General features: G+C 73.0%; 42 protein-coding genes, 1 pseudogene and 1 riboswitch (2 of these 44 running past the window's edge). Of the genes and pseudogenes, 20 read left to right on the top strand and 23 right to left on the bottom strand.

The window, feature by feature from the left end:
- The 5 genes from V2J85_RS18175 to V2J85_RS18155 form a co-directional block, all read right to left on the bottom strand.
- On the bottom strand, nucleotides 1–728 hold the 5' portion of the coding sequence (locus V2J85_RS18175; protein ID WP_330822185.1) for a hypothetical protein. 556 nt of this gene lie to the left of the window's left edge; 728 of the gene's 1,284 nt are visible here — the first part of the coding sequence; its start codon is at nucleotides 726–728; the stop codon falls past the left edge of the window.
- A gap of 325 nt (nucleotides 729–1,053) precedes the next feature.
- Nucleotides 1,054–3,372, bottom strand: coding sequence for a hypothetical protein (locus V2J85_RS18170; protein WP_330822184.1), 2,319 nt, complete (start codon nucleotides 3,370–3,372; stop codon nucleotides 1,054–1,056).
- Between the two features lie 559 nt (nucleotides 3,373–3,931).
- Entirely contained in the window at nucleotides 3,932–5,569 is a 1,638-nt protein-coding gene (locus V2J85_RS18165; protein ID WP_261956149.1) for a transporter, read from the bottom strand.
- A complete protein-coding gene (locus V2J85_RS18160) occupies nucleotides 5,566–6,447 on the bottom strand; it encodes an ABC transporter ATP-binding protein (RefSeq protein WP_410011284.1) in 882 nt (293 codons plus the stop codon). The genes V2J85_RS18165 and V2J85_RS18160 overlap by 4 nt, the downstream gene beginning before the upstream one ends.
- Nucleotides 6,448–6,758: 311 nt before the next feature.
- Nucleotides 6,759–7,430 carry a bifunctional DNA primase/polymerase gene (locus V2J85_RS18155; RefSeq protein WP_330822183.1) on the bottom strand — a complete coding sequence of 224 codons (672 nt, stop codon included), beginning with the start codon at nucleotides 7,428–7,430 and terminating at the stop codon, nucleotides 6,759–6,761.
- A gap of 635 nt (nucleotides 7,431–8,065) precedes the next feature.
- On the opposite strand from V2J85_RS18155, the gene V2J85_RS18150 reads away from it, so the two are divergent.
- Both V2J85_RS18150 and V2J85_RS18145 read left to right on the top strand, forming a co-directional pair.
- The gene (locus tag V2J85_RS18150; RefSeq protein WP_261956147.1) at nucleotides 8,066–9,460 is read left to right on the top strand and encodes an NsdA family TPR-like regulatory protein; all 1,395 of its coding nucleotides are present in this window, start codon (nucleotides 8,066–8,068) and stop codon (nucleotides 9,458–9,460) included.
- A gap of 272 nt (nucleotides 9,461–9,732) precedes the next feature.
- Nucleotides 9,733–11,592, top strand: coding sequence for a hypothetical protein (locus tag V2J85_RS18145; RefSeq protein ID WP_419836799.1), 1,860 nt, complete (start codon nucleotides 9,733–9,735; stop codon nucleotides 11,590–11,592).
- A 42-nt stretch (nucleotides 11,593–11,634) separates the two neighbouring features.
- On the opposite strand, the gene V2J85_RS18140 is transcribed toward V2J85_RS18145, so the two are convergent.
- Entirely contained in the window at nucleotides 11,635–12,990 is a 1,356-nt protein-coding gene (locus tag V2J85_RS18140; protein ID WP_419836798.1) for an ABC transporter substrate-binding protein, read from the bottom strand.
- Nucleotides 12,991–13,161: 171 nt separating this feature from the next.
- Here V2J85_RS18140 and V2J85_RS18135 point away from each other — a divergent pair, with 171 nt between their 5' ends.
- Together V2J85_RS18135 and purU are read left to right on the top strand one after the other, a co-directional pair.
- Complete coding sequence (locus V2J85_RS18135; RefSeq protein WP_261956145.1) at nucleotides 13,162–13,620, top strand: SCO4402 family protein; 459 nt, start codon at nucleotides 13,162–13,164, stop codon at nucleotides 13,618–13,620.
- Nucleotides 13,621–13,652: 32 nt separating this feature from the next.
- Complete coding sequence (gene purU, locus V2J85_RS18130) at nucleotides 13,653–14,561, top strand: formyltetrahydrofolate deformylase (protein ID WP_261956144.1); 909 nt, start codon at nucleotides 13,653–13,655, stop codon at nucleotides 14,559–14,561.
- Between the two features lie 449 nt (nucleotides 14,562–15,010).
- On the opposite strand, the gene V2J85_RS18125 is transcribed toward purU, so the two are convergent.
- Nucleotides 15,011–16,624, bottom strand: coding sequence for a zf-HC2 domain-containing protein (locus V2J85_RS18125; RefSeq protein WP_330822181.1), 1,614 nt, complete (start codon nucleotides 16,622–16,624; stop codon nucleotides 15,011–15,013).
- The gene (locus tag V2J85_RS18120; RefSeq protein WP_261956142.1) at nucleotides 16,621–17,256 is read right to left on the bottom strand and encodes a sigma-70 family RNA polymerase sigma factor; all 636 of its coding nucleotides are present in this window, start codon (nucleotides 17,254–17,256) and stop codon (nucleotides 16,621–16,623) included. The genes V2J85_RS18125 and V2J85_RS18120 overlap by 4 nt, the downstream gene beginning before the upstream one ends.
- A gap of 513 nt (nucleotides 17,257–17,769) precedes the next feature.
- Between V2J85_RS18120 and V2J85_RS18115 the strand changes: the two genes are divergently transcribed.
- Nucleotides 17,770–18,144, top strand: coding sequence for an STAS domain-containing protein (locus tag V2J85_RS18115; protein WP_030415409.1), 375 nt, complete (start codon nucleotides 17,770–17,772; stop codon nucleotides 18,142–18,144).
- A 245-nt stretch (nucleotides 18,145–18,389) separates the two neighbouring features.
- Here the strand turns inward: V2J85_RS18115 and V2J85_RS18110 are convergent, their stop codons facing one another.
- From V2J85_RS18110 to V2J85_RS18100, 3 genes are all read right to left on the bottom strand, one after another.
- Complete coding sequence (locus V2J85_RS18110; protein ID WP_261957479.1) at nucleotides 18,390–19,520, bottom strand: sensor histidine kinase; 1,131 nt, start codon at nucleotides 19,518–19,520, stop codon at nucleotides 18,390–18,392.
- A 77-nt stretch (nucleotides 19,521–19,597) separates the two neighbouring features.
- The gene (locus V2J85_RS18105) at nucleotides 19,598–20,260 is read right to left on the bottom strand and encodes a response regulator (RefSeq protein WP_261956141.1); all 663 of its coding nucleotides are present in this window, start codon (nucleotides 20,258–20,260) and stop codon (nucleotides 19,598–19,600) included.
- Nucleotides 20,261–20,710: 450 nt separating this feature from the next.
- Nucleotides 20,711–21,718, bottom strand: a complete 1,008-nt coding sequence (locus tag V2J85_RS18100; RefSeq protein ID WP_261956140.1) for a hypothetical protein — start codon at nucleotides 21,716–21,718, stop codon at nucleotides 20,711–20,713.
- A 371-nt stretch (nucleotides 21,719–22,089) separates the two neighbouring features.
- On the opposite strand from V2J85_RS18100, the gene V2J85_RS18095 reads away from it, so the two are divergent.
- From V2J85_RS18095 to V2J85_RS18085, 3 genes are all read left to right on the top strand, one after another.
- Nucleotides 22,090–23,946 carry a serine/threonine-protein kinase gene (locus V2J85_RS18095; protein WP_330822180.1) on the top strand — a complete coding sequence of 619 codons (1,857 nt, stop codon included), beginning with the start codon at nucleotides 22,090–22,092 and terminating at the stop codon, nucleotides 23,944–23,946.
- Nucleotides 23,947–24,098: 152 nt separating this feature from the next.
- Nucleotides 24,099–25,808, top strand: coding sequence for a succinic semialdehyde dehydrogenase (locus V2J85_RS18090; protein WP_261956138.1), 1,710 nt, complete (start codon nucleotides 24,099–24,101; stop codon nucleotides 25,806–25,808).
- 58 nt (nucleotides 25,809–25,866) lie between these two features.
- Complete coding sequence (locus V2J85_RS18085) at nucleotides 25,867–27,693, top strand: GMC oxidoreductase (RefSeq protein ID WP_261956137.1); 1,827 nt, start codon at nucleotides 25,867–25,869, stop codon at nucleotides 27,691–27,693.
- A 56-nt stretch (nucleotides 27,694–27,749) separates the two neighbouring features.
- On the opposite strand, the gene V2J85_RS18080 is transcribed toward V2J85_RS18085, so the two are convergent.
- The gene (locus tag V2J85_RS18080) at nucleotides 27,750–28,883 is read right to left on the bottom strand and encodes an LAETG motif-containing sortase-dependent surface protein (protein WP_261956136.1); all 1,134 of its coding nucleotides are present in this window, start codon (nucleotides 28,881–28,883) and stop codon (nucleotides 27,750–27,752) included.
- Between the two features lie 1,086 nt (nucleotides 28,884–29,969).
- On the bottom strand, nucleotides 29,970–30,311 hold the full coding sequence (locus V2J85_RS18075; protein ID WP_330822177.1) for a chorismate mutase: 342 nt from the start codon (nucleotides 30,309–30,311) through the stop codon (nucleotides 29,970–29,972).
- Nucleotides 30,312–30,562: 251 nt separating this feature from the next.
- Between V2J85_RS18075 and guaA the strand changes: the two genes are divergently transcribed.
- Nucleotides 30,563–32,149, top strand: coding sequence for a glutamine-hydrolyzing GMP synthase (gene guaA / locus V2J85_RS18070; protein ID WP_261956134.1), 1,587 nt, complete (start codon nucleotides 30,563–30,565; stop codon nucleotides 32,147–32,149).
- Between the two features lie 303 nt (nucleotides 32,150–32,452).
- Nucleotides 32,453–33,346: a 2-hydroxy-3-oxopropionate reductase gene (locus V2J85_RS18065; RefSeq protein ID WP_330822176.1), complete on the top strand. Its 894-nt coding sequence runs from the start codon at nucleotides 32,453–32,455 to the stop codon at nucleotides 33,344–33,346.
- Nucleotides 33,347–33,527: 181 nt separating this feature from the next.
- Here V2J85_RS18065 and V2J85_RS18060 read toward each other — a convergent pair whose 3' ends face one another.
- On the bottom strand, nucleotides 33,528–34,025 hold the full coding sequence (locus V2J85_RS18060; RefSeq protein WP_261956132.1) for an SRPBCC family protein: 498 nt from the start codon (nucleotides 34,023–34,025) through the stop codon (nucleotides 33,528–33,530).
- Nucleotides 34,026–34,205: 180 nt separating this feature from the next.
- On the opposite strand from V2J85_RS18060, the pseudogene V2J85_RS18055 reads away from it, so the two are divergent.
- A pseudogene (locus V2J85_RS18055) lies at nucleotides 34,206–34,997 on the top strand (class II aldolase/adducin family protein); the annotation flags it as partial.
- Between the two features lie 125 nt (nucleotides 34,998–35,122).
- Here the strand turns inward: V2J85_RS18055 and V2J85_RS18050 are convergent.
- The gene (locus V2J85_RS18050) at nucleotides 35,123–35,881 is read right to left on the bottom strand and encodes a bestrophin-like domain (RefSeq protein WP_261956131.1); all 759 of its coding nucleotides are present in this window, start codon (nucleotides 35,879–35,881) and stop codon (nucleotides 35,123–35,125) included.
- A 9-nt stretch (nucleotides 35,882–35,890) separates the two neighbouring features.
- Nucleotides 35,891–36,478 carry a hypothetical protein gene (locus V2J85_RS18045; protein ID WP_330822175.1) on the bottom strand — a complete coding sequence of 196 codons (588 nt, stop codon included), beginning with the start codon at nucleotides 36,476–36,478 and terminating at the stop codon, nucleotides 35,891–35,893.
- Nucleotides 36,479–37,102: 624 nt separating this feature from the next.
- On the opposite strand from V2J85_RS18045, the gene V2J85_RS18040 reads away from it, so the two are divergent.
- A complete protein-coding gene (locus tag V2J85_RS18040; protein WP_261957478.1) occupies nucleotides 37,103–38,380 on the top strand; it encodes a hypothetical protein in 1,278 nt (425 codons plus the stop codon).
- A gap of 355 nt (nucleotides 38,381–38,735) precedes the next feature.
- Nucleotides 38,736–39,281, top strand: coding sequence for a TQO small subunit DoxD (locus V2J85_RS18035; RefSeq protein WP_261956129.1), 546 nt, complete (start codon nucleotides 38,736–38,738; stop codon nucleotides 39,279–39,281).
- A gap of 24 nt (nucleotides 39,282–39,305) precedes the next feature.
- Here V2J85_RS18035 and V2J85_RS18030 read toward each other — a convergent pair whose 3' ends face one another.
- A complete protein-coding gene (locus V2J85_RS18030; protein ID WP_261956128.1) occupies nucleotides 39,306–39,575 on the bottom strand; it encodes a hypothetical protein in 270 nt (89 codons plus the stop codon).
- On the bottom strand, nucleotides 39,572–41,134 hold the full coding sequence (locus V2J85_RS18025) for a PspC domain-containing protein (RefSeq protein ID WP_330822173.1): 1,563 nt from the start codon (nucleotides 41,132–41,134) through the stop codon (nucleotides 39,572–39,574). Before V2J85_RS18025 ends, V2J85_RS18030 begins: the two co-directional genes overlap by 4 nt.
- A gap of 249 nt (nucleotides 41,135–41,383) precedes the next feature.
- Here V2J85_RS18025 and V2J85_RS18020 point away from each other — a divergent pair, with 249 nt between their 5' ends.
- From V2J85_RS18020 to V2J85_RS18005, 4 genes are all read left to right on the top strand, one after another.
- A complete protein-coding gene (locus V2J85_RS18020) occupies nucleotides 41,384–43,144 on the top strand; it encodes a serine/threonine-protein kinase (protein WP_419836797.1) in 1,761 nt (586 codons plus the stop codon).
- 87 nt (nucleotides 43,145–43,231) lie between these two features.
- Entirely contained in the window at nucleotides 43,232–44,530 is a 1,299-nt protein-coding gene (locus V2J85_RS18015; protein ID WP_261956126.1) for an ATP-binding protein, read from the top strand.
- A 59-nt stretch (nucleotides 44,531–44,589) separates the two neighbouring features.
- A complete protein-coding gene (locus tag V2J85_RS18010; protein ID WP_261956125.1) occupies nucleotides 44,590–45,303 on the top strand; it encodes a LuxR C-terminal-related transcriptional regulator in 714 nt (237 codons plus the stop codon).
- Between the two features lie 192 nt (nucleotides 45,304–45,495).
- The gene (locus tag V2J85_RS18005; RefSeq protein WP_261956124.1) at nucleotides 45,496–46,620 is read left to right on the top strand and encodes an alpha/beta hydrolase; all 1,125 of its coding nucleotides are present in this window, start codon (nucleotides 45,496–45,498) and stop codon (nucleotides 46,618–46,620) included.
- A gap of 72 nt (nucleotides 46,621–46,692) precedes the next feature.
- Here V2J85_RS18005 and V2J85_RS18000 read toward each other — a convergent pair whose 3' ends face one another.
- The gene (locus V2J85_RS18000; RefSeq protein ID WP_330822171.1) at nucleotides 46,693–47,841 is read right to left on the bottom strand and encodes a C40 family peptidase; all 1,149 of its coding nucleotides are present in this window, start codon (nucleotides 47,839–47,841) and stop codon (nucleotides 46,693–46,695) included.
- Nucleotides 47,842–48,162: 321 nt separating this feature from the next.
- Here V2J85_RS18000 and V2J85_RS17995 point away from each other — a divergent pair, with 321 nt between their 5' ends.
- Entirely contained in the window at nucleotides 48,163–48,516 is a 354-nt protein-coding gene (locus V2J85_RS17995) for a hypothetical protein (RefSeq protein ID WP_261956122.1), read from the top strand.
- Between the two features lie 168 nt (nucleotides 48,517–48,684).
- Here the strand turns inward: V2J85_RS17995 and V2J85_RS17990 are convergent, their stop codons facing one another.
- Complete coding sequence (locus V2J85_RS17990; protein WP_261956121.1) at nucleotides 48,685–49,827, bottom strand: C40 family peptidase; 1,143 nt, start codon at nucleotides 49,825–49,827, stop codon at nucleotides 48,685–48,687.
- A 7-nt stretch (nucleotides 49,828–49,834) separates the two neighbouring features.
- Nucleotides 49,835–50,004, bottom strand: a riboswitch (cyclic di-AMP (ydaO/yuaA leader).
- Nucleotides 50,005–50,247: 243 nt separating this feature from the next.
- Here V2J85_RS17990 and pcrA point away from each other — a divergent pair.
- Nucleotides 50,248–52,725 carry a DNA helicase PcrA gene (pcrA, locus tag V2J85_RS17985; protein WP_261956120.1) on the top strand — a complete coding sequence of 826 codons (2,478 nt, stop codon included), beginning with the start codon at nucleotides 50,248–50,250 and terminating at the stop codon, nucleotides 52,723–52,725.
- A gap of 54 nt (nucleotides 52,726–52,779) precedes the next feature.
- On the opposite strand, the gene V2J85_RS17980 is transcribed toward pcrA, so the two are convergent.
- Together V2J85_RS17980 and V2J85_RS17975 are read right to left on the bottom strand one after the other, a co-directional pair.
- On the bottom strand, nucleotides 52,780–54,513 hold the full coding sequence (locus V2J85_RS17980; RefSeq protein WP_261956119.1) for a M23 family metallopeptidase: 1,734 nt from the start codon (nucleotides 54,511–54,513) through the stop codon (nucleotides 52,780–52,782).
- A gap of 191 nt (nucleotides 54,514–54,704) precedes the next feature.
- Nucleotides 54,705–55,505 (bottom strand): esterase/lipase family protein, encoded by an 801-nt coding sequence (locus tag V2J85_RS17975; protein ID WP_261956118.1) that lies wholly within the window; start codon nucleotides 55,503–55,505, stop codon nucleotides 54,705–54,707.
- A gap of 369 nt (nucleotides 55,506–55,874) precedes the next feature.
- Here V2J85_RS17975 and V2J85_RS17970 point away from each other — a divergent pair, with 369 nt between their 5' ends.
- Nucleotides 55,875–56,333, top strand: a complete 459-nt coding sequence (locus V2J85_RS17970; protein ID WP_261956117.1) for a cobalamin B12-binding domain-containing protein — start codon at nucleotides 55,875–55,877, stop codon at nucleotides 56,331–56,333.
- A 23-nt stretch (nucleotides 56,334–56,356) separates the two neighbouring features.
- Here V2J85_RS17970 and V2J85_RS17965 read toward each other — a convergent pair whose 3' ends face one another.
- Nucleotides 56,357–57,671, bottom strand: the 3' portion of a protein-coding gene (locus V2J85_RS17965) for a DUF5691 domain-containing protein (protein ID WP_330822168.1). It continues 473 nt past the right edge of the window; 1,315 of the gene's 1,788 nt are visible here — the last part of the coding sequence; its start codon lies beyond the right edge, outside the window; the stop codon is at nucleotides 56,357–56,359.

The following is a 57,671-nucleotide window of genomic DNA, read 5'->3' as shown; positions in this document are numbered from 1 at the left end:
AGCGCGAACGGCGTCGTGAGATCACGCAGCCGCGAACGCCGGCGCAACAACAACCCCGCCGCGGCCAACAGCAACACCGGCCCGACGACCAGGCTCAGCAGCCGGACGAGCGGAGACCTGCCGCTCCCCACGCTGGAGGAGCCATCCTTGCCCGCCCCGTCGGCCCCACCCGACTGCGTGGGCTTCGGCTTGCCGAGGCCGGCCGTGACCTCCTTGTACACCTTGTCGCCGTTGCCCGCCTTGATGATGCCGATCGCCCGGGAGACGCGCTTGGCCAGCCCCGCGCCCTTCATGTCGTCCTGGAAGAAGACCGCCGCGGCGGCATGCATCGCCTGATGGGCGCCCTCGGGCCATTCGCGGGCGGAGATGTCGTCGGGCAGGTCCCCGAGCGTGATGAGGATGGACGGGCCGCCGCCCATCCGGTCGTGCACCACCTCGGCAAGCTGCTCGGGCTTACCGCCCCAGCTGTCCCCCTCGACCAGCGGCACCAGCACGACGCGGATCGGCAGCTTGGTCTCCTTGATCTGCGCGACCAGCTCCCGCTTCTGCGACGCGTCAACGGCCGTCGCCAGCGAGGGATCCACATACACCGGCGAACCCCGCAGCGCCTCCGCGATCTTCCTACCCGGGCTGGTCGGACCGTGGACGGCCTGCCCCACCCGCCCGGTGGCGGCAGCGGCCGCGGCCACAGAGGTCGGCCTGGTCGTGGCCATGGTGGGTGTGGCCATGGCGGGCGCGGCCGCACCGTACAGCAGGGTGGCGGCTGATATCCCGAGCGCGAGCGAGAGCGAGCGCGCGGACCACAGCCGGCGGGCCGCCCAGGGGCTTGGCAGTGCGGCCCGGGTGGCGCCGGTCCGGGGAGCCGCGGTGCCTGGCCGTGCGCCCGGGGTGGCGCCGGGCCGGCTGATCGCATCCCGCCGTTGGGCGGCCTGGCCCCGCTGATGAGCGGCCCGGTCACGTTGTTCAGTTGTGCGGTCGCGTTGTCGGGCGATCCAGTTGCTTCGTTGCGCGGGACGGTCTCGTCGCTGGGTCGCGGCTGCCGGGGCGCCAGGGTCAGTGCACACCGAAGTACTCCCGTACATCGCGGGTGAGTTGATCTATTTCGGCGCCGTCGGCGAGCGCCGCCAGCGGCCCGGGCAGGGTGGCATACGGGACGTACGCTCCGCGCCCCTTGCCCTCCTGGGAACGCAGTTTCAGCACGGCACCATGTGTCACCCGGCACCCCTCGCACACCGGCAGCGTCCACATCGCGCTGGCAGCGCGGCGACGGCCGGCAGGACCGCCGGTGCCGCGAGTGCCGGCCGCGGCGGTGGTGCGGTGGGTAGCGCCGCCGGGGGTGCCGCCGCCCGGGCGTTTCTCTGAGCGCTTACGGGCGGGGCCGTGCAGCGGGTTGCGGTGGCAGACGTGGCGTGCCGCGGCCGGCTCGTCAATCGCGGTGCGGCCCGCGCGGGCGAGCACGATGGCGCAGGCGAGCACGGCCGGGGTGGCATCCGCGTCGATCCGGCCGTCGCTGTCACCATCGATCAGCAACGCGGCCGCATCCAGGCACTCCCAGGCCCGGCGCTGTGCCTCCGCGGGCAGCGCAGCAGCCATCGGTTCCGGCGCTCCCGGTTCCGGTGCGGTCGCCGGTTCGAGCGCTGCGGTGAGGGCATCCAGGTCATGGCGGGCGGCCCGCCGCAGCCATGCCAACGAGGGCCGCTCCGGAGCATGCGGGCCATGGGCGGCCCCGGAGCCACCACCCGCCCCGTAGCGCCGACGCCGGGCCATCACGATCACGCGTATCGTTCCGCAACCGGCCGCCACCAGCCCCGTGACCAGGAGCGCGGCGAAGACGCCGAGCACCAGGCCGGGGTGGAAGTCCCCGGTGAACAGACCGGGCAGCGCCTGCTCCTCGACCGGATCGACGGCCGGCGGCGGGTCGTAGCCCAGGGGATCCGACTCGGCGGCGCCCGGCTTGGCGGTCGGGGCCTTGCCGAGGTACGTCAGCAGCTGATCGAGACGGCGGCCGAGGGCCGGGTCGGCGGACCCGGAGTACTCCAGGTAGCGCGGCCGGTTCATCAGATACGTCGGGTCCACGGGCGTGCCGTAGTTGGCGAGCTCGATCCCGCCGTCGGAGGGCTCGGCCAGCACGATCAGGACCTTGCGGTGCAACCGGTCGTGTAGCGCCTTGACCAGCAAGTCCTTCTCGCCGTCGGACTCGTCGTCCGGATTGCTGGAGACGGCGGCGATCACCGTCGGGATGCGCAGCGCCCGTAGTTGCGTGCGCAGATGGGTGCGCTCGGCGGCGTCCAGCGCGGGTGGGCTTTCGGGATCGACGTACAACGGGTCACGGCGCAGCCCTTCGGCCACCCGGTCGACCCTCGCCCGCATATCGGCGGCGGTCGGGCGCGAGCCGTCCCCACTGGTGGTGTCGTCAAAGACCTGCGAGGCGGTGAACGCGACCAGGCCGCCCAGGACTACGGCCGCCATGACCAGCGGCAGCATCCTCACACGCTGCCCGCTCGACGCCCCGATGCTCCTCGTCCGCGCGCCTTGCCCGGCTGTGCTCCCTCCGGTGCCGCCCTTTTCGCTTCCTCTCTTGCTTCCCTTTGTGCCCTTCGTCTTGCTTCCGGCCGGGCTTCGCTTCGTACCTGCCGTCGTCTTGGGGGCGGCAGGCCCCTTCCCCGCGCTCAGGCCGCCGCCTGCCGCCGCAGCGCGCCGTACCCGGCGGCGCCGCACGGCGTACAGGGTGAGCAGCACGGCCGTCAGCGGGATGCCGGTGACGGCGACGCCGGTCGCGAAGCTCTGGTCCTCGCGGGCGGTCCGGTCGGTGTGGAGGAGCGGCAACTCGTCCACCGAGTCGCCGTATTTGGCGTGCGCCGCCTCGGCGCGCTGATGCGCATGGCCGGAGGTCAGCACGTCGACGAAATGCCGGAACACCTCGCGCGGGGTGGCGTCGTACGGCAGCTCGTACAGCGTCGCGCGGCTCGCGTCCTCGGCACCGGGGAGGCTCACCCCGTACGTCTGCACCGCGTCCAGACCCGTGGGGCTCAGCGTCACATAGAGGCCCTTGCGGGCCAGCCGGTCATGGACCCCGGCGAGCAGACCGGTGGCCTCGGAGCCGTAGTGGGTGTTCGGCAGGATCATGACGTACGTCGGGACGCCCAGCCGCCGGGCTTCCTTGGCGAAGTCCGGGGCCGTCGACCGGGGGACGGCGCGCGGGATCTGGTCGCTGATGAAGACCGGGTTCTTGCGCAACTGCCCGGCGAGATAGGCGGTCTGCGTCGGGGCGTCGGCACCGCCCGGCGCGGCCTGCACCGCTCCGGCGCAGAACAGCACCGCCAACCAGCCCATGACCAGCACAACTCCGGTGCGCAGCACCGCCCCCACCACCCCTCGTTTTCTGTCGATGCCACGACGCTACCGCCCCTGCCCGTCGCCCGCCGGGCCCTGTGGATAACCTCACGACCAGCCCCGGCCGGCGTGCCCCGTCCCGTCCTGAATGCGGTGCCCCGCCTCACCGATGAGGCCCCGCCGGGGAGCCCGCCAACGCGCCCAACGCGTAGGGCTCCCCGCCCCCGTCGGAGCAGTTGCTTTCCGTCGCGGAGCCAGCTCTGCGGGGAGCGGGGGACGAGCCGCTGCCGCCTCCCTTCGGCCGGCCAGCGGCGCGCGCCTAGCGGCAACACGTCCGTTGCCCGAGGCGGTTGGGGACAGCGCCGGGCCGGCCTCGTCCGCGGCGACGCCGGGGGCTTCCCCCGCCCCCTCCCCCTCTCCCCCTTCGGGGGAGGGGGCGGGGGGTGGGTTCGGGGGTGGGGGATACGCGCGAGGCAACGCCCCCCCCAGCCGAGCAGCGCCCGCCCCCAGCCAAGCAGCGCCCGCCGGACCGAAGCAGTCAGCCGGGCATACCCGTCAGGAGCCCGGACCGCCCACCCGCCCCTCCCTCAGCCCGCCCTTACCCCTTGCTCACCGCCGCGAGGATCTCCGGCAGGCGCCTGACGGTGCGGGGGGCCGCCAGGCGGAGGCCCAGTACCGCTGCGCCGGTGCCGTAGAGGACGCCCAGGGGCAGCAGGATCCACAACAGGTGGTGGAGGCCGGCGACGTGGAGCCAGATGGTGAGGCCCAGGAGAGGGGCACACAGAAGGGCGCCCACCAGGACACCGCCGAAGAGGCTGAACCAGGCGATCGAGCCCTGGCCCGGAGCCACGTTCTTGTTGCCCTCCGAGGGGATCGAGTACGGGAAGATCACCGACGTCACTGCGCCGGTCCCGATCAGCGCGCCCAGCAGGGCCAGCGAGAGGCCGTACACCTGCAGGAAGTCGGACCACGGGCCGATGAACGCGGCCGCGCCGACCGAGACCAGGGTGACGTACGGGACGGCCACCAGCGCGAGGGTGCACGCCCGGGCGCGCAGCTCCTGGTAGGCGTCGCGCGGGGTGGCGATCGTGGAGGCGACCATCCAGAAGGCCGAGGTGTCCTGGCCGAACTGGTTGTACATCTGCAATCCGAGCAGCGCCGGGGCCGAGAACGCGGTGTAGATGCTGCCGTTGCCCTGGACCGAGGAGACGATCGGGGCCAGCAGGCCGGCACCGAGGGCGGTCGCCCAGGACATCTTCGACTTGGGGTCGCGCCAGGCGTAGCGCAGCGTACGGAGCATGACCGGGCCCGTACGGCCGCCGGGCAGCAGGCGTACGAGCCCGCCCTCACCGCTGCCGGACCGGCGCGCGCTGTCCTTCTCCACCGCCTGGAGCGTGGAGGAGTCGGGGGACGTCATCAGGGCGGTCAGCGAGCGCTGCCACCAGAAGAGGAGGAGCGCCAGGGCCACCGCCGCGAGGGCCATGCCGGCCACCGCGCGCCCGTAGGCGCCCTGGCCGGTGGCCTCGACCGCGCCGATCGCGGAGGCCGGCGGGAGCCAGCGCAGGACGTCGCCCAGCGGTTCCAGGACGGCCAGGCCGTCCGGGCGGCCGAGCTTCTGGGCGGCGATGTTGACGGCCTGGGCACCGAGCGCGATGAACAGGCCGCTCAGGACGGCGAGATCACGGCCGCGACGGCTGGTCAGCAGCCGCACCGACGCCGTGGCGACCGCGCGGGCCAGCGCCACGCACACCAGCACCACCAGGACGACCGCGAGCACGCCGACGAGCGCGGCGGCCGGTCCGTCCGCCAGCGCGACCACCGCGCCGGTCACCAGCGCCAGGGTGACGACCGGGCCGATGCCGATCAGGGACGTCACCAGCAGGGAGCCGATCAGCGGGCGCGGCCGCAGGGGCAGCATCACCAGGCGGGTCGGGTCCAGCGTCTCGTCGCCCGTCGGGAAGAACATCGGCATCACCGCCCAGCCGAGCGTGAGGATCCCGGTCAACAGCACGGCCAGCGCGCCGACATGGACGTTGCCGCGCAGCGCGATCAGCCCCAGCACCGCGCCGGCCGCGAACAGCAGGCCGACGATGACCGAGCTGACGTACGCGACGGTGCGGCCGGCCGACTGGCGGAGTCCGTTGCGCAGCAGGGTCAGCTTCAGCCGTACGAAGACGGCGGTGAGGTTCGGTGCGGCGGCCCGAGGCGCGGCCACCGCGGTGGATTCGGTGCTCATCGGGCGCCGCCACCGCCCAGCCAGTCCAGGCTCTGCCCGGCCCCGCGGTCGTTGGCGCCGACCAGTTCGAGGAAGGCGTCCTGCAGCGTGGGCGCGGCGCCGCGGACCTCGGCGAGCGGGCCGTCCGCGCGGATCCGTCCGCCGGCCATCACCGCGACCCAGTCGCACAGCGACTCGACGAGCTCCATCACATGGCTGGAGAAGATCACGGTCGCCCCGGAGGCGGTGTAGCGCTCCAGTACGCCGCGGATGGTCTGCGCGGAGACCGGGTCGACGCCCTCGAAGGGCTCGTCGAGGAAGAGGATCTCGGGGTTGTGCAGCAGGGCCGCGGCGAGACCGATCTTCTTGCGCATACCGGTGGAGTAGTCGACGACCAGCTTGTGCTGGGAGCCGGCGAGATCGAGGACGTCCAGCAGCTGGCCGGCCCGCTTGTCGACCTCGTCGCCCGGCAGCCCGCGCAACCGGCCCATGTAGGCGAGGAGTTCGCGCCCGGAGAGGCGCTCGAAGAGCCGCAGCCCCTCGGGCAGCACGCCGATCCGGGACTTGACGGCGACCGGGTCGCCCCAGACGTCGTGCCCGCCGATCTCCACCACGCCGGAGTCCGGACGCAGCAGACCGGTCACCATGGAGAGGGTGGTGGTCTTGCCCGCGCCGTTGGGGCCGACCAGCCCGATGAAGCGGCCCGCGGGGAGCGTCAGGTCGATGCCGTGGACGGCGATCTGCTCGCCGAACTTCTTCCACAGGCCCTGGATGCGGACGGCGGGCGCCGCGCCCAGGGTGCCCGGGGCCGCGGACGGCCCGGCCGGAGAAGCGGCCGATGTCTGCTCGGGCGGCGCCGCACCGGCCCGCACCTCGTTGTGTTCCGGCTCGTTGCCCACCGGTCCTGCCCTCCGACGTCCCCGCAGGAGCCGTCTTGACCCCCGTCCGCGTCCCACGATACGAGCGGCCACCGACAAGCCGTCGTGCGGAGGGCGTGCCGGGCAACGACCGGCGTGCGGGACCCGGCCAGCGGGCAACGTCCCCGCCCCACGGTTCGCCGTCCCCGTCCCTCACCACCCCGGCGGCTCACCGTCCCCGTGGTCCACCGCCTCAGCGGCTCGCCCCCCCCCCCGCAGTTCAACGCCCCGCAGTTCAAAGCCCCGCAGTCCAAAGCCCGCGGTTCAAGGCCCCGCAGTTCAAAGCCCGCAGTTCACCGCCCCCGGGCCGCCACCGCGTCCCGGGCGCAGGCGTACGCCAGGGGGCTGATCAGTTCCTCCGCGTCCGGCAGCCAGCGGTTGGTGGCGGTGGGGCGGCGCGCCCACTGCACGCACCCGTGCGCCCCCACCCGGGTCGGCGGGGCGGCGATGTACTCGCCCTCGCCCCGGCAGATCAGGTCGAGCGCGGCCGGGGCCCAGCCCAGGCCCCGTACGAGATCGGGGACCTTCACCGCGGCACCGGGGAGGACGAGGAAGAGCATCCGGCGGTCCGGGGTGCGGGTGACCGGCCCGAGCGTCAGCCCCATGCGCTCCATACGGGCCAGCGCCAGGCAGCCCGCGGTCTCGGGCACGTCGAGGGCCTCGAAGGTCCGCCCCGTCGGAAGGAGGATCGACGCCCGGGGCTGCTTGCTCCACATACGGCGGACGGCGGTCGCACTGCCGGACGCCAGGCCGGCCCAGCCGGGCGCCATGGGGTGCGCACCGGGCACGGCGCAGTCGCCGGCGTCGCACGAGCAGCGCGGCGTCTCACCGTCGTGCTCCAGCCATGCGCCGGGGAACACGTCCCAGTGGCGTTCCTCCGCGTAACGCACCGCAGTTTCGAGCAGCTGCTCGCCGCGCTGCTTGGGGATCTGCGAGGCTCCTGTGACTCCGATGGTCTTTTCCACGCAGATGACAACTGCCCCTGTCACCAACGGTTACGGCCGAATGGATGACCTGCCCGGCGCATCGTTCTCGCACGTGGGGCGCATGGGTGCACCGGTGGGGGCGCGTATGCGGGCCGGGCCCAGTGGGTGGGTAGCCACCTGCGTGACGGGCGGAGAGGCCGCCCGACGGCAGGCCGCGGTGCATCAGGGGAGCCCTGCACGGCGGCGCCGTTTCCAGTGCACGGGCACCACCGCGCCATTCCCCACCAGCAGCACACGTCTCGTGAGTCGACTTCGTGACCGGACAAACGTGACCGAATCCCGTTACCGGAACTCCTGACCGAAACTCGTGACCGAATCCCGTGGTCCTGTGACCCGGGCTCATGATCTCGGAAAGCACCTTCGGAAAACGTCTTCGGAAACCGACTTCGTGCACGATCTCGGAGCACGTCTCGTGAACCCACGCTTCGCACGCAAGTGCCCCGGATAGCGCGCAAATCGCACGCCATCCGGCATCCACCTGCAAAGCGTGTATCGCTCAGATCCTTCCTATCGCACGTATCCCGGATCTCTCGGATATCCGGGATATCCGTGGGGAAGCGATCCCGGGGAACGGCGTTCCACGGTGAACGCGCAGCAAACCAGGGGGTACAAGCATGGCCGCCAGGCCACTCGTCGCGCGGCAGCCCAATGAACGGCTGCAGGCGCTGATTCAGGAAGCCGGGTGCTCCAACGCGGGGCTCGCCCGCCGCGTCAACATGTGCGGGGCGGAACACGGCCTCGACCTGCGCTACGACAAGACCTCGGTGGCCCGCTGGCTGCGCGGCCAGCAGCCGCGGGGCCGCGCCCCGGCCGTCATCGCGGAGGCACTCGGCCGCAAACTGGGGCGCACGGTCACCATCGACGAGATCGGGATGGCCGACGGCAAGAACCTCGCGTCCGGGGTGGGGCTGCAGTTCTCGCCGACCGTCCTCGGGGCGATCGAGCAGGTCTGCGAGCTGTGGCGCAGCGACGTCGGGCGCCGTGACTTCCTCAGTGGCTCCACGGTCGCGGCCTCGGCGCTGGTCGAGCCCAGTCGTGACTGGCTGATCACCGGCGCGGACAGTCAGGTCGCACGGAACGCCGGGGCCCGGGTCGGGGTGTCGGACGTCCAGGCGGTACGGGCCATGACCACGGCACTCAGTGAGCTCGACCACCGTTTCGGCGCCGGGCACGTGCGGCCCGTAGTGGTGCACTACCTCAACAGCGTGGTGTCCGGGCTGCTCGCCGGTTCGTACCGGGAGTCCGTGGGGCGGGACCTCTTCGCCGCCGTCGCGCGATTGACGGAACTGGGCGGCTACATGGCCGTCGACACCGGTCAGCCCGGCCTGGCGCAGCGCTACTACATCCAGGCGCTGCGGCTGGCCCAGGCGGCCGGCGACCGGGGGTACGGCGGTTACGTGCTCGCCGCGAGCATGAGCCACCTCGCCGCCTCGCTCGGCAATCCACGGGAGATCGCCCAACTCGCCCGCGCCGCCCAGGAAGGCGCCCGCGGACACGTCACCCCGCGCACCGAGGCGATGTTCTTCGCGGCGGAGGCGCGCGGGCACGCCCTGATGGGGGACGGCCGGGCCTTCCAGGTCGTGGCCGGGCGGGCGCTCGCCGCGATGGAGCGCGCGGACACGGCCACCGAGGCGGGCGACGACCCGGTGTGGATCTCCCACTTCGACCAGGCGTATCTGGCCGACGAACTCGCGCACTGCCACCGGGACCTGGGGCAGCCCGGGCCGGCCGCCCAACGGGCGTCGGAGGCACTGGGCGGGCATCCGGAGGGCCGGGCCCGCCGCCGCGCCATCGGACTGCTGCTGCTGGCCGGCGCGCAGGTACAGCAGCGCGAGGTCGAGCAGGCCTGCCATACGGGCACGCAGGCCGTGGAGCTGCTGAGCGGGCTGCGGTCGGACCGGGGCTCCGAGTATCTGGAGGACTTCCAGCTGCGTTTGGAGCCGTACCGGGACGAACCAGTCGTAAGGGAATTCAGCGCACGACTGGACCTGCGGGCCGTGGCGGCGTGATCCACGCACGGAGCGCGTCCGGTACGGCGCGGCGACTGCTATGTCGTACGGAGTCGGGTATGTCGCCGGGTTCCTCGCCGTAGTTGTCGCCCGGTTCGTCGTAGGGCACCGGGCGGGCCGTCGATCACGGTCCGCCCGGTGCGCGCCCCGTTCCCGTCCGGTGCCGGGCGGGGCGGAAGGGGGTGGTGACCAGGGGACGTGGTCGAACGTTGCTGCGACCCGGTAGCGTGCAGCCGACGATTCCGTAGGTCTGCACGTTGGTAGGAGTCACGGTGACGCAGAGCGGACAGGGTCACGACCCGCAGAATTCTGCGGCCGGTCCCGCGCGAGAGGGCATTGTGCTGCCCGCTAACGGTGAGCCGTACATCCCCGACCAGCAGGCCGCTCCGTCGGCGGGGCAACCCTGGGGCCAGCCCTGGGGGCCCGGCCAGCAGGCCGCGCCCGCCCCGCAGAACGCTCCCGCCGCGCAGCCGTACGGGCAGGCGCCCGCCCAGGGCCAGAACTACGGGCAGGAGCCGGGACCGGGCCAGCACTACGGCCAGGGGCCCCAGCAGAACTACGGCCAGGCGCCGTCGCAGGGCTACGGATATCCGCCGGCGCAGGATGCGGGGGCACCGGTTCCGGGCGCACCGGCTCCGGGCGCGCAGGCCCAGTTGCCGCCCCAGCAGCCCGGTGGGCAGGGCTTTCCGCCGCCGCCCCAGGGGCAGCCCCCGGTGCCGCCCATGCCGCCGTCGATGCCGCAGCAGTCGGCCGCCCCGCAGCTGCCTCCGCAGCAGGCGCCCGGCCAGCAGCCCGCTCCCCAGCCGTACGACCAGCAGCCCGCTGCGCAGCCGTACGACCAGCAGCCTTACGGGCAGCAGCCCCCGCAGCAGCTTCCGCCCCAGGCCCAGCCCGGGCAGCTCCCCGCGTCCTCCGGTGAGCTGGTGCGCGCCACCCGGCAGGCCGGTGCGCCGCTGCCGCCCGCCACGGGTGACGCCGAGGCCACCACGGTGATCCCGCCGTTCGACGCCCGCTCCGGCGGCCCCGGTGGCGCCGCCCCGCTGCCCCCTGAGGCGTCCTCCCGCCCGGAGACCCCCGACGAGTCCACGACGATGCTCCGGGCCGTGAAGCCGGGGCAGGGCGGGCCGCACGGCCAGGCCCAGCCGATGCCCGGTGCCGGCGGAGGCGACTCCGAGGCCACCCAGCTCATCCCCCCGGTGGGCGCCGGTGCGCCCGCCGCGCCTCCTGGCGCGCCGTTCGGCATCCGCCCGGGCGCGCCCGGCGACCGCCCCACCCCCGCCGAGTTCGACGGCCTGTTCCGTGACGGGCCGGCGGCGGCCCCGGCCGGTGCGCCGGACGCCACCGCGCAGCTGCCCCGCTTCGAGGACCCGGGCCGGCCCCCGTACGGCGGCCAGGGCGGCCAGGGGTACGGCCAGCAGTTCCCGCCCGGCGGCCACGACCCGCAGGGCCCGTACGACCCGCAGGGCCCGTACGACGAGGACGGCGGCGGCAAGCGCCGGCGGCTGGCCCCGATGGCGATCGTCGGCATTGTCATCGTGGCGCTCGCGGGCGCCGGCCTCGGTGTCGGCTGGGCGCTGAGCGGCGGCAGCGACGACACGGCACAGAAGCAGGGCTCCGGAGGCGGCAGCAGCACCAAGGCCGCCAAGGAGTCGGAGGCGCCGAAGGCCACCACGGACCCCGCCGAGGCCCAGGCGAAGGGCCTGGACGCCCTGCTGGGCGACAGCAACAACAGCCGGGCCTCCGTGATCGGCGCGGTCAACAACATCAAGTCGTGCAACAACCTCGGCAACGCGGCGAAGGACCTGCGGGCCGCGGCCGGGCAGCGCAACGACCTGGTCAAGCGGCTGCAGCAGCTGCCGGTCGACAAGATCCCGGACCACGACCGGCTGACCGCGGCGCTGACCAAGGCGTGGCAGTCCTCGGCCGCCGCGGACAACCACTACGCGGCCTGGGCCGGCCAGCTGGGCGGCAAGAAGGGCTGCCACAAGGGGCGCGCCCGCGGCACCAAGCAGGCCGTGCAGGGCAACGCGGCCAGCGGCCAGGCGACCCAGGCCAAGCGGCAGGCGGCGCAGCTGTGGAACCCACTCGCCCAGAAGTACGGCCTGACGGAGCGCCGCCCCGAACAGCTCTGAGCCGGCCGACGGTTCGGGGCGGGACCCTGATGAGCCGCGGGCTCAGTAGTCGTCCGTGCGCCGGCTTTCCAGGGTCCTGGTGACGTTCACGAACCCGTGCTGGGCGGAGACCAGTTCGCCGTTCCGCACCACCTGGTACGTCACCATGCCGTTCACGATGCGCGGGAAGTCCTGGACGGCGAGCATGTCGTCGTCGCGCCAGCGCAGCTTCGGGGTCAGGCCCCCGGTGTCGATGGCGCGCTCGCCGCGGTCGAGGGTGGTCTGCAGATCGTGCGAGGTGATGTCGGTCACGCCCGCGTCGTCGAGCTGCTCGATCAGTGAGCGCAGCACCGTATAGGCGATCCAGGTGGTCTGCACCCCCTGGTCGGCCGGATCGATGCGGTTGTCGTCGAAGGCGTAATCGCTGATGACCTTCCGCATCGGCCGCCAGCGGGGGTCGCCCGCCACCGGGTACCAGCCGGTGATGTCCGCGCCCTCCAGGGGGCCCGACGTGCCGCCCGAGCGGTTCACCAGGGACTGGCCGACGCTGCCGAGGACGGACGCGACCCGCACCTTGGGGCTGTCCTCCTGGAGCCGCCGGAAGGCGTCGAAGAACGCGTCCGTGTGGTCGCCGAGCGAGGCGGCCACGCACGCGCCCGGGGCCCTGCCGCCGGCCTCGGCCCTCCCGTAGACGGCCGGATCCGCGCCCACTTCGTCCAGGGCCCGGGTCACCTGGGGCGAGTAGTCGGTGCCGTCCTCGGGTGCCTTGATGTCCTTGGCGGGGTGCCGGCCGCCGCTCTGCAGGCCGGAGTTGAGCAGGGACGGCATCTGGTCGCCCTGGATGGTGTCCGGGCGGACCAGCGCGACGCGCTTGCAGTCCGCCGCCAGCTGGCGGCCGTTGCCGGCGAGCAGGGACGCCTGGCCGCCGTTCACCGGATACGACAGCGGGCTCTGGAACTCCTCGTCGGAGGCGCCGTAGCCCCCGATGAACGGGACGCCCTTGACCTCCAGGGGGGACATGAACGAGCGGCCGAACTGGCTGTAGGAACCGACGACGGCGACCGCGCCCTCGTCCACCGCCCGTTGGGCGCACTGTGCGGCGGCCACCGAGTCGTTGCGCTCGTTGCAGGTCAGCACCCGTAGCCGGTGGCCCCGGATGCCCCCGTGTGCGTTGACCGAGCGGGCATAGGCCTGGGCCATGGCCGGCATTCCCGGCATATTGGTCGCTCGGGTGTCCTCCGGTGCCCAGGTCATGACCGTGACCGGCTCCCGTTCCCCGGAATTCCCCACTCCGGGGAGAGAGCCGCAACCGGAGAGCAGCGACGCGATGGCCGCCGTACATGTCACCGCCGCGGCGATCGTGACCGCGGGAGCGTGGGGCAACAAGGGGCGGGGGGAGGAGCGTCGCCGTCCGGTCATGGCACCGCAGCCTTCCGTCCTGCCCGGAACGCCCGAGTGACGAAAGAGCAACGGATGGTGACGTAGCGGTGAACTCCGGGGGGCTGTGCGAGATCGTTCGTGCGGAACGTACGATCGAATGCTGTGCAAGGTTCGGAGAAGTCTTCCCGTCGCGGCCGTCGCTCGACCACCATGGGCGGCATGCCACTCAACGACATGCCGTGGTGGCGCTGGCGCTGCAATGTGCGCTCCGCGCTGCACATGCTCTCCGACCCCGCGTTCCACCAGGAGACCTGGCTGGCTGGCCGGCCGGGATACGGGGACGTCACCGACGCCGTCTACCGGCTCGTCGAGGACACCTGGCTCGACAACTGGTCCGCCGACAAATACGTCGGCACGATCTTCCGGGACGCCCAGGAGGCCCAGCTGGTCGACGTCGCCGTCCTGAGGGTGCTGCGGATCATGCACCAGGTCGGCGCGGACGCCCCGGTCGCCGCCTACATGGCGCACGAGGGCTGGGCGGAGGCCGTGCAGGCGGCCCGTGCGGCCCATGTGCACATGGCGACGGCGGACGGCGAGGACCCCGACGCGCCGCCGCGGTCGCTGGAGGTGCTGGCCATCATGACGGGCGGCGCGGACACCCCGGTCTGACCTGCTCCGCAGGTATGGGACCCTATGAGGTCATGAGCGAGTCGCAGCCCACCCAGCCCGGTCGAAACGGTCGGAACGATCAAAACGATCGGAACGATCAGTACGTGCTCACCCTGTCCTGCCCGGACAAGCAGGGGATCGTGCACGCGGTGTCCAGTTACCTCTTCATCACCGGCTGCAACATCGAGGACAGCCAGCAGTTCGGCGACCACGACACCGGGCTGTTCTTCATGCGCGTCCACTTCAGCGCGGACGCGTCGGTGAGCGTGGACAAGCTGCGGGCGAGCTTCGCGGCGGTGGGCGACTCCTTCGGCATGGACTGGCAGATCCACCGGGCCGACGAGAAGATGCGGGTCATCCTGATGGTGTCCAAGTTCGGGCACTGCCTCAACGACCTGCTCTTCCGCTCCCGGATCGGCGCGCTGCCGGTCGAGATCGCGGCCGTGGTCTCCAACCACACGGACTTCGCCGAGCTGGTCGGCTCGTACGACATCCCGTTCCACCACATTCCGGTCACCCGCGACACCAAGGCCCAGGCCGAGGCGAAGCTGCTGGAGCTGGTGCGGGCGGAGGGCGTCGAACTGGTGGTGCTCGCCCGCTACATGCAGGTGCTCTCCGACGATCTGTGCAAGGCGCTGTCCGGCCGCATCATCAACATCCACCACTCCTTCCTCCCGAGCTTCAAGGGCGCCAAGCCGTACCACCAGGCGCACGCCCGCGGCGTGAAGCTCATCGGCGCCACCGCGCACTACGTGACCGCCGACCTCGACGAGGGCCCGATCATCGAGCAGGAGGTCGAGCGGGTCGGCCACGAGGTCACCCCGGACCAGCTCGTGGCGATCGGCCGGGACGTCGAATGCCAGGCCCTCGCCCGCGCCGTGAAGTGGCACAGCGAACGCCGGGTGCTGCTGAACGGCAGCCGGACGGTGGTCTTCGCGTAACGGTGGGCTGGGCTCAAGGGGCTGCGGGCCGGGGGTCGGTCGTCTTCGCCTGAGCGGGGCCGTCGCCACCTAGGGGAGAGGCGAACAGATCCCGTAGGGGATCGACGGGCCCCCTGCTGGGGCCACAACGTGGTGGGGCGGGGCGGTATTCCCGGAGCCCGGCCGCACCCGCGTACGCGCACGCACCCGCGTACGTGCACGCACCCGCGTACCCGCACGCACCCGCGTACGCGCTACCCGCACCCACCGGCGTACGCGCACGCCCGGTTCAGGCGCACGCAGATGTACGCGTATGCACAGGCGCAGGCGTACGCGCAGGTGCAGGCGTGCACGGTTGGGCGTACGTGCAGGTGGAGGCCTGCGCGGTTGGGCGTACGCGCGGGCGCGTGCCTTCCGGCGCGCGCCTGCGCCTGTGCCTGCGTTGCTGGGGATTTCCTCCCGGTCGTGGTTCAGAGGCGGGACAGGGACGCCGTGGCGAAGAGGACCTCGCGGATGGCGTCGCGTTCGCCGTGCTGGCCCGCTGCGGCGTCCTCGGGGGAGATGTGGCCGGCCGCCAGCTGGCAGAACTCGGAGCTGTCCAGGGCGATATGGGCGACGGTGTGGTCGGGCGTGCCCAGCGCGGCCGGTGAGTCCAGCGCTATGTACCAGTGGCCGCCGCCGTTGCCCTCGACCTCCAGATGGAGCGTACGGCCCGGGGCGCCGGCCTCGACCAGCCGCTGCGGCGGCGACGCCAGCCCCGCCCGGCGGCGGTCGGCCAGCGCGCTGGGCAGCAGCCGGGCGGCGAGGTCGACCATGCGGTTCAGGTGCGCGGCGGCCGGGGCCTCGTACGGATAGTCCACCGCGTCCGCGATGTCGCCGGCGTGCACCCAGCACTCGAAGGCGCGGTCCAGGAAGGCGTCGCGCAGCGCGAGCCGGAAGTCGCCGTAGGGAACGGCGAGTTCGGCGACCTTGCCGCCGGCGAACGACACCTGTCTCATCAGGGCGTAGCTCTGCTCGCGCCACGGCTCATGGGTGGCGAGCGGGCTCGCCGTGCCGCTGCAGCCGCGCCACAGCGTCTCCGTGCGGATCAGCGGGTCAGGGGTGCCCGGCGGGGCTGCCGTGCCGAGCGGGTCGGGGAGCCCGAGCGCGGTCGCCACCAGGCCGTCCACCGCCATCAGATGCCCTATGACCCCGGCGACCGTGGTCTCCCGCTGCACCGGGCGTTCGCCCTCGAACCAACGCAGCCGCACCGGTGCGCGCCACTCCGCCTCGCCCATGTCGCGCAACAGGGCGTCCAGTTTGGCGGTCTCCGCGTCGTACGGTGCCGCCCACTCGGGCACCGGGATGCGCGCCGGGCGGCGGCCCAGGCAGCCCTCCAGCACCCGGGAGCGCAGCAGCGGGTCGAGGTCGAGGCTGTCGGCGGGGTGCAGCAGGCCGACCGCGTCCCGCAGGCGCACCGCCTCGTCGGCGCAGGAGGCGCAGTCGGTCAGATGCGCCTCGACGGCGGCGGTCTCCTCGGCGGAACAGGCCGACAGCGCCCAGGCGCCGAGCAGCGACTTCAGGACGCGGTGCGGTGGGGCGGGCGCCGGGCCCGGGAGTGGGGCGGGCGGGGCGGCGGGGTCGGTCATGGGCTCGGCTTCCGGGGCGCGCGAGGAGTGCTCGCACGGGGCGTCTGCGCGCGGTGGATCCGCGGGCGGGGCTTCGGCGTCCGCGCGATCGCCCGTGCCGCCCACGCCACCCGTATTGCCCGCATCGTCTGCGCTGCCTGCCTCACCCGCACCGTCAACCGGGTCCCTGGACGGATCCCCGGACGGATCGCCGGACAGATCCCCGGACGGATCGCTGGTCGGATCCCCGGCCGGGTCGCCGGACGCGTCGGCAGCCGGGTCGCGGAGCGGTACGGGCACGACGGGTGGCGCGGGCGGCACAGGGGGTGCGAGGGGCTCGGGCGGTGGGGGTGGGGCGGGGGTGGCGTCGGGGAGCGGGCCGCGGTCCTCGGCGGCGGGGCGCGGTGCCGGTATCCGCGGCCGTTCACCGGGGCCGCTGGGCAGCTCGGGGCCGTCCCATTCGTCCGGGCCGTTCACAGCGCCCGTCCGGGGCCCTGGCCGGGCGGGGCGGCGGTGCCGGGGGCGGCGGACGCGTAGGCCGAGCGGCGGGTGGGCGGCAGGGCGGTGGCGTTGTGGGCGGTGGACAGCAGCTGCAGGCCCAGGCGCAGCCGGCGGCGGGCCTCGTCCTCCGTGACGCCGAGGTCGGCGGCGGTCTGGCGGTAGTCCCGGCGCTGGAAGTACGCCAGCTCCAGGGCGGCCCGCAGGGGTGCGGGCATGGACGTGACGATGTAGTCGGCGCGGGCGGCGGTGGACGCCTCGCGGATCTTCTGCTCCATCTCGGCCTGCGCCGGGGCGTCCGCGCCGCCGTCGCGGGCACAGGCGGCCTCGGTCTGGCGGAGCCGCTGGACGGCCTGATGGCGGGTGAGGCCGGCGATCCAGGAGCGCAGCGGGCCCTGTTTGGGGTCGTAGGAATCCGGGTGTTCCCAGATGGCGGCGAAGACTTCGCGGGTGATGCGGTCGGCGGCGTCCTCGTCCTCCAGGACGCGGTAGGCGAGGCTGTGCACGAGCGAGGCGAAGCGGTCGTAGAGCTCGCCGAGCGCGGCGGCCTCGCCGCGGGCGAGCCGCTGCTGCATCCGCCTGTCCCAGCGCGGTGGCGCATCGTGTCCCATCGGACCCCCATCCCTGCCCGTCGCCTTCGACCTCAGCCGTCACTCCTGCGCATCTGTACACCTTCATGCCCGGATCCGCGGGCACGATCACGGAAACCGCCGTGCCTCGAATGTAATGCGCGGGTCCGACAACACACGCTCCTTTGCGGCAAATCGAACCTTGAGGGGGACGCGGGTGGTAAGGGCCTGACGGCCCGGGCCCGGCCCGAAGCGGCCCCGGAAAGCGCTCGGAAGGCGCTCGGAAGCGGCGGTGGGGCACTCGAAGTTGCCCGTTGCTGATCGTTCGTGCGCGTATGAGGCGATGTGTTATCCGGGTGTGACCGGAGGTGGGCGGAAAGTTGCCGCCCTTGGGGCATAGCCTTGGGCGTGAACGGCCTGTTACGTCCCACGGCTACCGCCGGGAACCAGGATGAGTTTCAGGACATCGAGGCCGGGCAGTCGAGCCGGGGAAGGATGAGTTCCGGATGTAACCGGGCACATCCGGTCCGAAAGCGAGCGAAAGGCTTCGAGCGCGTGTCGTTGAAGGTGGCAGAGGACGCACAGGGCCCCTGGGCCGTACTCCAGGTTTCCGGTGAGATGGACCTGGTCACGTCGCCTGCGGTGCGCCAGCACGTGCACGATGCGGTGGCCGACGGCCGCAGATCGCTCGTGCTGGACCTCTCCGAGGTCCGTTTCTGCGATTCCAGCGGGGTCGGCGTGCTGATCGCCGCCCGCCGGCTGATGCGCTCGTGCCAGGGGCGGCTGCGGCTGATCCTGCCCGCCCAGGGAGCCGTCGACGGCTCGCACGTCAACCGGGTGCTGGCCGCGCTCGGCGTCCGCCGGCTCTTCGAGGTCTACCCGGACCTGTCCACCGCCGTCGACGAGGCCGCCGCACCGCTCTCCGCCTGAAGCCCGGAAGCGCACGAGGAGCCGGAAGCCCTCAGGTACCCAGAGGCCTCCCAGGTCCCGGAAGCCTCCGGCGTTCCGCCAGCCCCCGACGTTCCGGAAGCCTCCGACGTTCCGGAAGCCTCCGCGAGCCCGGAGCGAGCCCGGAGCGAGCCCGGAACGAGCGCCCCGAGCGCCCCGAGCGCCCGCCACCCGGCCCGCCCGGCGGCCACCCCCGCGTTCATCCCTCCGCCTTCACCTCCCCGCACTCACCCCGCCCCGTAAGGGAATTCCGCCCGTACCACGAAGCCGCCGTCGGAGGTGTGCCGCGCCTCCAGCGTTCCGCCCAGGCTCTGGGCGCGCTCGCGCAGCCCCACCAGGCCGTGCCCGCCGCCGGGCAGCACCGGCGCGGTCGCCGTCGCGTCCGGCGGCCCGTTGCGTATCTCCACCCGCAGTCCCGGGCCGGCCTCCCCGCAGACCTCGTCCGCCGGATCGACCCGGACCCGCACCCGCGCACCCGGCGCGTGCTTGCGGACGTTGGTGAGCGCCTCCTGGACCGTGCGGAAGGCGGCCCGCTCGACCGTCTTCGCGCCGCCCGCACCGGCCACCACCCCGCCCTCGTACGTCACGTCCAGCGCGCTCATCTCGAGCAGTCGCGGCAGTTCCTCCAGGTCGGGCTGCGGTGCCAGTCCGCTCGCCTCCCCGCCGTCCCCGCCGTCCGCCCGCAGCACCCCCACCATGTGCCGCAGCTCCTCCAGCGTCCGCACGGACAGTTCACGGATCGTCCGGGCGCCGGCCCGCGCCGCCTCGTCCTCCGTACTGACCTGCACCGCCCCCGCCTGCAGGCTGATCAGGCTGACCTGGTGGGCCACCACGTCGTGCATCTCGCGGGCGAGCCGGGCGCGTTCGGTGGTCTTGACCCGGTCCGCGAGCAGCCGGTCCTCGCGGCGCAGGCTGCGGGTCAGGTCCTCGACGCGGGAGGCGAGTTCGCGGCGGGTGCGCATCAGCAGGCCCAGCGCGATCGGGGCGGCCGAGGTGACGCAGGCGTCGATGAGCACCAGGGTGTTCTCGCGGTACGCGGTGAGTTCGAAGTCGGAGATCGGATACGGCAGGAAGTGTGCGGCGATCAGCAGCACCGCGCAGATCCCCAGCCGCCGCCGGCCGGGGCGCCGGGCCGCCAGGGTGTAGAGCCCGATCATCGGCGCGAACCAGATGTAGCCGATGTACAGGCCGGGCAGCGTCACGAGGAAGACCAGCAGCGGGAAGCGCCGGCGCAGCAGCAGGGCGGCCGCGGCGACCACCGAAACACCCAGTTCCAGGGCGAGTTCCAGGCCGTTGACCAGCACCGCGTCGGCGATCGCGAGCAGTACCGGCACGACCACGGGCGCGATCCGGCGCAGCCGCCGCCCCCACGTCCCGGCCGCGAACGCCCGCCACCGGGCCGCCCCGCGCGCGAGCAGCCGCCCGCCGCCGGACCTCACCACGCCCCCCGGGGAGCCCCGGACACCAGGCCCGCACGGTCGGCGACGATGGCCGCCTGGATGCGATTGATTCCCCCCAATTTGCCCAGGACGGCGCGGACATGGTCCTTGACCGTACTGGGCGCCAGCCCCATCCGGCCGGCTATCTGGGCGTTGCCCAGCCCCTCGCCGAGCAGGGCGAGCACCTGCGACTCCCGCGGTGTCAGCCCGCTGACCGCCCGGGCCGCCGCCGCCTGGTCCTCGGCCGTCAGATAGCCGCCGATCACCGCCCGGGTCACGCCCGGATCCAGCACGCTGCCGCCCGCCGCCAGGGTCCGTACGGCCCGTACCAACTGCTCGGGATCCGAGTCCTTCAGCAGGAAGCCGGCCGCGCCCTCGCGCAGCGCCGCGGTCAGGTACTCCTGGGCGTCGAAGGTGGTCAGCATCGCCACCGCCGGCGGATCCGGCGCGGCGCGCAACTGCCGCAGCACGGTCAGCCCGTCCACGTCCGGCATCCGGATGTCGAGCAGCACCACCTCGGCCGCGCAGCGCAGCACGGTCTCCACGGCCTCGGCGCCCCCGCAGTCCGCGACCATCTCGATGTCCGGGGCGGTCCCCAGGATCATCCGGAGTCCGGATCTGACCAGCCGTTCGTCGTCCACCACAGCGACCCGGATCACCGGCCGCCCCTTTCTGCCTTCTGCTGGTTCACACCCGTCAGGGCCCGCGGAACCGCCCGGCGCTGCGCGACTCCGTACCTCTGTCCGGGTCCCCGCCCTGCGACGGACCCGGACCCCCGCCGAGCGGCGGGGGTGAGCCCGCGACCTCGGGAGGATGCCATGCGGGCCGCCGCGCGGGCAGAGTGGTCCACATGCTGCACCACTGAAGAGGCCACAAGCCCAGGACGCGTTGCAGTTCACATCGGCGGCCGCCGCGACCCCCACACGCGGCGGCCGCTGCATGGCGTTGCGGGGGCGGTTCGGAGGGGGATCTCCCCCGCACCGCCGGTAGCCCGCCCCTGACGCCCCCTGAGGGAACTCCTCGCCGGTGTCCGGCTTCCTCGCCCTGCCGTCGAAGCCCCTTACGGGAAGCCCCTACGGGAAGCCCCTACGGGCATTGCGCCCTGCCGCCTACGGGCGTCCCGCCCCCGCCGTGCGCAGGCCCTCCGCCCGCAGTCCGCCGTACGGCCCGAAGCCGCGGCCGGTCGCGAGCACCACCACCGACGTCATGGCCGCTAAGCCGTACGCGGTGGTCGCCATCGACAGCGTGCCCTCGGTGGTCTCGAAGGACCGGTTGAAGAAGCCCGTCACGGTCAGCCACACCACCGTCCGCACGGTCAGGTACAGCTCGACGGAGGCGAACACCAACAGCGCGCCCCGTACGTCGTGGCGTCCCCGGAAGGCCAGCAGTCCGAGGATCAGCAGTACGGCCACCGAGCCGACGGTGGTGAACTCGATGGACGACTCCAGGTCGAGCGTGCCGTGCACCGACCCGTCGACCACCCCGCGCAGATAGCGCACCACGTCCGTCCCGCCGGCCGTCAGATCGCGTCCGGTCCAGCCCAGCCGTGCCAGGCCCATCAGCAGGAACAGCACCCCGCAGACGCGCGACGGCCGGCGCCAGGTGGCGTCCGGGCCGGCGGCCCGCGGTCCCGCCCCGGCCCTGCGCCGATCCGTGGCGGGGAACATCACGGCCAGCACGACCAGCGCCACCACCAGCCCCAGCCCGCGGGTGGCCAGCGTCCAGCCGCCCAGCGGGTCGTTGCGGTACTGGTCGCGGTAGGTGGTGTCGATGAGGCCCACGCCCTCCCGCAGGGACAGGGCGAGCAGCAGGAAGCCCGAGAGCAGCGCCGCGGAGCGGGCCACCCGCCGCTGGGCCAGCGCCAGGCCCGCGACCACGAGGAACACCACCGTGAGGGACCACTCGTAGGGGCCGAGGATCTGCGGTACGGGGGAGGCGCCCGGGTTGAACAGCCCCTCCAGGAAGTCGCCCAGGGTCCCGTCCGACTGGACGATGCCGTAGACGGTCCAGGCGGCGAGCGTGCCGCCGTAGAGCGCCAGGCACAGTGCGGTGGCGAGGTAGGCGCCGCTGTGCTCGGGAGCGGCGCGGCCGGGGTCGGTGCCCGGTCGGACGTCCACCGTTCCGCCGTCCTGCATCATGCTGACCGACCCCCGCTCCGCGTGCCGCAGCCGCCGTACCGGCCGTTCCCGTACGGCAGCCTCACTGTGTCAAGGACGGTGGGAGAGCCGGTGGAGGTTCCACCCCGTGTGTCGTGCGGGCCGGTTGGTGTGTTCAGCGGACTTGTCGTGCGACCGCCGCGCCCTCCGTGTCCGCCGCGCCGAGGGCCGGTCGCGCGGCCGGCAACGGCCCTCCCCATGGCGGAAGTTGATCACCGGGCGGGCGGTCGCCGGGCGGTCGGTGCAGGTCAGCGGCGGGGTGGGCGGATGCCGCCGCGGTGGTGGGGAGCCGCTCCCGCCGGGCGGGCGGCGGTGCGGCAAGATAAGGGGGCATGGGGATCTTCGGGGGCGAGGGCCGGCTGATCGGCGGTCGGTACCGCCTGGGAATACGGCTGGGCCGCGGCGGCATGGGCACGGTCTGGCGGGCCACCGACGAGCTGCTCGGCCGCCAAGTGGCCGTCAAAGAGCTGCACTTGGACGAGGCGACCGCCGAACCCGAGGCGCGGGTGCAGCGCGAGCGGGCGATGCGCGAGGCGCGTACCGTCGCCGGGATCAAGCACCCGAACGTGATCGTCGTGCACGACGTCGTCGAGCAGGACGGCCGGCCGTGGATCGTGATGGAGCTGGTCGAGGGCCCGTCGCTGGCCGACCGGCTGCAGAGCGGCGGCCCGGTCGCGCCGCGTGAGGCGGCCCGGATCGGTGTGGCGCTGCTGGGCGCGTTGCGCGCGGCGCACACCTGCGGAGTGCTGCACCGCGACCTCAAACCGGCCAACGTCCTGATGGAGTCCGGCACCGGCCGGGTCGTGCTCACGGACTTCGGCATCGCCCAGGTCCCCGGCGTCACCACGCTGACCGACGCCGGCGGCTTCGTCGGCTCGCCGGAGTACACCGCCCCGGAGCGGATGGCCGGCCGGCAGACCGGCCCCGAGGCCGACCTCTGGTCGCTGGGCGTGCTGCTGTGCGCCGCGCTCAACGGTGAATCGCCGTTCCGCCGTGACTCGCTGGGCGGGGTGCTGCACGCCGTCGTCTACGACGAGATCGAACTCCCCGAGCCCGCACGCCCGTTGCGGGCCGTGCTCGGCGGCCTGCTGGAGCGCGACCCGGACCGCCGGATGGGGCTGACGGAGACGGAGCAGCTGCTGCGCGGCTACCTCCACTCGGGCCGCGCCCCGGAGCGCGGGGCGGCCGGCCCGGCCGTCCCCGGGACGCCGTTCGCGGGTACGCAGGCCCCCGGCACCCCGGCCCCCGGTACGCCGGGCGGCCCCGGCGCCCCCGCCCCGCCGCACGACCGTCCCGTCAGCGGCCCGCCCGGTGTGCCACTGCCCGGCGAGCCCGTGCCCGGCGGCCATCCGCCCGCCGAGGAACCCCTGGCCGCCGCCCCCGCGCCCCTGGGCCACGCCTTCGGCGGCCCCGGCGGGCGCTCCGGCGGGCGGACCCCGGGGCTGCCGATCCGCGACGCCCTCGACGAGCGGGCGCTGGCCGCGGCGGCCCGCCCGCACACCGGCCGCACCCGTACGGCGCTGCTGATCGCGCTCGCCGTCGTGGTGATCGGGGGCGCCGGCGCCGGTGTCACGGCCCTGCTGATGCAGCAGGGCGGCACCGACGACACCGCCGGCCGGGGCGGCCGCCCCGGCCACTCCCAGCAGGCCTCGGCCGCCGGCCCGACGAAGAACGGCCGGCCCGGCGCGCCCCGTCCCACGGTCACCGTCACCTCCGCGCCCTCCCCGGGCGCCACCGGCGGGATCCCGGACGGCTACCACCTCGTGAAGGACCCGGTCGGCTTCGCGCTCGCGGTGCCGGTCGGCTTCACCCGCTCCTACGAGCACGACCGGGTCTACTACTACTCGCAGGGCAAGCGGTTCCGGATCGGCGTCCAGCTGCAGAAGCGGGTGCCGGAGGGGCCGATCGGCGCGATGCGCACCGCGGACGCCGAGGGCCCGGCGAACTACCGCGGCTACCGCGCGGGCCAGGTCACCGAGACCACCCACAACGGACTCCAGGCCGGACTCTGGGAGTTCGTCTGGGACGGCAGCGCGGCGGACGGCGGCTCGCGCTACACCTACGACCTCAGCTGGGACGAGAACGGCCGGATGATCGACGTGTGGATCTCCTCGCCGCTCGGCTCGCGCACCGAGGCCAAACGTCACTTCGACACCGCCCTCGACGCCTTCCGGCTGACCGGGACGTGACCGCCGAAGATCCGCCCCGGTCCCGCCGGGCCCCCGTTCGTCCCTGACCAGAGCCCTTACGGCCAGCGGACACTGGCGCGATGGTGGGCAGCCGGTGAAAACCCGTTACTGCCGGGTACACAAAGCGTCCGGGGAGGAATACCCTCGCCGACATGACGGACTCGCAGGACACCGGAACAGCTGCCTCCGCCGCCGAGGCCCCCGAGGCCACCGCGCCCGCCGAGGCCCCCGCAGCGCCGACCGAGGGCAATCCGGTCGCGCCCGCCCCCGCGGGCAGCCGCACCGCCGCCGACGTGGTCACCCCCGAGGTCGCGGCCCGGCTCACCCGCGGCGTGGTCGCCGGGGGCACCTCCCGCTCGAGCGGAGCCGGGAGCGGGGGAGGTCGTACCGCCAACCACACGCCGTTCACCGGCGAGAAGCTGGCCGACCTGCCGGAGTCCACCCCCGAGGACGTCGCCACCGCCTTCGAACGGGCCCGGGCCGCCCAGGAGCGCTGGGCCAGGGTCCCCGTCCGGCAGCGCGCCGCGGTCCTGCTGCGCTTCCACGACCTCGTCCTGCGCCGCCAGGCCGAGGTGCTCGACCTGATCCAGCTGGAGACCGGCAAGGCCCGGCTGCACGCCCACGAGGAGGTGCAGGCGGTCGCCGTCGCCGCCCGCCACTACGGCCGCAAGGCCCCCGCCTACCTCCGCCCCAAGCGCCACACCGGCGTCGTCCCGACCCTCACCAAGGTCACCGAACTCCGCCACCCCCGCGGCGTCGTGGGACAGATCGCCCCCTGGAACTACCCCTTCGAACTCTCCATAGGCGACGCCCTGCCGGCCTTCGTCGCGGGCAACGCCGTGGTGATGAAGCCCGACACCGAGACCGCGCTCACCGCGCTGTGGGCCCGCGAGCAGCTCATCGAGGCGGGGCTGCCGGAGGACGTCTGGCAGGTCGTGATCGGCGAGGGCCCGGTCATCGGCCCCGAGGTCGTCAAGCACGCCGACTACGTCTCCTTCACCGGCTCGACCCGCACCGGCCGCGAGGTCGCCCAGGGCGCCGCCGCCCGCCTGGTCGGCGTCTCCCTCGAACTCGGCGGCAAGAACGCCATGTTGGTGCTCCGCGATGCCGACCTGGACAAGGCCGCGGCGGGCGCCGTCCGCGGCTGCTTCTCCTCCGCCGGCCAGCTGTGCATCTCCATCGAGCGGCTCTACGTCCACGAATCCGTCGCCGACGACTTCCTCGCACGCTTCGCCGCCCGCACGAAGGCCATGCGGCTCGGCAACTCCCTCGCCTACGGCGCCGACATGGGCTCGCTGGCCGGTGAGCGCCAGCTCCAGGCCGTCGTCCGGCACGTCGAGGACGCCGTCGCCAAGGGCGCCGAACTGGTCGCCGGCGGCCGCCCGCGCCCCGACATCGGCCCGTTCTTCCACGAACCGACCATCCTCGACGGCGTGCAGACCCCGATGGCCGTCTGCGACGAGGAGACCTTCGGCCCGGTCGTCTCCGTCTACCGCTTCCGCGACGAGGACGAGGCCGTGGCGCTCGCCAACGCCACGCCGTACGGCCTGAATTCCAGCGTCTGGACCAAGGACGGCCGGCGCGGCCGGGCCGTCGCCGCCCGGCTGCGCACGGGCACGGTCAACGTCAACGAGTCGTACGCGGCCGGCTACGGCAGCGTGCAGTCGCCGATGGGCGGCATGGGGGACTCCGGCCTGGGCCGCCGGCACGGCTCCGAGGGCATCCTCAAGTACACCGAGGCGCAGACCGTCGCCCACCAGCGGGTGATGCCGCTCGCGCCGTCCTTCGGGATGACCGATGAGAAGTACGCCCAGTTCATGACCCGCAGCCTGCGCGCGATGAAGGCGTTCCGGCTGAGGTGACCCGCCCCCGGGAGACCCGGTAGCCAGCCCCTTCGCCCCCGAACAGCAGGGAGAGCCAGTGCCCCAGGAGAACTCTGCCCAGAGCCAGGACCCGGACGGCACCCGGGCCGGCGGCTACGACTACGACGTCCTCGTCATCGGCTCCGGCTTCGGGGGCTCGGTCTCCGCCCTGCGCCTGACCGAGAAGGGCTACCGGGTCGGCGTCCTGGAGGCCGGCCGCCGCTTCACCCGCGAGACGCTGCCGAAGAACTCCTGGGACCTCAAGAACTACCTGTGGGCGCCGGCCCTCGGCCTCTACGGCATCCAGCGCATCCACCTCCTCGGGAACGTCATGGTGCTGGCCGGCGCCGGCGTGGGCGGCGGTTCGCTGAACTACGCCAACACCCTCTACGTCCCGCCGAAGCCGTTCTTCGACGACCCGCAGTGGAAGGACATCACCGACTGGCAGGAGGAGCTCGAGCCGTACTACGACCAGGCCCGGCGGATGCTGGGGGTGCGGCTCAACCCGACGATGACGCCGTCCGACGTCCACCTGAAGGCGACCGCGGAGGCGATGGGCGTCGGGGAGTCGTTCCACATGGCGCCGGTCGGGGTGTTCTTCGGGGACGGCGACGACTCCGACGGGACGGCGCGGGCGAAGCCGGGCGAGGAGGTGCCGGACCCGTACTTCGGCGGCGCGGGGCCGGCCCGTAAGGCGTGCACCGAATGCGGCGAGTGCATGACCGGCTGCCGGCACGGCGCGAAGAACACCCTCAACGAGAACTACCTCCACCTGGCCGAGAAGGCCGGTGCGGTGATCCACCCGATGACGTCCGTCGTCGCGCTCACCGAGGACTCCCGCGGCGGCTTCGCGGTCCGGACGCTCCCGACGGACGACAGGAGGAGAGGCGCGGGCAGGACCTTCACCGCCCGCCGCGTCGTCCTCGCCGCCGGCACGTACGGCACGCAGACGCTGCTGCACCGCATGAAGGACAGCGGGCTGCTCCCGTGCGTCTCCGCCCGCCTCGGCGCGCTCACCCGCACCAACTCCGAGGCGCTGGTGGGCGCCCAGACCGACAACCGCCGCTACCGCAAGCGGCACGGCGCGGAGAAGGCCGACTTCACCAAGGGCGTGGCGATCACCTCGTCGATCCACCCCGACGAGAACACCCACATCGAGCCGGTCCGCTACGGCAAGGGCTCCAACTCGATGGGCGGGCTGACGATCCTCCAGGTGCCGTACCGCCCGGCGGGGCGGGTGCGGGGCTGGCTGGCCAACATGGCCCGCCACCCCTGGCTCGCGCTGCGCGCGCTCTCCAACCGGCGGTGGTCGGAGCGGACCATCATCGGCCTGGTCATGCAGTCCCTGGACAACTCGCTGACCACGTACCGGAAGCCGAGCGGTCTCGGCAAGGGCCTGCTCACCGCCCGCCAGGGCCACGGCGCCCCCAACCCGAACCAGATCCCGGAGGCCACCAAGGCGGCGACCCTGCTCGCCGAGGAGATCAACGGCTTCGCGGGCTCCAACGTCGGCGAGCTGATGGGCACCCCGCTCACCGCCCACTTCCTCGGTGGCTGCCCGATCGGCGACTCGGCGGTGACCGGCGTCATCGACCCGTACCACCGGCTGTACGGGCACCCCGGCATCTCCGTCGTCGACGGCGCCGCGGTCTCCGCGAACCTGGGCGTCAACCCGTCGCTGACCATCACCGCACAGGCCGAGCGTGCGATGTCCCTGTGGCCCAACAAGGGCGAGGCGGACCCGCGGCCCGCCCCGGGACGGCCCTACGAACGGCTGGCCCCCGTGAAGCCGGTCCACCCCGCCGTCCCGGAGAAGGCCTACGGCGCGCTGAACCTGCCGTTCCTCGCCGTGCCGCCGGTACCTCCGAAGAAGTCCCTGGCGTGACACGGCACAGGGCCGTCGGGGAGCTCCCCGACGGCCCTGTGGTGTACGGCCCGTGGTTACGCGGCCGCGGCGCCGTCCGTCTTACGACGGCGGACGACGAAGAGCGCACCCGCGCCCACGACCATCGCGACCCCGCCCACGAGGGCGATGGTCGGCAGCGCGGACGAGGAACCGGTCTCGGCGAGCTTGCCGGTGACCGGGAGGTCCTTCAGGTCGCCCTGCGGAGCCGGCTTGTTGGGCTGGTTCTTGCCCGGCTTGCTCTTGGCCGGCGGGACGCTGCCCGGCTTGCTGCCGGCGACCAGGACGTCGAAGTCGTACTCCGCGACGTCGGAGAAGCCGCAGACGTCGTCCTCGTTGTGGTACGCGCCGATGGTGAACGCGAAGCCGTAGCTGCCCGGGGTCTTGGCGTCGACCTTCAGACGCAGCTTGGCGTCGGCGTACTCACCGGGCTTCAGACCGTCCACGGACGCGAAGTAGCCGTCCTCGTCGGTGATGGCCTCCCAGGTGCGGGAGTCCTCGTCGTACCACTGCACGGTCAGCAGCTTGGAGACGTCGTCGAAGCTGTCGGTGCTGATGGCGTCCAGCGCGACGTACGCGTCGACCGACTTCATCGCCTTGTCGGAGGTGTTGGTGGCGCGGAAGGTGAAGTTCTTCCAGCCGGAACCGGCCACGACCTTGCTCGGCAGACCGCGCAGCTCGGTGCTGATCGCCGTCTCGTCCGACTGCTTGGCGCAGGTGTCGTCGGTCGGCTTGCCGGTCGGCTTCGCGGTGGGCTTGGCCGAGGTGGTGGGCTTGGGCTCGCCGGTGGGCTTGGTGTCGTCACCCGGGGTGCCCGGGCCGCCGGTACCCGTCTCACCGCCGTTGCCGGTCTCACCACCGGTACCGGTCTCGCCGCCGGTACCCGACTCACCACCGTTTCCGGACTCCCCACCGGTGGCGGTCTCGCCGCCGGTCTCCGCACCGGGCTTGGTCTCGTCGCCCGGGGTGGTCTCGTCACCGCCCGCCGGCGTCTCCGGCTGCGTCGTGGTGTCGTCGGTCTGGTCCTGACCGGGGGTGCCCGGCGTCGGCTCGGCGCTCGCGCTGGTCTCGGTGTCGGCGCCGGTCGCGAACGCGGCAGGGGCCGCCATCAGGGCGGCAGGGGCTATGACGGCCGTCGCAGCGGCAGCCGTCAAGGCACGGCGAAGCTTCATCGAGAAGACCTCTCGGGGTCCAATGTGCCGTGGGTCGGCACCAGTTGATAGCTGGCCGTCGCGTTGGGGGGCGCGGTATGGCCGTGCGATTTCACGTACATGACCGGCCATGGCCAAAAAAGGTTGCCCACTCGAATCGAATTCTTTCGGTGACCCCCGTCACATCGCTCACAGTCGCCACACAGCCGGCCCACAGGTGCCGCACAACCACGGCACAGACGGGGCCCGAGGGCAGCGGCGGCACGGACCGGCCGACGGCGACCGTGCGCCCGGCGTACGCCCCCCCCGAGGAGGTTCCCGTGCCCCATAGCGAAGGGCCCCGGATGCCGTCCACGAGGGGGGTGCGGACGGCCACGGGGCCCTTGGCTTTCGGTGCCGGCGTCAGGGCAGCGCCGGCACCGAGGGGCGGCGCTGGGGGGGGGGTAGCGCCGCTGGCTTACGGGGGTGGTGCGTGGTGCTCGATGGTGCGGTGCGCGCGGTGGTCCGGACCCATCGCCGTGCCGGGTCGTCGCGGTCCGCGGAGGCACAGCACGGCAAAAGTCCATACCAGGCGCGGTATGTCGTTCGTCAAGCATCGTCCTGGATACGCCTCACCTGGCGCAACCGTTTCGACCGGATGCGGTCGGTCCCGGGCGTCCCCAGGACCGACCACCCCATCGGTTTGTGACCGGGCTGCTGTCCCCTGCTGACCGGTCACGGCACCGGAACGAGGTCCCACGACGCGGACCGCGAAAGGCGGCCGGCGTCTCATCGCTCCGGTCTTCCGCCCGTGGGGCGGCGTCTACGCGTAGTCCTGCAGGCCGCGCCTGGCTGGCGTGGCACCGGGAACAACGAAGTCCCGCGGCGGCCGGTCACGCGCCGTACGGGTGAGTCGGCAACCGAACTCAAATCCGCCAGCTGCGCCGGGCGCACACCCCTTTGCGATGCGCCCCGCCTGCGCCCCGCCATGCCCGGAGTCGGCGCCGCACCGGTGCAACGGTGATCACGTCCCACCCCGAATCGGCCGCCCGGCGATCGCCCATCGGCCGGAACCGACCCTTCAGCGCACGGAATCGGCCACTGGCGGCCGCAGGCGGTCCGCCCGGCTCAGATCTGCCCCCGGGAGAGCTCCAGCAGGGTCATGGCCAGTGCGGTGCCGGGCTTGCCGAGCTGGTCGCGGTAGTGGGCGAGGATCTCCATCTCGCGGGAGAGGTTCACCCGGCGCCCGCCGGAGGTGATCCGCTCGCGCTGGATGACGGCCGAGACGGCCATCCGCTCCTGCACGAGACCGATGATCCGGCCGTCGAGATCGTCGATCCGGCGCCGGGCGTCGGCGATGATCCCGGCGGCCTCCGGCGTATGGGCGCCGGTGTCGGGCGTGGGGGCGGGTGAGGGGGCGGCGGGGCCGGTGGTGGGACGGGTGGCCGGGCCGGCGGTCGAGGTGCTCATGTCCGTATCTCCTGGGGGTGTGGCCCCGGAGCCGATGATCGAGGTCCGGACAGACGCAGGCGCCCCGGACCTTGTCGGCCCGGGGCGCCTGGGAAGTTGCTCGTCAGTGGATCAAGCAGCACGACCATGGCAGCCGGACGGGCCGGTGCCATAGGTAAAGACGAAGGTCAGCTGCTGGAACATGGGCCACAGTATGAGCCCGTTAGAATCGAAAGTCCAACCCCGCTCCACACCGCCGGAAGGCCGCCGAAGTGCCATCAGCGCCCCCTGCCGCTGCCCCGGACGTCGTCCTCGTAGTCGACTTCGGCGCACAGTACGCCCAGCTCATCGCCCGCCGCGTCCGTGAGGCCCGGGTCTACAGCGAGATCGTGCCGTCCACCATGCCGGTGGCCGAAATGCTCGCCAAGAACCCCAAGGCGATCATCCTCTCCGGCGGGCCGTCGTCGGTCTACGCCGAAGACGCCCCCAGTCTCGACCGTGCCCTGTTCGAGGCCGGTGTCCCGGTCTTCGGCATGTGCTACGGCTTCCAGCTCATGGCCACCACCCTCGGTGGCACCGTCGACAACACCGGCGCGCGTGAGTACGGCCGTACCGCCCTGGCCGTCTCCCGCACCGACTCCACCCTCTTCGAGGGCACCCCCGCCGAGCAGTCGGTCTGGATGTCCCACGGCGACGCCTGCTCCGCCGCCCCCGAGGGCTTCACGGTCACCGCGTCCACCGACCTGGTCCCGGTCGCCGCCTTCGAGAACGACGAGCGCAAGCTCTACGGCGTCCAGTACCACCCCGAGGTCATGCACTCCACGCACGGCCAGCAGGTCCTGGAGCACTTCCTCTACCGCGGCGCGGGCCTCCAGCCGAGCTGGACGACCCACAGCGTGGTCGAGGAGCAGGTCGCCGCGATCCGCGCGCAGGTCGGCACCAAGCGGGCGATCTGCGGCCTCTCCGGCGGCGTGGACTCCGCGGTCGCCGCCGCCCTCGTCCAGAAGGCCATCGGTGACCAGCTGACCTGCGTCTACGTCGACCACGGCCTGATGCGCAAGGGCGAGTCCGAGCAGGTCGAGAAGGACTTCGTGGCCGCCACCGGCGTCCAGCTGAAGGTCGTCGACGCCGAGGAGCGCTTCCTCAACGCGCTGGCCGGGGTCAGCGACCCCGAGCAGAAGCGGAAGATCATCGGCCGCGAGTTCATCCGGGTCTTCGAGCAGGCCCAGGCCGAGCTGGTCGCCGAGGCCGGCGCCGACGGCGAGGAAGTCGCCTTCCTCGTCCAGGGCACGCTCTACCCGGACATCGTCGAGTCCGGCGGCGGCACGGGCACCGCCAACATCAAGTCGCACCACAACGTGGGCGGCCTCCCCGACGACATCGAGTTCGAGCTCGTCGAGCCGCTGCGCCAGCTGTTCAAGGACGAGGTCCGGATGGTCGGCACCGAGCTCGGCCTGCCCGACGAGATCGTCCACCGCCAGCCGTTCCCCGGCCCCGGCCTGGGCATCCGCATCGTCGGCGAGGTCACCAAGGAGCGCCTCGACCTGCTGCGCGAGGCCGACGCGATCGCCCGCGAGGAGCTGACCGCGGCCGGTCTGGACCGCGAGATCTGGCAGTGCCCGGTGGTCCTGCTGGCCGACGTCCGCTCCGTCGGCGTCCAGGGCGACGGCCGCACGTACGGCCACCCGATCGTGCTGCGCCCGGTCTCCTCCGAGGACGCCATGACGGCCGACTGGACCCGGATGCCGTACGAGGTGCTGGCCCGCATCTCGACCCGCATCACCAACGAGGTCGCGGACGTGAACCGGGTGGTCCTGGACGTGACCAGCAAGCCGCCGGGGACGATCGAGTGGGAGTGATCCGCTCGTAGGTCTCCCGCACCAGGTCAATGCCGCAGCCGTCGCTCACCAGTTTGGGCGGCGGCTGCGGCGTTATCAGGACCCGGTCGTCCACGTCTTCGAGCTCGACAAGGAGACCCGGACAGACGTCCCCACCGGCACCTATCGCGACCGGCTGAAGGTCTCCGCCCCCTACGACCTCGACATCGACCTGACCGCCATCGACGAACTCTGACGGTTGACGTTGTCCTGGACGCCCCACATCATGGTTTTCGAATAGCGATAGCATGATTTCGCTTTGCGGAAGTTAGTGGGTGTGGCGCAATGAGCACGATCGCTTTCCTCGGCCTCGGCATCATGGGCAGCCCCATGGCGGTGAACCTCGCGAAGGCCGGGCACGCCGTCGTCGGCTGGAACCGCAGCCCCGGCCGGGCGGACGCGCTGGTCGCGGCGGGCGGCAAGGAGGCCGGCTCGATCGCCGAGGCGGTGCGGGGCGCGGACGTCGTCATCACCATGGTCCCGGCGTCCCCGCAGGTCGAGGCCGTCGCGTACGGGCCCGACGGCATCCTGGAGAACGCCCGGCCGGGGACCCTCCTCATCGACCACTCCTCGATCACCCCGCAGACCTCCGTCGACCTGGCGAAGGCCGCCGCCGAGAAGGGCATCCGGGTGCTGGACGCCCCCGTCTCGGGTGGTGAGGCGGGTGCCGTCGAGGGCGTGCTGTCGATCATGGTCGGCGGTGAGCGGGCCGACTTCGACGCCGCCCGGCCGGTCTTCGACGCGGTCGGCGCGACCGTCGTCCACTGCGGACCGCACGGCGCGGGCCAGACGGTCAAGGCCGCCAACCAGCTGATCGTCGCGGTCAACCTGCAGGCCCTGGCGGAGGCCGTGGTCTTCCTGGAGAAGTCCGGCGTCGACCTGGCGGCCGCGCTGGAGGTCCTGGGTGGCGGCCTGGCCGGCTCCACCGTCCTGGCCCGCAAGAAGGACGGGATCCTCGCCCGCGACTTCGCCCCCGGCTTCAAGCTGGAGCTGCACCACAAGGACATGGGCATCGTCACCGACGCGGCCCGCACCGTCGGCGCGACGCTGCCGGCCGGTGCCGTCGCGGCCCAGCTGATCGCCTCCGCGGTGGCCCGCGGCGACGGCGCCCTGGACCACTCCGCCCTGCTGCGCGGCGTCGAGCTGCTGAGCGGGTACGGGCGGGAACAAGGGGCGTAACGGCCCAACGGCCCAACGGCCCAACGGCCCAACGGCCCAACGGCCCAACGGCCCAGCGGCCCGGCGGGCCCAACGGCCTTGCCGTCGGCCGGGCGTTCCCCGTGCGTCTCCCGTGTACCTCTCGTACGGCCGTCGGCGAAGGTCAGCCGTTTCCGTCCTCCCGTGCGGCCGTCGGCGAAGGTCAGCCGCCTTCTTCCTCCCGTACGGCCGCCGCCAGCCGTTCCAGCGTCGTGGCCATTGCCGGGCCCATCCGCCGGGGATAGCCGGGGAGTTCGATCACGAGGCGGGGGAAGCGGGCGCGCGACCAGTCGTAGGTGTGGGTGACGCGGGTGGTGGCAGGACCGTCGGCCGTGCCGTCCAGGGGCGTCAGGGCGTAGCGCCAGCGCTGGCCGCCGACGAGCCGGCGGCCGCGCAGCTCGCCCCAGGTCTCCCAGGCGATCAGCCGGTCCGGCTCGTACTCCACCACGACGTTCACCGACCGGTACGGGATCCGGCCCTGGGCCATCCCCATGCTGAAGCGGTCGCCCGGGCCGAGCGGCGACGGGCCCTCGGGGCGGCCGCGCAGCATCCCGGAGCCGTCCAGCGCGGCGTGCCGGTCCGGGTCCCGGAGGACGGCGAAGAGCCGTTCCGGTGCCGCGTCGATGTCCCTGCTGACCGAGAGCGTCCTGTGGGCCGTCATCGTCCACCCCCCGCACCGCCGTCGTCCGGCGCCCGTCGCCGACGTCCGTCCGGTGCCTCATGTCCGTGCGCCCATCATGGCGGTGGGCGCATCCGGCCACGTCGGGGGGCTGGTTACCTGGGGTAGCGGAGGGTAGCTTCCGCAGCGAGCCACACGAGCCAGGTACATGCCAGAAGGAGAACGGCGATGCCCGAACCGACGCCGATACCCACCGACCAGCTGCAGTTCGCCATGCCGCCGACGCACGAGACCGTCGAGGACGAGCGGCGCCACCGCAAGGAGCGTCTGGTGGCGGCGCTGCGCCTCTTCGGGCGCTTCGGCTTCGAGGAGGGCGTCGCCGGGCACATCACCGTGCGCGATCCGGAGTTCCCCGACTGCTTCTGGGTGAACCCCTTCGGGATGTCCTTCAAGCACATCACCGTCAGCGATCTGATCCTGGTGAACGCCGAGGGCCAGGTCGTCGAGGGCCGCTACCACGTCAACCAGGCGGCGTTCGTGATCCATTCGCAGGTCCACCAGGCCCGCCCGGACGTCATCGCGGCCGCCCACAGCCACTCCACCTACGGGCGGGCGCTGTCCGCGCTCGGTGAGCTGCTGGAGCCGATCACCCAGGACGTCTGCGCGTTCTACGAGGACCACGCGCTCTTCGACGACTACACGGGCGTCGTGGTGGACGAGGAGGAGGGCCGCCGGATCGCGGCCGCCCTCGGGCCGCACAAGGCGGTGATCCTCCGCAACCACGGCCTGCTGACGGTCGGCGACTCGGTGGACGCGGCGGCGTGGTGGTTCCTCACGATGGAACGCTCCTGCCAGGTCCAGCTGACCGCGAAGGCCGCCGGCAAGCCGGTCCTGATCGACCACCACAACGCCGTCCACACCCGTGAGCAGCTGGGCAACGACCTGGTCGCGTGGATCAACTACCAGCCGCTGTACCAGCAGATCACGCGGAGCGAGCCGGATCTCTTCGACTAGGACCCTGACGCGCGAGTGCCCCCCGGGCCTCGCCCGGGGGACACCGCGCTGCTCACGGCTGCTCACGCCACACGGTCGAAGGCGCGGTGCGAGGCGCCGTCAAAAAGGCGAGGCACGAGGCGCCGTCAAAGGTGCGGGAAGAGGTCCCGGAACGGGTCCGCGCTGGCGGAGATGCCGCGGCTGAACGGCGAGTCGAAGTCCCAGACCAGGAACAGCAGGAAGGCGATCAGCGCGCTGAACAGGCCGGCCATCAGCATCTCCCGGCCGGACCGCCGGATCTGCAGGGTGAACATGATGCCCACGGAGATCGCACCGCCGGCGATCAGCCCGAACCACACCACCCCCGGCAGCGTCGAATCGGCCGCGTCCGCCCGGGCGTTGCGGGCCCCGTCGGCCACCGCGATCTGGTCGACCAGCGGCTGGTAGGACTGCCCTTCGAAGTCGTTGCGCGGGTGGTAGTCGGTCACGTCGGCACGGACCTTCGTCAGCAGTTCCGTGCCCCGCTGGGTGAGTTGGCCCTGGTCGGACATGACCGGCCACTCCTTGTGGACGACATAGGAGGCGTAGGCCTGCACGTCCGAGCGGATCCGGTCCCGTACCGGCGCGGGATAGGCCCGGGCCCGCGCGCTGACCTCGTGCAGCGCCTGCGCCTCGGCCCGCACGGTGTCCTCGGCCGCGCTCCGGGCCTCCCAGACCCCGGCGATGGCCAGGCCCAGCACGATCGCGTAGACCACCCCCACCATCATCGTCAGGTACTCGATCACATCGGGTGTCTCGGTCGGGTCGTGGTCGTCGGCGAGCCGGCGTTCCTTGAGGACCGTGATGATCAGGACGACGCCGCAGACCGCGGCCATGGCGATGCCCAGCACCAGCCATTGCGACATGGGGACCTCCTACGAGGAACGGCGCCCGGCGGAACCGGACGAGGAGCTCGAACGGGGACGGAGGGCGGCGCCGGCCAGCACGGCCGGGGCGGTGATCAGCAGGGTCGTGGTCACCATCGAGCGCCCGGCGTGCGCCTTGTGGTACGTGCGGGCGTAGTTGCGGGGCAGCACGGGCGCGGGCGAGGCGGGGCGGCGGGGTTCCGGCCGGGGTGCGGGCGGCGGGTCCGGGGCGTGGGTGCGGGGGGCCGGTGAGGGAGGAGGGGGCGGTGGTGGCGGGGGTGTTGGGGGTGTTGGGGGTGGCGTGGGCCGGGGTGCGGGTGGTGGCGGGGCGGGCCTGGGGCGGCGCGGACTCGGCGCCGGTGGCCGGGACGGAGCGGGCGGGCGCGTGGTCTTGGTGCAAGGGAAGTGCCAGCCGCGGGGCATGGGAAAGCCGGTCGGTACGTCCACGGGCGGTGTGGTCCCGGCGAAGGCGCAGTTGTCGCCGGCGGCCGGACGGCCGAACCCGTTCGCGTACCGGCCCCGGACGGCCATCTGCCCGCCGGCCGCGGCCGGTTCACCGGCGCTCACCGGCGCCGCGGCGACGAACAGCGTCACCATCCCCGTCAGCAGGACGGTGGCCGCGGCGGCCAGACAGCCCGCCCGCCTGAGAGTGGGGCGGCCCGGTCTGTTTCGTGGTGCGTGGTGTCGGTGTGGTGGTGCGGATTCGTGTATTTGGTACACGGCGAGAGCTTGCGCAGCGGGCGGACGGCTCAGCCGTCCCCGTGCCCCGGTTCGCCCGAATAGGGGAAGCGCCCGGTTTGCGCGGTCGGCCGCCGAGCGGATGTGCGTGAGGCCGGGCGGGGACGGCGGGAGGGCTGGGGGAGGGGCGTACGGGCCGGGGGAGGAGCGGACCGAGGGAGGGGGTCGGGGAGGGGGGTACGGGCCGCGGTGGCGGGGCGGCAGCGTATCGATGGCGCGTCGACGTACCGATGGAGCGTCGACGTGGCGATGGCGCGTCGACGTGCCGATGTCGCGTCAACGCGGCGATGCCAGGCCAACGTGCCGATGTCGCGTCAACGCGGCGATGCAGCGTCAACGTGGCGATGCCGGTACCACCCGCCACCAGCTGGACGGTTGCTCACCGCCGCTGCCCTTTGAGGCACAATTCGCCTTTACACAGGACGAGTTGATCGCATCGGTGGCGGGACGGTAACGGACGTGTCGGTTGATACGGCGGCCAGCATGGCCGGAACGGGCGAGCCGGAGGGCGGCGCGGAGCGCGCCGACGGTGACGAGTGCCGGTGCGGACGGTGCCCGCACGGCGCCCGGGCGGGCCACCGGCAGGCGGTCGCCGCGTTCGTCGCGCTGCGCGAGGACTTCGCCGCCGGGCGCGGCGTCCCGGCCGGGCTCGCGCACTCGGCCGGCGCCGCCCGCCAGTGGGTCTCCGACGAACTGACCCTGTCGGCCCGGGAGCTGGCCAGGCGCGGCGCCGCCGAGGGCGTCGCCTGGCTGAACGCCGTGCGGTGGCGCACCCTGCTGGTGGTCTGGGGGGCGGTGGTGGCCCTGCTCGTCGGCGAGGCGCTGACCGCGATCGGCGCCGGCTGGACGGTGTTCCGTACGGCGGGGCTGCTCGCGGCCGTCCTGCTGGCGCTGGGACTGACCGCGGCGGCCTGGTTGCACCGGTCGCACGGCGGGGCGCTGGCGCCGCTGATCGGGGAGGACGGCCGGCTGTCCACCTCGCGGACGGTCGCCGCGGCCTGGGCGGCCGTCGTGCTGTACGCCGTGCTGATCATGGCCGTCCGGCTGGCGATCGCGACCGCCCCCGACGAGCGGCACCGCCTGCTCGGCGGCCTGGCGCTCGCGCACTCCGGTACGGCGCTGGGGCTGCTCGGCCTCGTCTGCGGGGTGGCGGTGCTGGCGTACGGGCTGGTGGCCGTGCGGGTGCGGACCGGGTGGCTGCAGAAGGTGCCCGCGGAGCGGCCGCGGGGTGCCGATCTGCTGACGGACGACGCCGGGCGCGGCAGCTTCCTGGACGTGCAGTACGTCCTGGTCAACGCCGCGGTGCTGGTGTTCGCCCTGGTCCGGCTGGCCGGGCAGCCGGGTCAACTGCCCCGACTGCCGTGGGGTTTGGTGGCCCTGGCGGGCGTCTCCGGGACGGCGTACCTCGCCGGGAAGCTGGTGACCGGCGGCCGCCCGGTGATCCTCTCGGTGGTCCGTGCGCGCGAACTGGGGGACCTCGCGGCGCCGGTCCGCACCGGCGACGACATCGAGATCCGCGGCGCCGGTTTCGTTCCCCCGGGGGCCACCACGCCCGACCGGCTGGCCCGCACCGTGGTACGGATCGGCGCGGTCCACGTCCCGGTACCGCTGGTCCCGGTGGCCGGCGGCTTCGCCAATCCCACGGACGGCGTGCTCACCGTCCCGGTCCCGGTCGATGTCGAACCGGGCCGGGTGGAGGTCCGGGTCATCACGGCGGCGGGGGTCGAGACGGCGGCCTTTCCGATCGACGTGGTGGACTGAGCGATCACGAGGTGGGGACTGAGCGATCACGAGGTGGGGGCTGAGCGATCACGAGGTGGGGGGATTGAGCGTCCGGGCGAGACGAGTGGCAGGGCGTGCTGCCGGGCTCAACTCCACGTGAACACTCCACATGAACAATCCACATGAAGACTCCACGTGAACCCTGCGGCGGTTTCGGTCTCCTGCGTCGGGCACGGTCTGCCGCCGGTCGCCCCCGGGTGTCGATTCTGTGTGCAGCAGTCGCCGGAAGTGCATCGGTCCGTTGAACCTCTTGCGCAGGTGCGTACGTATCTCTCTCTGAGGCGCGGGCGCGGGCACAATCGTCGCTCCCGGTGGCAACGGAGAGGCGGACGTCATGGTTCACGCGAATCGCACGATCGGTGCCGACTTGGCGAGCTCGGGCGCCGACGGACCCGGCACCGGACTGCGCGGACAACTGGGGCGCCACGCGCTGCTCCCGCTGCGCCTCTTCCTGGGTGCCACCTTCCTCTACGCGGGGATCGACAAGCTGACCGACCCGGCCTTCCTGGCGGCCGGTGGGTCCGGTTCGCTCGGGGACATGCTGCGTCAGGTCCATGACGCGGCGGCGCTGCCGCAACTCGTCGACCTGGCACAGAAGAGCCCGGTGGGCTTCGGTTACGCCATCGCGGCGGGCGAGCTGGCGGTCGGCCTGGGGACGCTGGTCGGACTGCTGGGCCGGCTCGCGGCGTTCGGCGGCGCGCTGATCTCGCTGACGCTGTGGCTCACCGTGAGCTGGGCGACCACGCCGTACTACTACGGCAACGACCTCGCCTACCTGATCGCCTGGCTGCCGCTCGTGCTGGCCGGTACGCCGCGCTTCTCCCTCGACGCGGCCCTCGCCAACCGCCGCAAACGACACGGTGCGCAGCTGTTCGGCTAGGGGCACCCTTTGGGCCCCGGGGAGTCATGGGTGCTGTGTCGTGGGCCCCTCCTCGGTGCGGTCGGTGCGGCGGGCGCGGTCGGAGTGGTCGGTGCGGTCGGCGTGGTGGCGGCGGATCGTGGCCCAGACGGCGGCGGTGATGCCGGAGAGGAGGAGGCCGGCGGGGAGCGCCAGGAGCAGCCAGGGGCCGGGCGCCTCCCAGACGCCCAGGGCGTCGAGGCCATAGCCCGTGCCCAGGGTGAGAGCGGTGACTCCGGTGATCAGCCGGGCCGGTTCGAAGGGGTGGCGCTTCACTGGGGGGCTCCCTGGCGGGTCGGGGCGGCCGTTGCCGCGGCCGGTCGCGGGGCGGCGGGTGCCGTGGGCGTGGTGGCCGACGGGGACGCGGTGGCCGACGGGACGGGCGTCGACGGGACGGGCGTCGACGAGGCGGACGTCGACGGGGTCGGCGCCGGGACCGGGGTGGCGCGCTGGATGTCGACCTGGCCGGCGCCGACGCTGAGGTCCAGGTCGAGCACCCCGTGCGGCTTCTCGCCCTTCTTCAGGCCGTCGGCGGGCAGCGTGATCGTCTTGTCCTGACCGCCCGCCAGCAGCTCCACGTGCTCGGCCGCTTCGCCGGGCAGCCGGATGTCGCCCAGGCCGAGCGATATGTGCAGCCGGGTGGTGACGCCCGGCGGCAGGGTCACCTGGAGGCGGCCGGCGCCCACGTCGGCGCGGGTGTGGACCGTACGGCCGCCCTTGAGGGGCAACTCGCTGAGGTCCAACTCGCCCGAGCCGGAGCCGAGTGCGTAGTGCGGCTGCACGGCGGCGATGGTGGTCGGGGTCCAGCTGCGGTTCTGCCAGTCGGCCGTGAAGGTGCGCGGCAGCACCGTCACGCCGGCCAGCATCAGGGCCGTCAACACCATCAGGAAGACCGTGCCGCCGCCGGTCCGCCCGAACCAGGCGCTGAGGACCAGCCCCAGGCCGAAGACGACCAGCGCGGCGGCCAGACCCGCCTGGACGGACGGTACGAAGGTGGTGTGCCGGGCGACGGCGAGGGCGGTGCCGGCGCCGCCGAACAGGGCGAGCAGGAAGGTCCGGCCGCCTATCGGGCGCCCGGGGCGCCGGTTCCTGCGCGGGCCGCCGACGGGGTGGGCGCCGCCCGCCGGCACGGGCGGTCCCGGCGGCCGGCCGGCGCCGGACCAAGTGCCCTGACCGGAAGCGGTGGTCGCGTCCGCGCCATGGGTGAAGCGGTACGTGACGTCCAGGGGGAGCGGGGTGGTCTCCGGGCCCCACAGATAGCCCCCGCCGGCCGCGTCCCGCGAGCGCGGATCGCGCCACCAGGAGGGACTGGCGGGCACCGGCGGCGCCTTGGTCTCCGGCGGGGCGTCGGCGACCGCCTGGGCCGTGGCGGCGTCCATCGACTCCGGGCCCTGGGCTTCCGCCTGCCGGCGCCGCCGCGACCAGTACGCCGAACCGCCCACCGCCAGCAGCAACATGATGGCGAAGGACATCATGCTGCCCTTGGCGAGCGTGGTCAGGAACAGTCCGCAGCCGACCAGCGCGACGAGCAGGGCGGTCAGCGCGGAACCCTCGACGCGGCCGGACAGCAGCCTGCGGCCCTCGTTCTCCTCCTCGCCGTCGAGGGGGATCGCCAGCCACGCGAAGCCGTAGAGGATCAGGCCCACGCCGCCGACGGAGAGCACGGCCAGCACGATCCGGAAGATGACCGGGTCGAGGTCCCACTGCCGGCCCAGCCCGCCGCACACCCCGGCGACGACCTTGTGCCGCCGGCTGCGGCGCAGCGGCGGATGCGGTGGGGTGGGGCCGGCGGGGTCGGACGGTGCCGGCTCCGCGACGGGGGCTGCTTCGTTCATGGACCCATGGTGACAAGATCAACGCGAGCGCGGCATCCGTGGAAACCCTGGCAGATCCCTGAGATCCGCCGCCGGCACCCCCGACACTTCTCAGGGCCGTGCGGAAATCCCCCGCCGGCGGGCATATGCCACGCGCCTCCGCCCCGACCGGCGGACACGAACCTGCCAGCGGTGGGCCGGGGGCTGAGCGCCGGCGTCGGAGACTATCGTTGCGCCTCGGATACGTACGGGTTTCCGGAGGGGCGTGCGGTGACGGAGGCGGCGTCGGTGGACGAGGGGCGACTGGTCGCCGGGCGGTATCGCCTGGTTGAACGGATAGGCCAGGGCGGGATGGGCACCGTCTGGCGGGCCCGGGACGAACTCCTCGGGCGTCAGGTCGCCGTCAAGCGCCTGCACGTGTCGCCGCAGCTCGAGGCGGACGAACTGGCGACCCGCCATGAACGCACCACCCGTGAGGCGCAGGCCGCGGCGCGCATCAACCACCCCAACGTCGTGGGCGTGCACGACGTCGTGGACGACGCCGGGCTGCCCTGCATCGTCATGGAGTACGTCCCCTCCACGACGCTCGGAGACGCCATCAAGGAGGCCGCGCGGACCGGTGGTTCGGTCACCCCGCGCGAGGCCGCCCGGATCGGCCGCGGCATGATCGCGGCGCTGCGGGCCGCGCACTCCGCCGGTGTGCTGCACCGCGACGTCAAGCCCGGCAACGTGCTGCTCGGCGAGGACGGCCGGGTCGTGCTCACCGACTTCGGCATCGCGGTCGCCTCCGGCACGTCCACCCTCACCAAGACCGGCGAGCTGGTGGGCTCCATCGACTACTTGGCGCCGGAACGCGTCAAGGGGGGCACCCCGGGCCCCGCCTCCGATCTGTGGGCACTGGGCGCGACGCTCTATCAGGCGGTCGAGGGAAGGCCCCCGTTCCGTAAGAACACCGCGGTCGAGACGGCCTACGCGATCGCCATGGACCCGCTCGACCCGCCGCGCAACGCCGGGCCGCTCACCCCGCTCGTCGAGGCGCTGCTCGCCAAGGAACCGGAGGACCGGCCCACCGTCGACGTCGTCGAACAGGCGCTGCGGGCCGCCGAGAGCGACGCGGAGACCGCGCTGCTCGGCTGGCCGCCGCTGGCCCCCGGGTCGGCGGGCGAGGAACCGATCAGACCGGACGAGCACTCGGAGGCGACGACCCGCGCGGTGCCGCACACGGGCGGCGTATCGGCCGCCCCGGCCCGCACCGGAACAACCACCGGCACCGGCACGGGCCTGGCCGCCGACGGCGGCGTCACGGGCCGGGTGGCCCTCCCCGACGGCGGCCTCGGCGGCCGTGGCGTACCGGCCGGCGCCTCCATGTCCCGTAAGCGGCGGGGCGGCCGGGTCGTGGCCCTGAGCGTCGCCGGGGCGCTGCTCGTCGGCGGCGGCGCGGGAGCGGCCTGGTACCTGACGCAGCATGAGGACCCCGCCTCGGCCAACAAGGCGACGGGCAACAAGGCGACGAGCGACAAGGGCGTGCCCGTGCTGCCCGGCGTGCCGAGCAGCAGCATCGGACCGCCGCCGCCCCTCCCGGCCGGCTACCACAAGGCCGTCGAGTCCGCGGTGGGCGTCACCTTCCCGGTGCCCGACGGATGGCGGCGCCAGGTCAAGGACGGCGGCCGGCAGATCGTCTACGCCTCCGACGCCGAGCTCGCCCAGATCACCGTCAGCGTCCTGGACTTCTCCTCGGCCGACCAGGTGCAGCACTTCAAGGACGTCGAGTCCGACTTCCGGAAGCTGTACCCGGTGTACACCCGGCTGCGCCTGCAGGACACGGTCTTCCAGGGCGATCCCGCGGCCATCTGGGAGTTCACGTTCGGCGGCCGGGCCCGCACCTACCGCGGGATCGACCTGGGCTTCGGTCGCGAGGGCGACAAGGAGTACGCGATCTACGTCGCCGCGCCCGCGGCCAACTGGTCGAAGTTCGAGAAGGTCTTCTCGGACGTGAAGGACGGCTTCCGCAAGATCGCCCCCAAGAGCTGAGACCCCGACCGGCTCAGGGGAAGGTCAGGGCCGGTTCAGGGTCGACCCTGATGCCCCGGGCGCCCGGCGCGTGTGACGATCGGGGACATGACCACCGCACCACCCCGCGCCGAGACGACTTATGCCCCGGCGCCGGACCCCGACGAGCCACCCGTGCGCAAGCTCTACCGCAGCGCAGACGGGCGGCTGCTGGGCGGCGTCGCGCGCGGCCTCGCCGGGCACCTCGGCCTGCCGGTCTCCTGGGTGCGGATCGTCTTCGTGGCCCTCTTCATGGCCGACGGCATGGGCGCCCTGCTGTACGCCGCGTTCTGGTTCTTCGTCCCGCTGGGCGTCGGGGGCGTGGAGCACCGGCAGCCCGGCCACGGCGACGGCCGGCGGCGGCTGCTGGCCCGCCGGCCGGACCGGGGGCAGGTCTTCGCGCTGATCGCCCTGCTGATCGGCGCGGCCGTCGTCGCCTCCCGCTTCCAGCTCGGCCAGGCCAACGGCTATCTCTGGCCGGTCCTGCTGATCGGCGCCGGCGTCGCCCTGGTGTGGCGTCAGGCGGACAACTCCCGGCGCGCGCAGTGGCTGGAGCTCGGCCGCCGCAAGGGGCTGCTGCCGGTGCTGCGCGGCGCGGCCGGCGTGCTGCTGGTCTGCGTCGGCGTGACCGGCATCGTGGTGCTGCAGGGTTCGGTGCAGCACCTCGGCTCGGTGCTGCAGGCCGCGCTCGCCGTGGTCGTCGGCATCGCCCTGCTGGCCGGCCCGTATCTGGTGCGGATGGCCCAGGACCTCTCCGAGGAGCGGCTGATGCGGATCCGTGCCCAGGAGCGCGCCGAGGTCGCCGCCCACGTCCACGACTCCGTGCTGCACACCCTCACCCTGATCCAGCGCAACGCCGACGACCCCCGCGAGGTGGCGCGGCTGGCCCGGGCCCAGGAACGCGAGCTGCGCGCCTGGCTCTACAAGCCCGAGGGCCGCGGCAAGGACGAGGACGAGGAGCCGGCCACGCTCGCGGAGGCGGTGCGCAAGGCCGCCGCCGAGGTGGAGGACCACCACGGCGTCCCGATCGAGGTCGTGGTCGTCGGCGACTGCCCGCTGGACGAGGCGCTGGGCGCCCAGATGCAGGCCGCCCGCGAGGCGATGGTCAACGCCGCCAAATACGGCGGTGAGGGCGGCGCGGTCCAGGTGTTCGCCGAGGTGGAGGGCTCATCGGTCTTCGTCTCGGTGCGCGACCGGGGCCCCGGATTCGACCTGGACGCCGTCCCCGCCGACCGGATGGGCGTCCGCGAGTCGATCATCGGCCGCATGGAGCGCCACGGCGGCACCGCCCGGCTGCGCTCCGCCCCCGAGGGCGGCACGGTCGTCGAGCTGGAGATGGAGCGCACCGCCCAGGAGGCCGACACATGACCGGGCCGGGCGGGACACGGGATGATGACCGGGCAGACACCGAGGGACGGACGGAAGACATGAGCAGCGAGGGCGCACAGCAGGACGGCAACGGCGGCGCGGAGGACGGCGACCGCACCGTACGGGTGGTGCTGGTCGACGACCACCGGATGTTCCGTACGGGCGTCCAGGCCGAGATCGGCGTGACCGAGCGGACCCGCGTCGAGGTGGTCGGCGAGGCCGCCGACGTCGACCAGGCCATCACGGTCATCACCGCCACCCGCCCCGAGGTCGTCCTCCTGGACGTCCACCTCCCCGGGGGCGGCGGCGCCGAGGTGCTGCGCCGCAGCGCCGCGATGATGGCCGACCCGGAGCACCCGGTCCGCTTCCTCGCCCTGTCCGTCTCCGATGCGGCCGAAGACGTCATCGGCGTCATCCGTGGCGGCGCCCGCGGCTACGTCACCAAGACGATCACCGGCACGGACCTGATCAACGCGATCTTCCGGGTGGCCGACGGCGATGCGGTCTTCTCCCCGCGGCTGGCCGGCTTCGTCCTGGACGCCTTCGCCTCGACGGACGCCCCGCCGATCGACGAGGACCTGGACCGTCTCACCCAGCGCGAGCGCGAGGTGCTGCGGATGATCGCCCGCGGCTATGCGTACAAGGAGGTCGCCAAGCAGCTGTTCATCTCCGTGAAGACGGTCGAGTCGCATGTCTCGGCGGTGCTGCGCAAGCTCCAGCTGTCCAACCGCCACGAGCTGACCCGCTGGGCCGCGGCCCGCCGCCTGGTCTGACCCGCGCCGCCCCGGGCGGCGCCACACGGACAACAGGGGGCACAGAGGAAGGCGTAAAGAAGGACCAAAGACGGGCAACCAGGACCACACGGATCGCCATCTAAGGGCGCGGAGAGGCTCACTGCCGAAGGCGGGGCCCGAACCACCCCACCCCACGTCCTTCGTGTCATGCGTCCTGGAAGCGAGTTCCCGATGAGCCTGACGGGCACGCCCTTCTTCCTCACCTCGATCGTGCTGCTGGTCATCGCCGTCGTGCTGCCGCTGGCCATCTGGAGCCGGATAGCCGGGCCGCCGTTGCTGCGCGGCCTCGCCCGGCTGCTGATGCTGCTGTTCGCCCAGTTCACCGCCATCACGGTGGTGTTCGTGCTGGTCAACAACGCGAACAACCTCTACGACACCTGGGGTGACCTGCTCGGCACCGACAGCCACGTCGCGGTCGCGAAGGACCTCGGGCCGGACGGCATGGGCGGCCGGCAGATCAAGAACCAGCCCAAGCAGATCCAGCAGTTCCGGCCGGCCGACGACCCGAAGGTGGGCCCCGGCGTCCAGATGACCAACCTCAAGGGCCGCATCTCGGGCGTGGTCGGCGAGGTGTACGTCTGGCTGCCGCCGCAGTACAACGACCCGGCCTTCAAGAACAGGAAGTTCCCCGTCGTCGAGCTGCTGCCCGGCTACCCCGGGTCGGCGAAGGCCTGGTTCGGCGCGCTGCACGTCGCCGAGCAGCTCGGCCCGAAGATGCAGCGCGGCGAGATCAAGCCCGCCATCCTGGTGGCGCCGCGCACCACCCTGCTCACCGGCGCCGACACCGGCTGCGTCAACATCACCGGCAAGGTCAACGCGGACAGCTGGCTGACCGTCGACGTCCGCCAGATGATCGTCGACAACTTCCGGGCCGGCGACCAGCCGCACTCCTGGGCCCTGGCCGGCTACTCGGCCGGCGCCCACTGCGCCGCCAAGCTGGCCCTGGCCCACCCGGACCGCTACCGCGCCGCCGTCGCCATGTCCGGCTACAACGACCCGGCGCTGGAGCCCGACTCGCTCGCCGGCAAGGACCCCGTGCTGCGCGTCCAGTCCAACCCGCTGCACATCCTGAAGGCCGCCAACGCGGCCGGCCGTCCGCCGCGCACCGCCCTGTACGTGTCGGGTGCGGCCGGCGACGGCTACCAGGCGGGCATCGGCCTCCAGCAGCTCGCGAAGCGCCCGACGACGGTCACCGTGCACCGGATAGCGGCGAACGCCGGTGGCCACACCACGGTGGTGTGGCGCAACCAGGTCCCGGAGATCTTCCGCTGGCTGGGCACACAGCTGCGGGCCTGAGCAGGCGCACCGGGCGCGGCGGACCGGACCCCTGCGCCGGCCGCGTGGCTCCTACTCCGGCCGCGTGGTCCCCTACGCCGGCCGCGTGGCGCCCGCGAAGGGCATCTGGTCGATCGGCGCGATCCGCACCGGCGCGCCCGGGTGCGGCGCGTGGATCATCTTCCCGTCGCCGATGTAGAGCCCCACGTGACTGATGGCCGTGTAGAAGAACACCAGGTCACCGGGGGCCAGTTGGGAACGGTCGATGCGCGGGCCGGCGTTGATCTGGGTGTAGGTGGTGCGCGGGAGGGAGACCCCGCCCGACCGCCATGCCGCCTGGGTCAGCCCCGAGCAGTCGTACGCGGCGGGCCCGGTCGCGCCCCAGACGTACGGCTTGCCGAGCGCGGCGTAGGCGAACGAAACCGCCCGGGCGGCCCGCGCGTTGGGCGCCTGCTGCGCCGAGGCGGTGGCCGCGGCCGCCGAGCCGGTGGGGATCCCGCCGAGCAGACCGCCGTCGCGCCCGCCGCCCCCGCGGTCCGCCCGGCCGCCCGCCGTCCCGGCCCGCGAGCCGTCCCGTCCGGCCATCCGGCCCCGCTGCTCCGCCGTCAGCCGGGCCAGCAGCTGCTCCGCGGCGTCCAGTTTCCGCACGACGGTGACCCGGTGCTTCTTCAGCGTGGTCTCGTTCCGGGTCAGCCGTTCCGCGGTCTCCTCGGCCCGCTGCCGGACCTGCCGCACGCTGCCGAGCCGGCGCGCGTACCCGGCCACCGCGCTCGCCTGGTGGCTGCCCGTCCGCTCCAGCACCGCGGCGCCGTCCAGATAGCGCTGCGGATCGGCGGACAGCAGCAGCCGTACGGTGGGGTCCACGCCGCCGGAGCGGTACTGGGAGGCGGCCAGGGCGCCCAGCCCGGCCCGCGCGGTGTTCAGCTTCTGGGTCCTGCGGGCGGCCTCGTCCTGCAGCCTGCTCAGCTCCTCGCGTGCGGTCTCGGCGGCTTCCTTCGCGCCGTCGTACTTCTGTGTGGCCACCTCTGCCTCCTGGTACAGCGCGTCGACCCGGCCCTTGACCTGGGCGGGGGTGGGCAGGTTCGCCGCCTGGCCGGTGCCGTCGAAGGCGGTGGCGGTGGCGGCGCCGGCGAGGGCCAGAGTGGCGGCCGTGCGGGCGGTGCGCGCGGTGCGCGAGCCGCCGGTGAGCGAGGCGAGCGGATGCTGCCTGGGCTTGCGGTGCGAGGCCACGGTGGCCGTCACTTCCTTCCCTTCGGGCCGTGGGTCCGGCGGCGGCCCGTGAGACGGGGCGGCCGCCGCCGTACCTCTCGGCGGGGCGGCCGACGGAACGCCGGTGCGGGGTCCGGCGCGGCGGGGAGTCGGCCGCCTGGAGGAGGACGCTAAGCCCGGGCGTCACGGGGGTGGGCTCGCTTGCGCGGCATTGTTCGGTTTCGACCGCTGCCGGAACGCGGCTGACCGGAGCGCCATCGCCCGGTCGCCGGGGCCGCTCCGCGCTGACCGAAGCGGCGAATGTGGACGCCCTGCCGGAAAGGGCGTGCTATGCGGCGGATACGATCCGGCCCCATGGACGTAGTCATCAATATCTTCGTCGGCCTGCACATCATCGGCATCGCCGCCCTGCTGGGCGGCTTCCTGACGCAGATGAAGGCGATGGGTGCGGGCACCGCCCGGTTCGTTCCGGCCATGCTGCACGGCGCGCTGACGATGCTGGTCACCGGCATCGTGCTGGTCGGCCTCAACCAGGCGCAGGACCACCCGGTCAACACCATCAAGATCGGCATCAAGATGGCCGTCCTGGTGGTGATCCTGGCGCTGGTCTACGTCAAGCGGGACGAGGAGCAGATCGACAAGGCGCTGTTCGGCGCGGTCGGCGGCCTCACGATGGCCAACATCTTCATCGCCGTCCTCTGGACCTGAGAGCGCCGGCCGTACGGTCCCGGGCCCGTAGTGCCCGGGACCCGGCAACGGCGCACCCACAGCAGCACACCGCGCGGCCGTCGCGCTCCGGGATCCGGAGGCGAGGGCCGCGCGGTGGCGTGTGGGGGGTGGCCGTGGGGGGTGGGCCGTGGGGAGCGGGGCCGGGCGTCAGCCCAGGCGGACGCTCCCGTAGATCGGCATGTAGTAGATCGACTCCTCCCGGACGTTGGCGCCCGGGTGCGGGGCGTGGATCATCTTGCCGCCGCCTATGTACATGCCGACGTGGCTGATGTCGTCGAAGAAGAAGACCAGGTCACCGGGTTGCAGGTCCTTGGTCGCCACCCGCTGGCCGACCTTGACCTGTTCCCAGGTGGTGCGCGGCAGATCGACCCCGGCCGCCTTCCACGCCGCCTGGGTCAGCCCCGAGCAGTCGTAGGACGAGGGCCCGGTGGCGCCCCAGACGTACGGCTTGCCGATCTGGGCGCGGGCGAACGCCAGGGCCTTCTCGGCCTTGGTGGACTGCGAGCCCCCGGTGGAGCCGCCGGTGTCCCCGCCGGTCTGGCCGCCGGTCGAGCCGCCGTCCTGCTGCCGCTGCCGCTCGCGCTCCTGCTGCTTGCGCGCCTCCTCCGCGGCCCGGCGCTTGGCCGCCGCCTCCTTCTGGCGCTCCAGTTCGGCCAGCCGCGCCTTCTCCTGGGCGGTCAGCCGGGACAGCAGCTGCCGGGCCTCGGCGAGCTTCTGCTGCACGGAGCGCTTGGACTCCTTCAGCGCGGCCTGCGTGCTCTGCAGCTGATCCAGGCTGCGGCTCGCCTCGGCCCGCTGGCGGGCGGCGGCCGCGGCCTGCTGCTGGTAGTCGGTGACGGCCTGCTGCTGCCGCCCGGTCAGCCGCTCCATCAGGTGGCTGCGGTCGAAGAACTGCTGCGGGTCCTTGGCGAGCATCAGCTGCGCGGTCGGGTTCATGCCGCCGGTGCGGTACTGCGCCGAGGCGAACGTCCCGAGCTCCCGCCGGGACGCGTTCATCTTCTCCGCCCGCTTGGCCGCGGCGTTGAGCAGCCCGTCCACGGTCTCGCGCTGGTGGTCGGCGCGCTCCTTGGCGGCGTTGTACTTCTGGGTGGCCACCTCGGCCTGCCGGTAGAGGCCGTCGACCTTCTGCTTGACCTCTTCGATGGTGGGCTTGGGGGCCCTGGGGGCGGCGTCGGCGGTCTGCGAGAGCAGGGTGACCGAGGCGAGTGCGGCGGTGGTGAGCCCGGCCGCCGTACGGCGGCTCCCGGGCGAGGTGAGAACGCTGGTGCGCGGCTTGCGATGGGACGCCAAGGCCGGCAACTCCTTCCGTGGACCGCCTACCGGGTTAGCTGTCGGGTTCGGGCGGTGTCGCTGACGGAAGGCCGTGCCCTACGGTCCGTACGTCCGCTGGCGTCGGTCGGACGGATCGATTCACCCCGGTGTTGCTGGTGGGTCCCCGGCTCCGGGTGACCCGGGCGTGACCGGAGGGACACGTCGCGGGCAGGGCCGGACTCGGCGTGGGCGGCCCGTGCGAACGCTGTCGTCCGCGGGGAGGCGGGCTGCCTGAGCGAGGACGTTAGCCAACTCGTGTGGCTCCTGTGAAGGCTGATGTTCGATATGCCCGAAACCTTTTCGTGACCTGAGTGATGCCGTTCCGCTTTGTGGCCGTCCCGGCCACTTGTCCACAGTCCCCGGCACGCTGTCGGTGCGGCGGCCTAGACTCGGTGGGCGATGAGCAGCCTCTTTGACGACAGCTTCCTGGCGGACCTCGGCCACAAGGACGAGGAGCCCCCGCCGCCTCCCGAGGACGAGCACGGGCCGGTCCCCGAGGAGATCCCCGCCGACCTGTTCGGCGGGCGGTTCGACGCGCCCGTGCCCAGGGACGCGTACTACCGCGACGGCGCCGCCCGCCCGGCCATCGACCCCGCCGCGCTGCTCGAGGGGCTCAACGACCAGCAGAAGGCCGCCGTGGTGCACACCGGCGGCCCGCTGCTGATCGTCGCCGGCGCCGGCTCCGGCAAGACCCGGGTGCTCACCCACCGCATCGCGCACCTCCTCGCCGAGCGGCACGTCCACCCCGGCCAGATACTCGCGATCACCTTCACGAACAAGGCCGCCGGCGAGATGAAGGAGCGCGTCGAGCAGCTGGTCGGCCCGCGCGCCAACGCCATGTGGGTCTCCACCTTCCACAGCGCCTGCGTGCGGATCCTGCGTCGCGAGTCCAAGAAGCTCGGCTTCACGTCCTCGTTCTCGATCTACGACGCCGCCGACTCCAAGCGCCTGATGTCCCTGGTCTGCCGCGATCTGGACCTCGACCCCAAGCGCTTCCCGCCCAAGTCCTTCAGCGCGAAGATCTCCAACCTCAAGAACGAGCTCATCGACGAGGAGACCTTCGCGGGGACGGCCGCCGACGGCTTCGAGAAGACCCTGGCCGAGGCGTACGCGATGTACCAGGCGCGGCTGCGCGAGGCCAACGCCCTGGACTTCGACGACATCATCATGACGACGGTCAACCTCCTCCAGGCCTTCCCGGACGTCGCCGAGCACTACCGCCGCCGCTTCCGGCACGTCCTCGTCGACGAGTACCAGGACACCAACCACGCCCAGTACACCCTCGTCCGCGAGCTCGTGGGGACCGGCACCGCCGACATCCCCGCCGCCGAGCTGTGCGTCGTCGGCGACGCCGACCAGTCGATCTACGCCTTCCGCGGCGCCACGATCCGCAACATCCTCCAGTTCGAGGAGGACTACCCGGACGCGACCACGATCCTGCTGGAGCAGAACTACCGCTCCTCGCAGACCATCCTGTCGGCCGCCAACGCGGTCATCGAGCGCAACGAGAACCGCCGCCCCAAGAACCTCTGGACCGACGCCGGCGCCGGCCCCAAGATCAACGGCTATGTCGCCGACACCGAGCACGACGAGGCGCAGTTCGTCGCCGACGAGATCGACCGGCTGACCGACGCCGGCGACGCCAAGGCCGGCGACGTCGCCGTCTTCTACCGCACCAACGCCCAGTCCCGCGTCTTCGAGGAGATCCTCATCCGGGTCGGGCTGCCCTACAAGGTCGTCGGCGGAGTGCGCTTCTACGAGCGCAAGGAGGTCCGCGACGTCCTCGCGTACCTGCGCGTGCTCGCCAACCCCGAGGACAGCGTCCCGCTGCGCCGCATCCTGAACGTCCCCAAGCGCGGCATCGGCGAGCGCGCCGAGGCGATGATCGACGCCCTGTCGCTCCGCGAGAAGATCACCTTCCCGCAGGCCCTGCGCCGGGTCGACGAGGCGTACGGCATGGCGGCCCGCTCCGCCAACGCCGTCAAGCGCTTCAACGTCCTGATGGAGGAGCTGCGGACGATCGTGGAGTCCGGCGCCGGGCCCGCCACGATCCTGGAGGCCGTCCTGGAGCGCACGGGCTACCTCGCCGAGCTCCAGGCGTCCACCGACCCGCAGGACGAGACCCGGATCGAGAACCTCCAGGAACTCGCCGCGGTCGCCCTGGAATTCGAGCAGGACCGCGGCGAGGAGAACCCCGGCACCCTCTCCGACTTCCTCGAACAGGTCGCGCTGGTCGCCGACTCCGACCAGATCCCCGACGAGGACGAGGAGGGCAGCGGCGTGGTCACCCTCATGACGCTGCACACCGCCAAGGGCCTGGAATTCCCCGTCGTCTTCCTGACCGGCATGGAGGACGGCGTCTTCCCGCACATGCGCGCGCTGGGCCAGACCAAGGAGCTGGAGGAGGAGCGCCGGCTGGCGTACGTCGGCATCACCCGCGCCCGCGAGCGGCTGTACGTCACCCGCTCGACGATGCGCAGCGCCTGGGGCCAGCCCTCGTACAACCCGCCGTCGCGGTTCCTGGAGGAGATCCCGGACGACTACGTCGAGTGGAAGCGGACCGGCCCGGCGACCCCGTCCGCGTCGATGGGCGGGCTCTCGTCCCGGGGCGGCGGCGGTGGCGGCTTCGGCGGGGGCATCGGCTCCTCGCTGTCCTCGTCCCGCGCCAAGGGACCGAGCGGGTTCGCCACCCGCCGGACCGGAGACCGCCAGGTGGTCTCGCTGGCCGTCGGCGACCGCGTCACCCACGACAGCTTCGGGCTGGGCACGGTCGTCGCCGTCAAGGGCAGCGGGGACAACGCCGAGGCGACGATCGACTTCGGCGGCGAGAAGCCCAAGCGGCTGCTGCTGCGGTACGCACCGGTGGAGAAGCTCTGACGGAGTTCCGGGCGCCGGCCGGTGGCCGGCGCTGCAGGAACGGTACGGCGGGGGTCAGTTCGGATTGAGGCCGTGGCTGCGCAGCCACGGGATCGGGTCGACCGCCGCGCCGCCCCCGGGACGCACCTCGAAGTGCAGATGCGGACCGGTGGAATTGCCGGAGTTGCCCGAATAGGCAATCTGCTCACCGGCCTTGACCGAACCCGACCGGATCTTGGTGCTGCTCAGATGGCAGTACCAGGTCTCCGTGCCGTCCGGCGCGGTCACGATCGCCATGTTGCCGTAGGCGGAGTTCCACTGGGTGCGGATGGTGCCGTCGGTGGCGGACATGACCGGGGTGCCGTAGCTGACCGGGAAGTCGATGCCGGTGTGCACGGACATCCAGTTCACGCCGGCCTGGCCGAAGAGCGCGCTGAGCCCGTGCTGGGTCACCGGCAGGACGTACTTCGGCCGCAGCGCCTCTTTGCGGGCGGCCTCCTGCTCCTTGCGCTTGCGTTCCAGCGCCTGGCGTTCCTTGAGGTCGATCCGTTCCTGGGTGCGGCTGGCCCGGTCGCGGAAGTCGTCGGCGCCGGCGCTGAGTCCGGCGAGCTGGGTGTCGAGCTTCTTGTTGGCCGCGGTCCGCTGGACGCCGCCCGGGTCCGGCGCGCTGGCCTGGGTGGTGGTGTCGTCCTTGTCGTTGCCGCCGAGACCGGCGACGGACGCGGCGGCGACCCCGCAGACGCCCATGGCGGCGACCGACGGCACGGCGACGGTCAGCAGCGCCGAACGCTTCGCCGGGCGGCGCCGGCCGCGGCCGCGGACCGGCTTCCCGGCGGCGGGCCCGGCGACCCGCCGGGAAGCGGGGGCGGGGGCCGGGGAGGTCACCGGCATCGCCTGGGTCGGGGCCTCGGCCACGGCGGCGGCGTCGCCGTCGTGGGCTTCATCGGTCAGGCCGCCGGTGTCGTCGCGGTCGTCCCAGGTGGCGGAGTCGGCCGGGGGCGGGCCGGGCTGGGCGGGGATGCCGGCCATCAACGGCTGGTCGGTGGTGGACCAGATCGCGGTGGCTTCGTAGCTCGCGGTGTCGAGCTGGTCCGTGCTCATCGCGTCGACGCCGACGGCGTCGAAGGTCGCGGTCTCGAAGGCCGCCGTCTCGAAGGCCGCGGTCTCCTCGACCGCGGTGGCCTGCTGCCCGAGGGCGTCATAGCCGGCCGTCGTCCCGTACGCCTCGTGCGTACCCACCGTCTCGTAGCCGCCGGTCGTCCCGTACGCGTCGTACGCGCCGGCGGGGTAACTGCCGGTGTCGTAGCCGGTGGTGGGGTAGCTGCCGGTGTCGTACCCGCCGACGCCGTAGACCGTGGCGCCGTGGGTGTCGTAGCCGCTCGGGTCCTGCGCCGGGGTCTCGTACGCGGTGTGCGCGTACGGGTCGTAGGCGCCGCTGTCCCACTGCGCCGTGGGGTAGCTGCCGGTGTCGTACCCGCCGGTGGCGTAGCCGTCGCCCGCCGCCGGGTAGGTCCCGGTGCCGTAGTCGGTGGTGCCGTAGCTGCCCGTGCCGTACGTGCTCGTGTCGTAGGCGCCGGTGTCGTACGTCCCGCCGGGATAGCCGCCGGTGTCGTAACCGCCCGTGGCGTGGGCACCGGTGTCGTACGCGCCGGGGAGCGAGCCGAAGAGGGGGTCGCCGTCGCCGTATTCGGCGCCACCTGCCGGGGAATGCTGCTGCCCGTAGGACTCGTAGGCCGGATAGTGCGCATACGAGGCGTCGGAAGCGGAGCCGGTCGGAAGCGTGGCCTCCGATGGGTGACGGTCGTTCACCAACTTCTCTTTCGCCTCGGCAGCAGGAGAATTAGCGGCGACTGTACCCGGCGGTACACGACGGCGACAATCTTCCACAGGTTTTGGGCTCGCCGAGACCGGGCATTTGGCCGCCTTTCGGCAGAGCCCATGCGAGTTCTTGGCGACCCGTTCGATGTCTGTTCGATCGCTCGTCACCGTACGAAGCGGCCTCAGGCCACGGATATGGCTCCGTTTGCCCCCTCTCCGGCCGCCGGGGCCGCCGCGGCCAGTGCCTCGCGTATGCCGGCCGCCACGGTGCCGTTCACCGGGAGGGCGAGATGTCCGACACCGGCGACATGGACGTTGTGGGCGAGCAAATCGGGGTGATCGATTCTGGCCGCGGTGGCTGGAATCATCACCTGATCCGCCTCACTCCAGAAAGCGACAAATTGCGTCCGGCAATTCGGCGCCGGCAGCGACAACTCCGCTATCACCTCGGAATCGGGGCGCATCTGGCGGACGATCGGGTGCGCCGACATCAAAGGGGCGATGCGGGTGCCGGCGTGCGGGGTGCCGAGGGTGACGACCCTGCGGACCCGGGCGTCGCCGCCGAGCCGCTGGACGTAGTAGCGGGCGATCAGACCGCCCAGGCTGTGCCCGACGATGTCCACCCGCCGGTGGCCGGTCCGCGCGCAGACGTCCGCCACATGCCGGCCCAGCAACTCCGCCGCCTTCCTCAGGTCGCAGGTCAGCGGGGAGTAGTTGAGCGCCTCGACGTGGCACCAGCCGTGGCGGTGCAGTGAACGGCGCAGCAGTACGAAGACGGAGCGGTTGTCGATGAAGCCGTGCAGCAGCAGGACGGGCGGATGTGCCCGGCCCTCGGTCGGGAGGAGCGGAACGGTGCCCTCCGCCGAGCGGGACGGCCCTGGCACGGGGCGCTCCCGGGACATGCCGGTGGGATAGAGGAGCAGATGCCCGGCGAGGACCGCGAGGTCCACGAGGGTGGTGCGAAGACAGGGCAGGGTCTGCATGACCGACCTCCCGAACGGCATGCGGCAGGCGGCGCTGACCCCCGATGCCCTCGTGGGAAGCCATGAGCGGCGGCGCACGGGCGCACTCGCCCCGATACGCGTGACGATCGATGGTGCGGCGGCCCGGCTGCGGCTCCCCGAGCGCCCGGCCCGCGCGCACTCCGCCCGGCCCTGGCGGTACGACGCACGGAACGCGGCGCGTAGCGAACGTGTCCCAGGTGTGATTTCCCCCTCGCCGGATGTCACGAAACGGCTGGATACTGGATGCTGGCGATAACGTTCGTTCACGTCGTGGCCGCCGGATCGCGGTCGCGCGCCCGATTGTCGGCTTGGCGGCACCACCGTGCCGTGCAGGGCTTGGAGGCAGTGATGAGTGTGGCTCGGCAGGACGGAGCGCAGGCGGGGACCCCTGGCGCGGCGGGCCGGTCGGGGCCGATCCGTGTCGTGGTGGCCAAGCCGGGGCTGGACGGGCACGACCGGGGCGCCAAGGTCATCGCCCGGGCGCTGCGCGACGCCGGTATGGAGGTCATCTACACCGGGCTGCACCAGACCCCGGAGCAGATCGTCGACACCGCGATCCAGGAGGACGCCGACGCGATCGGGCTGTCCATCCTCTCCGGCGCGCACAACACCCTCTTCGCGAAGGTCATCGCGCTGCTGGCGGAGCGCGACGCGGCGGACATCAAGGTCTTCGGCGGCGGCATCATCCCCGAGGCCGACATCCCCCCGCTGAAGGCCCAGGGCGTCGCCGAGATCTTCACGCCCGGCGCGACCACCGCCTCGATCGTGGAGTGGGTCAACGCGAACGTGCGCTCGCTGGCGGTCTGAGGCCCGGGGGGCGACGAGCATGATCATGGCGCGGACCCGTCGTCCGGGGCGGCCGTAGCGGCACCGCCAGCCGTGCCGGCACCGGCGGCCGTATCGGCATCGGCGACAGCACGGGAAGCGGCGGCATCGGCGGTCGGGTCGCTGCCGCCGGTGGTCCCGGCATCCGGCGGCGGGAGGAGCTCGGCGCGCATCGTGGCGCGCAGCCGGAGCGTGCCGACCAGCCGCTGGAACGCCTCGGACCAGTAGCCGCCGGAGCCGGGCGAGGCGCCCTCGGGCTCGTCCGTGACCGCGGTGAGCATCGCGAGCCGGTCCGCCGCCGCCGGGTCCAGACAGCGCTCGGCCAGGCCCATCACCCCGCTGAAGCTCCACGGATAGCTGCCGGCGTCCCGGGCGATGTCCAGGGCGTCGACGACGGACCGGCCCAGCGGCTCGGCCCACGGGACCGCGCACACCCCGAGCATCCGGAACGCGTCCGACAGGCCGTGCGCGGCGATGAACTCCGCCACCCAGCCGGCCCGTTCGCCGTCCGGGAGCACGGTCAGCAGCTTGGTCAGGTCCCGTGAGGAACCGGCCGGTGCGACCTCGCCGGTCCGGGACGGCGCGCCGGGCACGCCCAGCAGGGCCCGCGCCCAGGCGGCGTCCCGCTGGCGCACGGCGGCCCGGCACCAGGCGTCGTGCAGTTCGGTCCGCCAGTTGTCCGCCACCGGGAGCGCGACGATCTCCTCCGGAGCGCGGCCGCCGAACCGCGCCTCCCATCCGCCGAGCGGCGTCGCCTCCACCAACTGGCCCAGCCACCAGGACCGTTCGCCCCGCCCGGAGGGCGGCTTGGACACCACGCCGTCCCGCTGCATCCCCGCATCGCACTCCCGGGGCGGCTCGACCCGGATCACCGCCTCCGGGCCCGCCGCGGGATCCAGGCCCACGCAGACCTGTGCCCGCTGCGCCATCCGGGCCGCGAGGGCCGAACCGGGCAGCGCGGAGAGCAGCTCGGCGGCGGTGGCCCGGACCGTGCGGCTGCGGTCGGACAGCGCCTGCTCCAGGAAGGGCTCGTCGCCCGCCGTGAGCTCCTCGCGCAGCGAGTCGAGGAACATCAGCCGGTCCTCGGCGCGCTCCGTGGACCAGGTCGTTGCCAGCAGGTCCCGGCCCGCCTCCGGATCGCGGCGGCGCACCGCCGTCAACAGGGCCACCCGCTCCGCGAACAGCCCCTCCTCCCACCGCCGTGCGATCTCCTCGGGTGCCTCGCCCTCGGGCAGGACGGCCGCGCCGCCGGTCCCGCGGAGCGCGAACTTCCAGGCGTCGTTGAGCCGCGCCAGCCACAGCGCCCGGGGCCCGGCCAGC

Origin of the sequence: Streptomyces bugieae, from assembly GCF_036352915.1 — a bacterium.
GTDB lineage: Bacteria > Actinomycetota > Actinomycetes > Streptomycetales > Streptomycetaceae > Streptomyces > Streptomyces endophytica.
This window is presented reverse-complemented; position numbering and strand designations above follow the sequence as displayed.

Coding starts and splice junctions, on each gene's coding strand:
- V2J85_RS18165 (WP_261956149.1), bottom strand. CDS start 5,569: ATGAGCACCGAATCCACCGCGGTGGCCGCGCCTCGGGCCGCCGCACCG.
- V2J85_RS18150 (WP_261956147.1), top strand. CDS start 8,066: ATGGCCGCCAGGCCACTCGTCGCGCGGCAGCCCAATGAACGGCTGCAG.
- V2J85_RS18140 (WP_419836798.1), bottom strand. CDS start 12,990: ATGACCGGACGGCGACGCTCCTCCCCCCGCCCCTTGTTGCCCCACGCT.
- V2J85_RS18135 (WP_261956145.1), top strand. CDS start 13,162: ATGGGCGGCATGCCACTCAACGACATGCCGTGGTGGCGCTGGCGCTGC.
- purU (WP_261956144.1), top strand. CDS start 13,653: ATGAGCGAGTCGCAGCCCACCCAGCCCGGTCGAAACGGTCGGAACGAT.
- V2J85_RS18120 (WP_261956142.1), bottom strand. CDS start 17,256: ATGGGACACGATGCGCCACCGCGCTGGGACAGGCGGATGCAGCAGCGG.
- V2J85_RS18095 (WP_330822180.1), top strand. CDS start 22,090: ATGGGGATCTTCGGGGGCGAGGGCCGGCTGATCGGCGGTCGGTACCGC.
- V2J85_RS18090 (WP_261956138.1), top strand. CDS start 24,099: ATGACGGACTCGCAGGACACCGGAACAGCTGCCTCCGCCGCCGAGGCC.
- V2J85_RS18080 (WP_261956136.1), bottom strand. CDS start 28,883: ATGAAGCTTCGCCGTGCCTTGACGGCTGCCGCTGCGACGGCCGTCATA.
- V2J85_RS18075 (WP_330822177.1), bottom strand. CDS start 30,311: ATGAGCACCTCGACCGCCGGCCCGGCCACCCGTCCCACCACCGGCCCC.
- V2J85_RS18065 (WP_330822176.1), top strand. CDS start 32,453: ATGAGCACGATCGCTTTCCTCGGCCTCGGCATCATGGGCAGCCCCATG.
- V2J85_RS18060 (WP_261956132.1), bottom strand. CDS start 34,025: ATGACGGCCCACAGGACGCTCTCGGTCAGCAGGGACATCGACGCGGCA.
- V2J85_RS18050 (WP_261956131.1), bottom strand. CDS start 35,881: ATGTCGCAATGGCTGGTGCTGGGCATCGCCATGGCCGCGGTCTGCGGC.
- V2J85_RS18045 (WP_330822175.1), bottom strand. CDS start 36,478: ATGGTGACGCTGTTCGTCGCCGCGGCGCCGGTGAGCGCCGGTGAACCG.
- V2J85_RS18040 (WP_261957478.1), top strand. CDS start 37,103: ATGGCCGGAACGGGCGAGCCGGAGGGCGGCGCGGAGCGCGCCGACGGT.
- V2J85_RS18035 (WP_261956129.1), top strand. CDS start 38,736: ATGGTTCACGCGAATCGCACGATCGGTGCCGACTTGGCGAGCTCGGGC.
- V2J85_RS18025 (WP_330822173.1), bottom strand. CDS start 41,134: ATGAACGAAGCAGCCCCCGTCGCGGAGCCGGCACCGTCCGACCCCGCC.
- V2J85_RS18015 (WP_261956126.1), top strand. CDS start 43,232: ATGACCACCGCACCACCCCGCGCCGAGACGACTTATGCCCCGGCGCCG.
- V2J85_RS18010 (WP_261956125.1), top strand. CDS start 44,590: ATGAGCAGCGAGGGCGCACAGCAGGACGGCAACGGCGGCGCGGAGGAC.
- V2J85_RS18005 (WP_261956124.1), top strand. CDS start 45,496: ATGAGCCTGACGGGCACGCCCTTCTTCCTCACCTCGATCGTGCTGCTG.
- V2J85_RS17995 (WP_261956122.1), top strand. CDS start 48,163: ATGGACGTAGTCATCAATATCTTCGTCGGCCTGCACATCATCGGCATC.
- pcrA (WP_261956120.1), top strand. CDS start 50,248: ATGAGCAGCCTCTTTGACGACAGCTTCCTGGCGGACCTCGGCCACAAG.
- V2J85_RS17975 (WP_261956118.1), bottom strand. CDS start 55,505: ATGCAGACCCTGCCCTGTCTTCGCACCACCCTCGTGGACCTCGCGGTC.
- V2J85_RS17970 (WP_261956117.1), top strand. CDS start 55,875: ATGAGTGTGGCTCGGCAGGACGGAGCGCAGGCGGGGACCCCTGGCGCG.